The sequence below is a fragment of the Marmoricola sp. RAF53 genome (assembly GCF_052114005.1).
In the GTDB taxonomy this organism is placed as follows: domain Bacteria; phylum Actinomycetota; class Actinomycetes; order Propionibacteriales; family Nocardioidaceae; genus Marmoricola.
The window spans coordinates 1-57671 of the sequence record NZ_JBFRDX010000016.1; the positions used below are offsets into that span (position 1 = coordinate 1).

Consider the following 57671-nt stretch of genomic DNA (forward strand, 5'->3'; position numbering starts at 1 on the left):
GTGCTCGCCGTCCCGATGCCGGGGCCGCGCGAGGCGGTCGCCGCCGTCGCCGCGGCCGCCGCGCACGGGCTGCGGATCGGCTGCTTCCGGCCTCCGTCGACCCCGGACGGGATCTCCCGGCTCCGGCTGACCGCGCACGCCCACCTGGCCGACGAGGAGATCGGTACGGCGGTCAAGGTGCTCCAGGAGATCCTGTCGTGACCGTCACCTTCGTCACCGGCACCGACACCGAGGTCGGCAAGACCGTCGCCACCGCGGCCCTCGTGGTGGCGCTGCGCGCCGCCGGCGAGCAGCCCTACGTGATCAAGCCGGCCCAGACCGGGATGGCCGAGGAGGACTACGGCGACCTGGACGCGGTCCGGCACCTCGCCGGCCCGGTCCCCGGGCACGAGGGGGTCCGGCTGCAGGCCCCGCTCGCGCCGGACACGGCCGCCCGGCTCGAAGGCGTCACCCTGCCCGACCTGGCGACCCAGCGCGACGCCATCGTGGACGCGGAGGCGGAGCACCACGTGCTGGTCGAGGGAGCCGGCGGCGTCCTGGTCCCGCTCGGCCACCACTGGAACGTGATCGACCTGGCCGAGACCGTCGCGCACGCCGGCGTACCGGTCCGGTTCGTCGTGGTCGCCCGCGCCGGGCTCGGCACCCTCAACCACAGCGCCCTGACCGTGCAAGCGATCGCCCACCGCGGTCTCGAGGTCGGCGGCGTGGTCATCGGCTCGTGGCCGGCCACCCCCGACCTCGCCGCCGAGCAGAACCTGCTCGACCTCCCGGTGCTGACCGGCGTCCCGGTGCTCGGACGGATCCCGCAGCGCTCCGGGCTGATGTCGGTCGAGGAGTTCACCGCCGCCGCGGCGGGCTGGCTCACCCTGCCTGCGGACTGAAACAGCCACCGCGCGCGCGTCCGCGGCCGTAGGGTCCGGGCCATGCGTCGCTGCCTCCTCGGAGTCCTCCTCCTGCTCGCCACCGGATGTGGCGGGACGCCCTCCCCCGGTGCCGCGCCGTCGGCGAGCCCGACCCCGGCAGCGCCCGCGCGACCCGCGCTCCAGGTGGCGGAGGGCAACGGCTCGATGTGCCTCGAACGGGTCCAGCGCCGCTACGACTTCGCCTACTGGTCCGAGCCCGTCACGGCCACGCAGCCCCTGGAGATCACCGGCGTGCGCGCCGAGGGCACCGGGGTGCGCGTGGTCGACGGCCAGGTCGCCCCGGTCGTCGGCGGCGCGCAGCTCGACGCGGTCGTCTCGGACTGGCCGTACACGCCGGGCCGCGACACCCGGCGCAGCGTCGAGTGGCGGTCCCGGACCGCCCTCGTGGGCGCGCAGCTCCCTGTCCAGCGGGCGATGCTGCCGTTCCTGCACTTCCGCGCCGTCCCGGGCGGGAACCTCACCGCGGTGCTCTACGACTACCGCACCGCGGACGGGGTGACCGGCGTCGCCCGCGCACCTCTGGAGATCCGGATCAGCGCCCGGGGCTGCTGACCCGACGCGACGCCTCAGTCCCGGCCGCGGCGTGCCGATGGAGGTACCGTCGTGGTCCCGCGGAAGGACCGCAGGAACCGAGAGGTGGAGCTGTGCTGGAGACGCTGGGCCGGACGAGGACGCACCGACTCGCACTGGCGGTGGTCGTCGCGCTCGTCTCGCTGCTCCCCGTGGTCGCGCAGACCCCGGCGCACGCGCGGGCGGCCGCGCTGCCGAGCAAGCGGGTCTGGCTCGCCGACGTGAGCACGGCGATGTCCGGGTCGATCCGCTACCTCGACGACCGGGTCGCGGCGGCCGGCACCGGCCAGGGCCTCGCGGTCGTGCTCGACATCGACAACACCTCGATCGCCACCCACTACGCCTGGCCCGACCCGGTGCTGCGGGTGCGCACCTTCGCCCGGCACGCCCGCGCGCTCGGCATCAAGGTCTACTTCGTCACCGGCCGGCTCCGCACCGACGTCCCGAACGTGCGCCCGGTGCTGCGCCGGGCCGGCTACACCTTCACCAGCATCTGCGGCCGCAACCAGGGCGAAAGCCTGCCCGCGAGCAAACAGCGCTGCCGTCGCTCGATCACGGCCGCGGGCAGCACGATCGTGGCCAACGTCGGCAACCGGTCCACCGACTTCGCCGGCGGGAACTACGAGCGCGCGTTCCGGCTCCCGAACTACGGCAACCAGCTCAGCTGATGTCGCGGCTGCGGTAGCGCAGCCAGGACAGCCCGAGCAGGAGCACCGCCACCCCGGTCAGGGCCGCCGCCGAGGCGGGGTCGAAGTCCTCCACCGGCATCGCCGGCACGTGGCTGAACGGCGAGACCCCGAGCAGCCACGACGGCAGGTCGAGCAGCTCCCCGATCTGCCCCAGCGTCAGGAACAGCACCAGCAGGCCCCAGGCCACCGGCACCGCGGACCGGCGCCACGCCAGGCAGGCCGCAGCGAGCGCGGTCACCACCCAGACCGCCGGGGCCTGGCCGAGCGCCGCCCCGACGACGTCGCCGAGAACCGCCCCGATCCCGTCGCCGGCACCCCCGTAGCCGAGCGCGACCGCGACCCCGAGCACCGCGAGCAGGGCGGTCGCGCCGACGACGGCCACCAGGACCGTGGCCGACCAGGTGCGGACCCGCGACGTCGCGGTGGCCAGCACCTGCTCGGTCCGGCCGTCGCCCTCGTCGGCACCCGCGTGCACGACCACCGAGATCCCGAAGCAGCAGATCACGGCCGCCGCGATCGACAGCACCGCGGCGATCAGGGTCTGCTCGATCGCGCCCTCCCCGCCCAGCCGCTGCATCATCTCCTGGGTCCCGGGCGAGTCGAGCAGGTCGCCGATGTTCGGGGCGATGGAGCCCATCACGAAGCCGAGGACCACCGTCCCGGCCGCCCAGACGACGAAGGTCGGCGTGTGCACCCGGACGGCGAGGGCGACCGCGTCGGCCAGCCGGGGCGAGCCGGTCGCGGGCCCCGGACGGGCGGCCAGCATGCCGCTGCCGAGGTCGCGACGGTCGTCGAGCGCGAACGCGAGGACGAGCAGCGCCGCGGCCAGAGCGACGTACAGCGCGAGGACCCACCAGCGCGGGTCCGAGTACGCCCGGAGCTGTGTCGACCACCCGAGCGGGCTGAGCCAGCTGAGCCAGGCGACCGACGTGTCCCCCACCGCCCGGAGCACGTACGCCGCCCCGAGCATCCCCGCCGCGATCGCGCCGCAGGTCCGGGCGCTGGCCGAGAGCTGGCACGCCACCGCGGTCATGCCGGCGACCGACAGCCCGACCCCGGCCCAGGATGCCCCGAACGCGAGTGAGCCGACGAGCGGGAGCCCGCCGAGGACGTTCGCTGCCGCTGCGAGGAGTCCGAGCACGACCGCCAGCACGGCGCTGGCGACAGCCGCCCCGGCGATCGGCGCGCTGCGACCGAGGGCGGTGCCGCCGACGAGCTCGGTGCGACCGCTCTCCTCCTCCACCCGGGTGTGCCGGCGGACGACGACCAGGAAGAAGACGCCCACGAAGACGGCGTAGAGGACCGTCATCTTGGTCATCGCCAGCTCGCCCAGGCTGTGCACGTCGAGGATCGGGCCGTAGAGCGCCACGATGGCCGGGCTGGAGCTGATCGCCTCGGCCGCCTCGACCCGGTCGGCGGCCGTCGGGTAGAGGGCCACCGTCCCGGCGGCGCTCGCGTAGCAGACGACGACGAGCACCGCGATCCAGCCGGTCGCCATCCACCGGTCGCGGCGCAGCGCGAACCGGGCCAGCAGCCCGGTGCCGGTGAGCCGGGAGCCGGCCGCGCGGGTGCCCACGGGCTGGCTCACGGGGCCACCGGGTCCGTGCGGTAGGCGTCCAGGAAGAGTTCCTCGAGGGAGGGCGGAGTGCTGGACAGGGAGCGGACCCCGGCGCCGGCCAGCGCGGCGAGGACGGGCTCCAGGGCATCCTGGTCGACGGTGCAGCGCACCCGGGATCCGTCGACCGCCAGGTCGTGCACGCCGGTCGTCGCGCTCAGGTCCGGGACCGGGCCGGCGACCTCTGCCTCGATCCGGGTGCGGTGCAGGTGCCGCATCTCCGCGAGCGAGCCGGACTCGACGGTCCGGCCGGTCCGGATGATCGTGACCCGGTCGGCGAGGCGCTCGACCTCGCTCAGGATGTGGCTGGACAGCAGCACCGTCGCACCGCGCGCGCTGTGCTCGGCGACGCACTCGTTGAACAGCTGCTCCATCAGCGGGTCCAGGCCCGAGGTCGGCTCGTCCAGGATCAGCAGATCGCTCTCCACCGCGAAGGCCGCGACCAGGGCCACCTTCTGCCGGTTGCCCTTGGAGTAGGCGCGCCCCTTCTTGGTCGGGTCGAGGTCGAACCGCTCGATCAGCTCCTCGCGCCGCGACGAAGACGGGTCGCCTCCGCGCATCCGGAGGAGCATGTCGATCGTCTCCCCGCCGCTGAGGTTCGGCCAGAGCGCGACGTCCCCGGGCACGTAGGCCAACCGCCGGTGGATGGCGACGGCGTCGCGCCACGGGTCCATCCCGAACACCTGCGCGCTGCCGCCGTCGACCCGGAGCAGACCGAGCAGCGCGCGGATCGTCGTCGACTTGCCGGCCCCGTTCGGCCCCAGGAACCCGTGCACCTCGCCCGGCTCCACCTGCAGGTCGAGCCCGTCCAGCGCCYGGAAGCTCCCGAACCGCTTCACCAACCCCCGCACGTCCACGACCGGTGCACCCATGCCAGCACGCTAGCGTCAGCCGCTCCCGAGCAGCGCCTCGATCCGGGGGATCTGGCGCTGGAGGGCGCGCAGGTGCGGGGCGACCGACGGGTGACCGTACTTGCCGGCGAGGGCGCCCTCCCCCGGCGCGATCCGGGCCAGCGCCCACTCGGCGCGGCTGAAGACCGTGTAGACGGCCATCACGCTGGCCGCGATCCGGACCTGCCGTCGGTCCGCCTCCGACCCGACCGCGGTCAGACCGCCGCAGTAGGCGTCGAGGAGCACGTCGAAGTCCTCGCGGGCCGACAGCGCGTAGTAGCCGAGGTCGGTGCCGATCGGGCCGATGCCGAACCCCTGCCAGTCGACGGTCAGGACGTCCTGCCCGCGAGAGGCGAGGAAGTTCGCCGGGACCGCGTCGCCGTGCAGCCGCCCGGCCGGTCCGGCCGCACGCTCGGCCAGCCAGTGCGTCCGGCGGGCCCACAGGTGCTCGGCCGCGTCCGCGAGCGTCGTACGTCGCAGGGTCGGCCAGCCGCCGCGCGCCTCGGCCATCGCCAGCCGGTCGGTCAACGTACGCCGCGAGGCCCAGCCGACCTCCCGGAAGGGCGCGCCGGCGAACCTCCCGAGCCCGGCGGCCACGAACAGCGCCGGCGGCGGCTCGGCGACCACCTCGGCGGTCACGACCGTGGCGCCCTCGTCGTCCTCCTCGACCCGCAGCACCGGGGCGGGCACCAGGCCGGGACCGTCGACGGCCTCCAGGTCGAGGGCGACCTCGACCTCGCGGCGCCAGTAGCCGGCGTGGTCGGGCGCGCCGAGCACGGCGGCCTCGTCCGGCTCCGGGCGGCGAAGCCTCTTCACGACGACGTCCTGGTCCTGGACCCGGGTCCGCCAGAGCCCGACGGTCGCCGGTCCCCCGCCCGCGCGCAGCGGCACCCAGGAGGGATCGGGCTGCCACATCGTCGGGCTCCGCTCGTCGGTCAGGCGTTGACGACCTCAATCGTGACAGAGCAGGCGTCGGACACGGCCTGTTCGAGCACCGCGCGTCGCGGGTCGGGAACGGGGAGGACGGGTCCGCGCGGTTCCCCGGTCCCGGCCAGCCGCGGGTCCTTGAGAACCTCGCGCAGCGCCTGCTCGTCGCCGCCGGCCACGAGCACCGTGCAGCCGGCGAGGATCCGGGCGGCGTGGTCCGCGGCGGCCTCGTAGGCGACGCGCGCCTGGTTGTCCCGCCGCCGGGCGAAACGCTGCTGGCTCTGCCCGCCCGCCTTGGTGCGCCCCTGGACGTGCCGCTGGCCGACCTTGGAGTCGGCGATCGCGGTGCCGCGGACCCGGGCGACCGCGAAACCGCCCTTGCGGACCAGGAGGATCCCCCAGTCCTGCGGCGGGACGCAGGCGCCGAGGAACGTCCCGACGTCCGCAGGCCCCTCGTAGCGCCCCGAGAACGGCGGGTCAGCCGCGAACGACGAGCCGTCGGCGGCAGCTCCGCGCAAGGAACCGTCCGTCACCGCCAAGGCGGTGTGCCCGTGCCGGGCGACGAAGTTGTCCACCCAGCGCCCGAGGCGTTCGGGCGGCACCCGGACGAGCGGCACGGGCCCGGCTCAGACGTTGAAGCCGAGCGCCCGCAGCTGCTCGCGGCCGTCGTCGGTGATCTTGTCCGGGCCCCACGGCGGCATCCAGACCCAGTTGATCGTGACGTCGGCGACGAGGCCCTCGAGCGCGGTGTTGGTCTGGTCCTGGATGACGTCGGTCAGCGGGCAGGCCGCCGAGGTGAGCGTCATGTCGAGAACCAGGTTCGACTCGGCGTCGACGTTGACCCCGTAGACGAGGCCCAGGTCGACGACGTTGATCCCGAGCTCGGGGTCGACGACGTCCTTCATCGCCTCGAGGATGTCGTCCTCGCTGGCGGTCGCCAGCGATGAGCTCTGGCCGCCGCCGAGGGGCACCTCGGGAAGGTCGCTGTGGTCAGGCATGGGTCTCCTCCTTGGTCCGGGTCTGGAGCGCGGCGTCCTTGAACGCCATCCAGGAAAGCAGGGCGCACTTCACGCGCGCGGGGAACTTGGCGACGCCGGCGAACGCGATGCCGTCCTCGAGGACGTCCTCGTCCGGCTCGACCTGGCCCTTGCCCTGCATCAGCTCGAGGAACGCCTCGTGCGTGGTCAGGGCCTCGTCGAGCGGCCGGCCGATCACCAGGTCGGCCATCACCGAGGCGGACGCCTGGCTGATCGAGCAGCCCTCGGCGTCGTACGAGACGTCGACGACGCGGTACCCGCGCTCGGCGTCCTCGGCCAGCTGGACGCGGAGCGTCACCTCGTCGCCGCAGGTCGGGTTGACGTGGTGCACCTCGGCCCCGAAAGGCTCCCGCAGCCCCGCGTGGTGGGGGTTGCGGTAGTGGTCCAGGATGATCTCCTGGTAGAGCGCGTCGAGATCCATGCCTACGTAACCTCAGCCGACCTTGAAGTAGTTCTTCGTGAACTCGAGCCCGTCGATGAGCGCGTCGATCTCGGCCGGCGTCGTGTACAGGTACGACGACGCGCGGGTCGAGCTCTGCACCCCGAACCGCTTGTGCGCCGGCTTGGCGCAGTGGTGCCCGGCGCGGACCGCGATCCCCCGGCTGTCGAGCAGCTGGGCGACGTCGTGCGGGTGCACGCCGGCGAGCTCGAAGGAGACCGCACCGCCGCGGCGGGCCGGGTCCGTCGGGCCGAGGACGCTGACCCCGCCGACCGAGGCCAGGCCGTCGAGCAGGTAGCCGGTGATCGCCTGCTCGTGGGCGTGGATCCGGTCCAGCCCGACGTGGCTGATGTAGTCGATCGCCGCGCCGAGGCCGATGGCCTCGACGATCGGCGGGGTGCCGGCCTCGAACTTGTGCGGGATCGGCGCCCAGGTCGACTCCTCCATCGACACGGTCGCGATCATCTCGCCGCCGCCGAGGAACGGGGGCAGCGCGTCCAGGTGCTGCCGCTTGCCCCAGAGCACGCCGATCCCGGTCGGGCCGGTGACCTTGTGGCCGGTGAAGGCGACGAAGTCGGCGTCGACGGCCTGGACGTCGACCGGCAGCTGCGGCGCCGCCTGGGAGGCGTCGAGCACGACGACGGCCCCGATCTCGTGCGCCCGGCGGGCGATCTCGGCGACCGGGTTGATCGTGCCGAGCATGTTCGACACCCAGGTGAGCGAGACGACCTTGGTGCCCGGGACGAGCAGCTCGTCGATGTTCGACAGGTCGAGCTCACCACCGTCGGTGATTCCGAACCAGCGCAGCTCGGCGCCCGAGCGCTCGCAGGCCAGCTGCCACGGCACGATGTTGGAGTGGTGCTCCATCTCGGTGATCACCACGCGGTCGCCGGGGCCGAGCGGGAAGGTGCGCGCCACCAGGTTGAGCGCCTCGGAGGCGTTCTTGGTGAAGATCACCTCCTCGCGCGACGGCGCGTTCAGGAACGCCGCCACCTTGTCGCGAGCAGCCTCGAACGCCTCGGTCGACTCCGCGCCGAGCGTGTGCATGGCGCGGGCGATGTTGGCGTTGTGACGCTCGAGCTGGTCGACCATCGCGTCGATGACCACCTGCGGCTTCTGCGAGGTGTTCGCCGAGTCGAGGTAGACCAGCGGCAGGTCGTTGGCGACCGTCCGCTCCAGGATCGGGAAGTCCTTGCGGATGACCTCGAGGTCCGAGAGAAGTCCTTCCATCACCATTCCCTTCCGATTCGATCGATGTGGTGCGAGAGGCGGTGCCGTGCAAGGCGGAGGAGCGAAGGCGGCCTCTGAGCGGAGCGGGCCGTCGAGCGACGACAACGCAGCAGGGTGCCGCCTATCGCGCCACAGCGACGAAGCGGTCGTAGCCGTTGGCCTCGAGCTCGTCGGCCAGCTCCGGGCCGCCCTCCTCGGCCACCTGGCCGTTGACGAAGACGTGCACGAAGTCCGGCTTGATGTAGCGCAGGATCCGCGTGTAGTGCGTGATCAGCAGGACGCCCTTGTCGCCGTTCTCCTTGAAGCGGTTGACGCCCTCGGAGACGATCTTGAGCGCGTCGATGTCGAGGCCCGAGTCGGTCTCGTCGAGGACGGCCACCTTCGGGTCCAGCAGCTCGAGCTGGACGATCTCGTGGCGCTTCTTCTCGCCGCCGGAGAAGCCCTCGTTGACGTTCCGGCTGGCGAACGCGGTGTCCATCTTGACCCGGTCCATCGCCGCGTTGACGTCCTTGACCCAGGTGCGCAGCTTGGGGGCCTCGCCGTCGATGGCGGTCTTGGCGGTGCGCAGGAAGTTCGACACCGAGACACCGGGGACCTCGACCGGGTACTGCATCGCGAGGAACAGGCCGGCGCGGGCGCGCTCGTCGACCGACATCTCGAGCACATCGACACCGTCGAGGGTGATCGAGCCGCTGGTGACGGTGTACTTCGGGTGCCCGGAGATGGTGTAGGCCAGCGTGGACTTGCCCGAGCCGTTCGGCCCCATGATGGCGTGCGTCTCGCCGTCCTTGATGCTCAGGTTGACGCCCTTGAGGATCTCCTTGGGCCCGTCCTCGGTGTCCACCGAGACGTGCAGGTCCTTGATCTCCAGCGTTGCCATGTCAGTTGTCTCCTAGATCTACAAGTACGTCGTCACCGGAGATCTGCACCGGGAAGACGGGAACGGGTTCGGTGGCCGGCGGGCCGAGCGGCTTGCCGGTCCGGAGGTCGAAGCGAGAGCCGTGCATCCAGCACTCGATCTCGCAGTTGGCGACGTCGCCCTCGGAGAGCGCCACGGCGGCGTGGCTGCACTCGTCCTCGATCGCGAAGATCTCGTCGCCGTCGCGGACGATCGCGACGTCGAGACCGTCGACCTCGACCCGCAGCGGGGTGCGGTCGGCGACCTCGCTGAGCGAGCAGGCGCGGACGAAAGCCATCAGGCGGTGCCGTCCGAGAAGGGCTTGAGCACGTTCTTGGCGAGCTCCGCCTCGACGGTCTCGGTCAGCTTGGCCTCGAGCGACTCGACGCCGATGCGGCCGATCAGGTCGTTGAAGAAGCCGTGCACGACCAGGCGGCGGGCCTCGGCCTCCTCGATCCCGCGCGAGCGCAGGTAAAAGAGCTGGTTGTCGTCGAACCGGCCGGTGGCCGAGGCGTGCCCGGCACCCTCGATCTCGCCGGTCTCGATCTCCAGGTTCGGGACCGAGTCCGCCTGGCAGCCGTCGGTGAGGACCAGGTTGCGGTTCTCCTCGTAGGTCTCGATGCCCTCGGCGACCTTGCGGATCAGCACGTTCCCGATCCAGACCGCGTGCGCGCCCTGGCCCTGCAGCGCGCCCTTGTAGATCACGTTGCTCTTCGTCTTCGGAGCGGTGTGGTCGACGAACAGGCGGTGCTCGATGTGCTGGCCCTCGTCGGCGAAGTACATGCCGAGCATCTCGACCGAGCCACCCGGGCCGGCGTACTCGGCGGTGGCGTCGTGGCGGACCACGTCGCCGCCGAAGGACACCGAGACGTGCTTGAGGGTGGCGTCCCGGCCGATCCGCGCGTGCTGGGTGGAGTGGTGGACGGCGTCGTCGGCCCAGTCCTGGAGGGAGACGACGGTCAGGTCGGCTCCGTCCTCCAGCACGATCTCGATGTTCTCGGCCAGCACCGCGCTGCCCTCGAAGTCGAGGACGACGGTGGCCTTGGAGAACTTCTCGGCGACGATCACGGTGTGGCCGGCGCCGGCCAGCTCCGCACCGGTACCGACGTGACGGAGCACCGTGGCGCCCTCGACGACGGCCTCGGCCGGGACCCGGACCAGGGTTACGCCGGTGGCGGCGGCCCAGGCGCGGGCGGAGACCCGGTCGGTCGGGACCAGGCCGGAGATGCCGCGGACGTCGGCGTCGGCACCGAGGTGCTCGACGGTCACGCTGCCGGCGATCTCGGCCTCGACCTTGGTGGCGCCGTCGGCGAAGGCCGCCTCGGCGTGCAGGCCGCGGAGGCGCTTGAGCGGGGTGAACCGCCAGATCTCCTCCATCCCGGTCGGGACCGGGTGGTCCGCGAGGTCGAAGGAACCCTCGGGGTGCAGGTGGGACTCCACCTTGTCGACCTCGAGAGCACGGGACACACCCGCTTCGTTGGACACCGTGGCCGTCATCCGACAGCACCCTCCATCTGCAGTTCGATCAGGCGGTTGAGCTCGAGCGCGTACTCCATCGGGAGCTCCTTGGCGATGGGCTCGACGAAGCCGCGGACGATCATCGCCATCGCCTCGTCCTGCTCCATGCCGCGCGACATCAGGTAGAACAGCTGGTCGTCGGAGACCTTCGAGACGCTGGCCTCGTGACCCATCGAGACGTCGTCCTCGCGGATGTCGACGTACGGGTAGGTGTCCGAGCGGCTGATCTGGTCGACCAGGAGCGCGTCGCAGAGCACGTTGCTCTTCGAGCCGTGGGCGCCCTCGTTGATCTGGATCAGGCCCCTGTACGACGTCCGGCCGCCGCCGCGCGCCACCGACTTGCTCAGGATGCTGGACGACGTGTTCGGCGCCGCGTGGACCATCTTCGCGCCGGCGTCCTGGTGCTGGCCCTCGCCGGCGAACGCGATCGAGAGCGTCTCGCCCTTGGCGTGCTCGCCCATCAGGTAGATCGCCGGGTACTTCATGGTGACCTTGGAGCCGATGTTGCCGTCGACCCACTCCATCGTCGCGCCCTCCTCGCAGACGGCGCGCTTGGTGACCAGGTTGTACACGTTGTTCGACCAGTTCTGGATGGTCGTGTAGCGGCAGCGGCCGCCCTTCTTCACGATGATCTCGACGACCGCGGAGTGCAGCGAGTCGCTGGAGTAGATCGGCGCGGTGCAGCCCTCGACGTAGTGCACGTAGGCGTCCTCGTCGACGATGATCAGCGTGCGCTCGAACTGGCCCATGTTCTCGGTGTTGATCCGGAAGTAGGCCTGCAGCGGGATGTCCACGTGGACGCCCTTGGGCACGTAGATGAACGAGCCGCCGGACCACACCGCGGTGTTCAGCGCGGAGAACTTGTTGTCGCCGACCGGGATGACCGTGCCGAAGTACTCCTGGAAGAGCTCCGGCTGCTCCTTGAGGGCGGTGTCGGTGTCGAGGAAGAGCACGCCCTGCGCCTCGAGGTCCTCGCGGATCRAGTGGTAGACGACCTCGGACTCGTACTGGGCCGCGACGCCGGCGACGAGGCGCTGCTTCTCCGCCTCCGGGATGCCGAGCTTGTCGTAGGTGTTCTTGATGTCCTCGGGCAGGTCCTCCCACGAGGCGGCCTGCTTCTCCGAGGAGCGCACGAAGTACTTGATGTTGTCGAAGTCGATGCCGTCGAGCTCGGCACCCCACACCGGCATCGGCTTGCGGCCGAACAGCCGCAGGCCCTTGAGCCGGAGCTCGAGCATCCAGTCGGGCTCGCTCTTCTTCGAGGAGATGTCGCGGACGACGTCCTCGTTGAGCCCGCGCTTGGCCTCGGCACCGGCGACGTCGGTGTCGGCCCAGCCGAACTCGTAGCGTCCGATGCCCTTGAGCTCGGGGTTCAGCTCTTCGATGGAGGTCATTGCGAGACCACCCTCTCTGCCTTGTCGGCCCGTGTTGACGGGTGCTGGGGGATGCAGGTCGTGCAGACGCCGTCGCCGTGGGCGATGGTCGCCAGTCGCTGTACGTGGCTGCCGAGCACGCGGCTGATCGCCTCGGTCTCGGCCTCGCACAGCTGGGGGAATTCGTGGGCCACGTGGGAGACCGGGCAGTGCTGCTGGCACAGCTGCTCGCCGACCGGGAGGGCCTTCACCGAGGCGGCGTACCCGGCGCCGCTGAAGACCCGGGCGAGCACCTCGGCCGGGGTGAGCTCGGGGTGCTCGGCGGCCACGGTGGCGAACTTCTCCTCGACGAAGGACATCCGGCGCTCGGCGAACGCCTTGACCGCGTCGTCGCCGCCGGTCTCGGCGAGGAACCGGAGCGCCTGCACGGCGAGGTCGTCGTACTGCTGCTCGAAGTGGTCGCGCCCGGTCTCGGTGAGGGCGAAGACCTTGGCCGGCCGGCCGCGGCCGCGCACCAGCGGGATCCGGGGCTCGCGGACCTCGATCGCCTGCTCGGCGAGGAGGTGGTCGAGGTGCCTGCGGACGGCCGCCGGGGTGAGCGCGAGGCGCTCGCCGAGGGCCGCGGCGGTCGACGGACCGTGCTCCAGGATCGACCGGACGACCCGCTCGCGCGTGGGCGCGTCGGCAGGATCCGCGGCACGCAGATCGGTGGTCCGGTCGATTTCCACAACACCAGTGTGCCGTTAATGGTTGGCGCGATTCAAATAAGGGTCACCTAACCCGATTCTCAGCCCACGCACGGATCAGGAAAGGACAGTTTCCGGAGCCGTTGCCTTGAGTCGGCCCCCGACCGGCCGATGGTCCCGGCAGAAGGTTCGGAGGTGATCCATGACGGTAGTGCGCAAGGCGCTGCAGTCCCGCATCGCGCTGCTGCTCGGCCTCGTCGTGGCCGTCGCCGTCCCGGTCGCCACCGCACCGCGCCTGCCCGCGCTGAACCTCTGGCCGCTCCTCGCCGGCCTGGTCCCGTGGATCCTCGGCAAGTACGGCCTCTGCGCGCTCCGCTGGCGCGCGGTCGCCTCGGCCGCCCCGGACGCACCGAAGGGCCGGCTCTGGTACCTGCGCACGCACGCCGAGTCGGAATTCCTCGGCCTGCTGACCCCGGGCCACGTGGGCGCCGACCTCTGGCGGGTCAAGCAGCTGCACGGGACCGGGGTCGCCCGCGGCGACGCGGTCACGAGCGTGGCGCTCGACCGGTTCGCCGGGGCTGTCGGACTCGCCGTCTTCATGGCCTTCGCGGCCTCCGAGCTCCCCACCACGCTCGTCCTGGCCACCCTCGGCGTCGCCGCGGTCGCGGTGGTCGCCGTGCTGGCCGCGCGCCGCTGGCGTCCTCGCTGGCTCCCCGGCGGGCCACTGCCCTCCTGGCGGGCCCTCGGCCTGGCGCTGCTCCTGGCGGCGGGCTACCAGCTCACCATCGCGGGGCTGCTGCTCGGCACCATCGCCGCGACCGGGCACTCGCTCTCGCCGCTCCAGGTGCTGGCCGCCTTCGGGGCCAGCCAGGCCGCCGCGGTCCTCCCCGGCGTCAACGGGGCCAGCCCGCGCGACGGCGCCCTCGTGGTCGCCCTGGTCGCCTTCGGCCTGCCCCTGGTCGCCGCGGCCGCCGCCGTCACCGTCCGGGCCGCGCTCGCCTGGCTCCCGGCACTGGCCCTCGGCGGGCTCAGCCTGGCGCTGCTGCGCCGCCAGCGTGGACCTCTCAGGCAGGTCTCAGCCACCGCCTTCTAGAATCCGCGGGTGCCCTCCTCTCCTGCCGTCGAGGTCGCCGGCCTGGTCATGAGGTACGGCGACAAGACCGCCGTCGACGCGCTCGACCTCGTCGTCGAGCGCCACACGATCACCGCGGTGCTCGGCCCCAACGGCGCCGGCAAGACCACCACGCTGGAGACCTGCGAGGGTTACCGCCGTCCGCACGGCGGCACCGTCCGCGTCCTCGGGCTCGACCCGATCGGCCAGCGCCGCGACCTGCTCCCCCGGATCGGCGTGATGCTCCAGGGCTCCGGCGCCTGGTCCGGGGTCCGCGCGATGGAGATGCTGCGCCACATCGCCCGGCTGCACGCCCACCCCCTGGACGTCGACATGCTCGCCGACCGGCTCGGCCTGCACGACTGCGGGCGGACGCCGTACCGGCGGCTGTCCGGCGGCCAGCAGCAGCGGCTCGGGCTGGCGATGGCCGTCGTGGGCCGCCCCGAGGTGGTCTTCGTCGACGAGCCGACCGCCGGCATGGACCCGCTCGCCCGCCGCACCACCTGGGAGCTGCTCGAGGAGCTGCGCGCCGACGGCGTCACCGTCGTCCTCACCACGCACTACATGGACGAGGCCGAGCGGCTCGCCAACCACATCCACATCATCGACCACGGCCGGATGATCGCCTCGGGGACGCCGCTGGAGCTGACCCGCGGCGGCACCGCGACCATCCGGCTCGTCGTCACGAAGCCCTTCCCGGCGGGCGCGCCGCTGTCCCTCCAGGCCGCGCTCGGGCCGAAGGTCGAGGTCACGCCGATCAACGACGTCAGCCTGCTGGTCACCGGGCCCGCCGACCACACCACGCTCGCCACGGTCGCCCGCTGGTGCGAGGAGCAGGCCGTGCTGCCGGAGTCGCTCAACCTCGGCCAGCGCAACCTCGAGGACGTCTTCCTCGAGATCACCGGACGGGAGCTCCAGCCATGACGGGCACGTCGAACGGCACCCCGGGCGGCACCGCGAGCGGCGTCTTCAGCCCGCGGCCCGGCAGCGCGCCGCTGGCGCGCCAGGTCGCCGCGCAGTCCTCGATCGAGGCCCGCCTGATGCTCCGCAACGGCGAGCAGCTCCTGCTCGCCGTCGTGATCCCGGTGATCGTGCTCATCGGCGGCGTCGTCGCCGCCAAGCACGTCGACCTCAACCTCGACCACCGGCCGATCGACGCGCTCACGCCCGGCGTCCTCGCCCTCGCCGTGATGTCGACCGCGTTCACCTCGCTGGCCATCGCGACCGGCTTCGAGCGCCGGTACGGCGTGATCAAGCGGCTCGGCTCCTCCCCGCTGCCGCGCTCCGGCCTGCTCGCCGGCAAGGTCGGCGCGCTGCTGGCCGTCGAGCTCTTCCAGGTGATCGTGATCAGCGCGGTCGCGTTCGCGATGGGCTGGGAGCCGCACCCCGGCATCGCGCCGGTGCTGCTCGGCCTCGAGGCCGTGCTGCTCGGCACGGCCGCCTTCGCCTCTCTCGGCCTGTTCGTCGCCGGCGTGCTGCGCGCCGAGGCGACCCTGGCGGCGGCCAACCTGATCTACCTGCTCCTGCTGGCCGGCGGCGCCGTCGTGCTCCCCGCCTCCGCCTACGGTCCCGGCGGCGACCTGCTCACCCTGCTGCCCTCCGGCGCGCTCGGCGAGGCGATGCGGGACGCGCTCATCCACGGCTCCTTCGCCGCCCGGGACCAGCTCGTGCTGCTCGCCTGGGCGGCCCTCGGCACCGTGCTCACCGCAAGGACCTTCCAGTGGGAGTGACCGAGACCCCGGCCCGCACCGGCAGCGGCCCGGACCTGGCGCGCCACCTGCGCCCGCTCGCCTGGGCGACGCTGGTCGCCAACATGACCCTCGTCGTCACCGGCGGCGCGGTCCGGCTCACCGGCTCCGGCCTCGGCTGCCCGACCTGGCCGCGCTGCACCGAGGAGTCGTTCACCCCGCACCAGGCACTCACCCTGCACTCGGCGATCGAGTTCGGGAACCGGATGCTCACCTTCGCCCTGGTGGCGATCGCGGTCGCGACCTTCGTGGCGGCGTACCAGGCGACGAGGCGGACCGGGCGGACCGAGCTGCGCACCACCGCGCTCGTGCTCGCGCTCGGCATCCCCGCGCAGGCGGTGATCGGTGGCATCACCGTCCTCACCGACCTGAACCCGTGGGTGGTCTCGTTCCACCTGCTCTGCTCCCTGGCCATCATCGGCCTGGCCGTCTACTTCCTCCGGATCGTGGACGCGCCGCTTCCGGCGGCGACCGCTTCGCAGGCGGTCCGCGGCCTGGCCTGGTCGATGTTCGCCGCCGGGTGCGCCGTCCTGTACGTCGGCACGGTCGTGACCGGCTCGGGCCCGCACGCCGGCGACGAGAAGTCCCCGCGCAACGGGCTCGACCCGCTGCAGCTCTCCCAGCTGCACGCGGACCTGGTCTTCCTCTTCGTCGGACTCACCCTCGGGCTGCTGTTCACGCTCCGCGCGACCGGCGCCAGGCCGGAGGCCCTCCGGGCCGTCACGCTGCTCCTGGTCGCCGAGGTGGCGCAGGGCGGCATCGGGTTCGTCCAGTACTTCACGGACCTGCCGGTCGTCCTGGTCGGCTTCCACATGCTCGGCGCCGCGGTGATCATGGCGACCATGACCTGGACGGTGCTGGCGACCCGCGAGGGCTGACGGCCCGGCCTCAGAGCCGCTTCTCGCCGAACCAGGTGGCCACCGGGTTGCCGTTGAAGTTCGGGACCGGGGCGTAGCCCTCGGACTCGTACAGGGCGATCGCGTGCTGGTGCCGCGGCCCGGTGTCCATCCGGGCGACCGCGTAGCCGCGCTCCCGGGCCGCGTCCTCGAGCGCGTGCAGCAGGAGCCGCGCCAGGCCCTGCCGGCGGGCTCCCGGGACGACGTACATCCGCTTGATCTCGCAGGCCCCGTCCGGCAGCCGCTTGATGCCGCCGCAGCAGACCGCGCCCTCGGTGCCGTAGCCGATCAGGAACACTCCGTGCGGCGGTCCGAGCTCGTCCGGGCCGGCCTTCGGCATGTCCGGCGCGTTGACGTCGACGCCGTCGTACGTCGCGGCGATCTCGGCGGCGTACCCGACCAGCAGGACCGCTCCGTCACCGGTGTCCACCGGCGACTCCCGGAACTCCACGACCGGGCCGGGCACGGCGGTCAGCGGCTGGTGATCAGCGGGTCGAGGGCGACCGCGACGAAGAGCAGCGACAGGTACAGGTTGGACCAGTGGAAGAGCCGCATCGGCTTGATCTCGCTGAGCTCGTCGCTGCGCTTGGCGCGCGACCACATCAGGTGCGCCTCGACCAGGAACGCCGCCCCGAGCACGATCGCGGCGAGCGGGTAGACCCAGCCCGTGTCCGCGACCGGCCACAGCGTCAGGGACAGCGCCACCATCGCCCAGGAGTACACGACGATCTGCTTGGCGACCTGCTCCCCGGAGCGCAGCACCGGCAGCATCGGTACGTCGACCGCCGCGTAGTCCTCGCGGTAGCGCATCGCCAGCGCCCAGGTGTGCGGCGGCGTCCAGAGGAACACCACCCCGAAGAGGATCACCGGCGGCCAGGCCAGCTCGTTGGTGACGGCGGTCCAGCCGATCAGCGCCGGGAAGCAGCCCGCGAGGCCGCCCCAGACGATGTTCTGGGTGGTCCGGCGCTTGAGCACCATCGTGTAGACGAAGAGGTAGAACGCGGACGCCGCGAGCGCCAGGCCGGCGGACAGCCAGTTCACCCAGAAGCCGAGGACCAGCGTCGAGACCACCGCGAGCACCAGCCCGAAGACCAGCGCGGCCCGCGGCGAGACGATGTGCCGCGGCAGCGCCCGGCGCCGGGTCCGGCGCATCTGCTCATCGATGTCGCGGTCGTAGACGCAGTTGAGCGCGTTCGCGCTGCCGGCCGAGAGCGTGCCGCCCAGGACGGTCGCGATCACCAGGCCCAGCGGCGGCACCCCGCGCTGGGCGAAGAACATCACCGGCACGGTCGTGAGGAGCAGCAGCTCGATGACCCGCGGCTTGGTCAGGCCCACGTACGCCGCCGCCACGTCGCGCAACGAGGCGCGCTCCCGGGGATCGTTCGAGCCAGGTCCGGAGACGGACACGTGGGACTCGACCGCGGTCACGCGGGGCCTCGATTCCTGGCAGACGGTTGCGCATCTCACCCTGCGCACGGGGGTAGTGGACTCGCTGAGTCTACTGGTCCGTGAGTAGGCTCGGACGCGGTGGCCACGAGTGCCGCCGCGCAGCATCGGCAAGATCACATCTGAATCACACCTGAAGCGGCCGAGAGGACCTTCTGCCTTGAGCAGCACCCGCACCCCGTTGGACTGGACCGACCTCGATCAGCGCGCGGTGGACACCGCCCGCGTGCTGGCCATGGATGCCGTGCAGAAGGTCGGCAACGGCCATCCCGGCACCGCGATGAGCCTCGCCCCGGCCGCCTACCTGCTGTTCCAGAAGCGGATGCGCCACGACCCGGCCGACCCCGCCTGGTCGAACCGCGACCGGTTCATCCTCTCCTGCGGCCACTCCTCGATCACGCTCTACACGCAGCTCTTCCTGGGCGGCTTCGGGCTCGAGCTCGACGACCTCAAGGCGCTGCGGACCTGGGGCAGCCGCACCCCCGGCCACCCGGAGCACGGGCACACCGCCGGCGTGGAGACCACCACCGGTCCGCTCGGCCAGGGCGTCGCCAACGCGGTCGGCATGGCACTGGCCGCCCGTCGCGAGAAGGGGATGTTCGACCCCGACGGCCCCCTCAACGGAGACGGCCCGTTCGACCACCACGTCTACGCGATCTGCTCCGACGGCGACCTGGAGGAGGGCGTCAGCGCCGAGGCCTCCTCGATCGCCGGCCACCAGCAGCTCGGCAACCTGACCGTCGTCTACGACGCCAACCGGATCTCGATCGAGGGCGACACCCACATCGCCTTCACCGAGGACGTCGCGAAGCGCTACGAGGCCTACGGCTGGCACGTCCAGGTGGTCGACTGGACCAAGGACGGCGACCACACCGACGGYGCCGGCTACCACGAGGACGTCCCGGCGCTCTGGGACGCGCTCGACGCCGCCGAGGACGTCACCGACAAGCCCAGCCTGATCGTGCTGCGCACGATCATCGCCTGGCCCGCGCCGAACGCCCAGAACACCGAGGCCTCGCACGGCTCCGCGCTCGGCGCCGAGGAGATCGCCGCGACCAAGAAGATCCTCGGGTTCGACCCCGAGCAGACCTTCGAGGTGCCGGCCGACGTACTCGCCCACACCCGCGGCCTGCTGGAGCGTGGCAAGGCCCATGGCGCCGCCTGGGACGAGCAGTACGCCGCCTGGGCCGCCGCCAACCCCGAGCGGGACGCGCTCCTGCACCGGCTCAAGGGCCGGGTGCTCCCGGCCGGCTGGGACGCCGACCTGCCGACCTTCCCCGCCGACGCCAAGGGTGTCGCGACCCGGGTCGCCAGCGGCCAGGTGATCAACGCGGTCGCCGAGCACCTGCCCGAGCTGTGGGGCGGCTCGGCCGACCTCGCCGGCTCGAACAACACCACCATCAAGGGCGCGAAGAGCGTCACGCCCACCGAGTTCCAGACGCACGACTGGACCGGCGACCCCTACGGCCGGGTGCTGCACTTCGGCATCCGCGAGCACGCCATGGGCTCGATCATGAACGGCATCACGCTGCACGGCGGCACCCGCGTGTTCGGCGGCACCTTCCTGGTGTTCTCCGACTACATGCGTCCCGCGGTCCGGCTCGCCGCGCTGATGAAGCTGCCGACGATCTACGTCTGGACCCACGACTCGATCGGCCTCGGCGAGGACGGCCCGACGCACCAGCCGGTCGAGCACCTCGCCGCGCTCCGCGCGATCCCGGGCCTCGACGTGGTCCGGCCGGCCGACGGCAACGAGACCGTGGCCGCCTGGAAGGCGACCCTGGAGCACACCGACCGCCCGGTCGCGCTCGCGCTCAGCCGCCAGAACGTCCCGACGTTCCCGCGCGGGAACGACGAGTCCGGCCAGCACTGGGGCAGCACCGAGGGCGTCGCGAAGGGCGGCTACGTCCTGCTCGACGCCGAGGGCGAGCCCGACGTCGTGCTCGTCGGCACCGGTTCCGAGGTCCAGCTGGCCGTCGCCGCCCGCGAGCAGCTGGCCGCCAAGGGCATCGCCGCCCGGGTCGTCTCGATGCCGTGCCGCGAGTGGTTCGACGCCCAGGACCAGGCCTACCGCGACAGCGTGATCCCGCCGATGGTCAAGGCCCGGGTCAGCGTCGAGGCCGGCATCGCCCTGGGCTGGCGCGAGATCGTCGGCGACCACGGCAAGAGCGTCTCGCTGGAGCACTTCGGCGGGTCCGCCGACTTCAGCACGCTGTTCCGGGAGTTCGGGATCACCGCCGAGGCGGTCGTGCTGGCCGCCGAGGAGAGCGTCCGGTCCGTGGAGGCGAAGAGCCGCTGAGCAGGGCGCCCGAGCCGAACCGCAGACCGCCGTACGGGAGCAACGAGGGAGAGGAACGCTGATGTCCGATCGTCTGAAGAAGCTGTCCGAGGCAGGTGTGTCCATCTGGCTCGACGACCTGTCCCGCGAGCGCCTCGAGACCGGGAACCTCGCCGAGCTGGTGAAGGACTCCTCGGTCGTCGGGGTGACGACGAACCCGTCGATCTTCGCCGTGGYGCTGGCCGACGGTGAGCGCTACGACGACCAGGTCGCGACGATCGCCGCCGACGGCGGTGACGTGGACCGGACCGTCTTCGAGCTCACCACGACGGACGTCCGGAACGCGTGCGACGTGATGCGGCCGGTCTGGGAAGCGACCGACGGGGTCGACGGCCGGGTCTCGATCGAGGTCTCCCCCGACCTCGCCCACGACACCGGGGCGACGATCGCCGAGGCGAAGCGGCTCTGGGACGCGGTGGACCGGCCGAACCTGCTGATCAAGATCCCCGGCACCGCCGAGGGCTGCCCGGCGATCACCGCGACGCTGGCCGCCGGCATCAGCGTCAACGTCACCCTGATCTTCGGCCTGGCCCAGTACCAGGACGTCATGGAGGCCTTCCTCGAGGGCATCGAGCAGGCGCAGGCGAACGGCCACGACGTCTCCGCGATCCACTCGGTGGCGTCGTTCTTCGTCTCCCGGGTGGACACCGAGATCGACAAGCGCCTCGACGAGGCCGGCGCCGATCCGGCGCTCAAGGGCCGGGCCGGCATCGCCAACGCCCGGCTCGCCTACCGGGCCTACGAGTCGTTCTTCGCCACCGGCCGGTGGGCCGAGCTGGAGGAGGCCGGCGCCCGTCGCCAGCGTCCGCTGTGGGCCTCGACCGGCGTCAAGAACCCCGACTACGACGACACCATGTACGTCGTCGAGCTGGTCGTGGAGAACACGGTCAACACGATGCCGGAGAAGACGCTGGAAGCGGTCGCCGACCACGGCGAGATCGCCGGGGACCGGGTGCGGCCGTTCTACGACGACGCCGAGGACACGATGGTGGCACTGGCGGCAGCCGGGATCGACTACGACGACGTGATCGCGGTGCTGATCCGCGAGGGCGTCGACAAGTTCGTGACCGCGTGGCACGAGCTCCTCGGGACGGTGGAGGCCAGCCTCACCGCCGCCCGGGAGGCCGGGGCACGATGAGCGAGGAGCCGCCGGTCAGCTGGAACACCACCGCCGGAACGGGCGGCTTCGAGCTCTACTTCGGCTACCGGGACGAGGCCGCCTACGCGGACCTGGTCGACGAGCTCGTCGCCGACGGCGTCGCCTCCGGGATCGCCCGCCAGGACGCCACGCTGTGGGGTGCGGAGGCCGAGGCGGAAGCCGCCAAGCGGCTGCGCTGGGTCGCACTCGCCGAGGAGTCCCGCGCGCTGGTCGGCCGGATCGAGGCGCTGCGGGCCGAGCGCAACGCCGCCGGACTCGACCACGTCGTCCTCTGCGGCATGGGCGGCTCGTCACTGGCTCCGGAGGTGATCACCGCCGCCGCCGGGGTCCCGCTGACGGTCCTGGACTCCTCCGACCCGGACTACGTCCGGTCCGCCCTGTCCGACCGCCTCGAGCGCAGCATCGTCGTGGTCTCCAGCAAGTCCGGCGGGACGGTCGAGACCGACAGCCAGAAGCGCGTCTACGAAGCGGCGCTCACGGCCGCCGGGCGGGACCCGAAGGACCACCTGGTGGTCGTGACCGACGCCGGCTCGCCGCTCGACCAGTCGGCGACCGCGGCCGGCTACCCGGTCTTCCACGCCGACTCCGGCGTCGGCGGCCGGTACTCCGCGCTGACCGCGTTCGGCCTCGTCCCCAGCGGCCTGGCCGGTGTCGACGTCGGCGCCCTGCTCGACGAGGCGGCCGCGATCCAGCCCGCGCTGGAGGCCGACTCCCCCGCCAACCCGGGGCTGCGGCTGGGCGCGCTGCTCGGGCTGGCCAACCGGGCCGGTGCCGACAAGGTCGTCCTGGCCGAGAACGGTGGTCGGCCCTGCGGCTTCGGCGACTGGGCCGAGCAGCTGATCGCGGAGTCGACCGGCAAGGACGGCAAGGGCATCCTGCCCGTCGTCGTGTCCGGCGTCGACGCCCCGAACTACCTGCCCAGCACGCCCGACGAGGTCCTGGTGACGATCGGCGGCCTCGACGAGGAGGTCCGTCCGGCGTCCGGGTACGGCGCCGCGGTGTCCGCGCCGCTGGGCGCCGCCTTCCTGCTCTGGGAGTACGCCGTCGCGGTGGCCGGCCGGGTGATCGGGATCAACCCCTTCGACCAGCCCGACGTCGAGAGCGCCAAGCAGGCGGCGCGCGACATGCTCGAGGGCGGGACCAACGCCCCGGAGCCGGCGTTCACCGACGGGCCCGTCCAGGTCTTCGGCAGCGACGGCCTGCTGGACGGCGTCAGCAGCGTCGCCGCCGCCGTCGCCACCCTGCTGAGCCGACTCGACGGCGAGCGCGGCTACCTGGCCGTGACGGCCTACCTGGACCGGGCGGCGCACGCGGCGCTGGCCAACGTCCGCGACCATCTCGCGGTGCGCACCGGCCGGCCGACGACGTTCGGGTGGGGCCCGCGGTTCCTGCACTCGACCGGGCAGTACCACAAGGGAGGCCCCGCCTGCGGGGTCTTCCTCCAGGTCACCGGCACCCCGGTCGAGGACCTCGAGATCCCGGGCCGGCCGTTCACCTTCGGGGAGTTCATCGCCGCACAGGCCGTCGGGGACGCCAGCGTCCTCGCCCAGCACGGCCGGCCCGTGCTGCGGCTGCACCTGACCGACCAGGAGGCCGGTCTGCGCGTGCTCAGCGACCTGCTGGAGGTGCCCCAAGGGGCAGCTGACGGAGCCGCGCTGTGACCGACACGGCGGGGTGGGTCAACCCGCTCCGCGACCCGGAGGACCGTCGTCTCCCCCGGATCGCCGGTCCCTGCGGCATGGTGCTCTTCGGCGTGACCGGCGACCTGTCGCGCAAGAAGGTCATGCCGGCGATCTACGACCTCGCCAACCGGGGCCTGCTGCCACCGGGGTTCAGCCTGGTCGGGTTCGCCCGCCGGGACTGGGCCGACCAGGACTTCGCCCAGATCGTGCACGACTCGGTCCGCGAGCACGCCCGGACCGAGTTCCGCGAGGAGGTCTGGCGCCAGCTCGCCGAAGGCTTCCGGTTCGTGCCCGGTGACTTCGACGACGACGTCGCCTTCGACCACCTCCGGCGCACCATCGAGGAGCTGGACGAGTCCCGCGGCACCGGCGGCAACCACGCCTTCTACCTCGCGATCCCGCCGACGTTCTTCGGGGCGGTGGCCGGTCAGCTGAAGGAGCACGGCCTCGCCGAGCCGACTCCCGGTTCCTGGCGTCGGGTCGTCGTGGAGAAGCCGTTCGGCCACGACCTGGAGTCGGCGCGGGAGCTCAACGAGATCCTCGGGCAGGTGTTCGACTCGGGATCGGTCTTCCGGATCGACCACTACCTCGGCAAGGAGACCGTCCAGAACATCCTGGCGATGCGGTTCGCGAACAACCTCTTCGAACCGATCTGGAACGGCAACTACGTCGACCACGTCCAGATCACGATGGCCGAGGACGTCGGCATCGGTGGCCGGGCGGGCTACTACGACGGCGTCGGCGCCGCCCGGGACGTGATCCAGAACCACCTGCTCCAGCTGATGGCGCTGGTCGCCATGGAGGAACCCACCTCCTTCGACGCGGAGAGCCTGCGCGCCGAGAAGCTCAAGGTGCTGCGCTCGGTGTCGCTCCCGAAGCGGCTCGACCTCACCACCGCGCGCGGCCAGTACGCCGCGGGCTGGGCGGGCGGCGAGCAGGTGCGCGGGTTCACCGAGGAGGACGGCATCAAGCCGCGCTCGACGACCGAGACCTACGCCGCGGTCACCCTGCTCGTGGAGACGCGCCGCTGGGCCGGGGTGCCGTTCTACCTGCGCACCGGGAAGCGCCTCGGCCGCCGGGTCACCGAGGTGGCCATCGTCTTCAAGAAGGCGCCGCACCAGCCGTTCAGCGCGACCTCGACCGAGGAGCTCGGCCAGAACGCCATCGTGATCCGGGTCCAGCCCGACGAGGGCATGACGATCCGGTTCGGCTCGAAGGTCCCCGGCACCGCGATGGAGATCCGCGACGTCAACATGGACTTCGCCTACGGCGGCTCGTTCACCGAGGCTTCGCCGGAGGCCTACGAGCGCCTCATCCTGGACGTGCTGCTCGGCGACCCGCCGCTCTTCCCGCGGCACGAGGAGGTAGAGGTCTCCTGGCAGATCCTCGACCCCGTCCTCGATCACTGGGCGAAGAAGGGCCGCCCCGAGGAGTACGCCTCGGGTGGCTGGGGACCGGCGTCGGCCGACGCGATGCTGGCCCGCGACGGGCGCACCTGGCGGAGGCCGTGATGAGCAGAGCGAGGCGACCCTGATGATCGAGCTCCTCGACACCAACTCCTCGGAGATCGCGGCCGAGTTCGTGCGGGCCCGTACCAAGGCCGGCAGCCCCGCGATGGGCATGGTGATGACGCTGGTGATCGTCGTGGACGAGGAAGCCGCCCACGACGCGCTGCGAGCCGCCCGGCTCGCCTCCCGCGAGCACCCGGCGCGCGTCCTCGGCGTGATCCTGGGCGACGCCCGGGGCAGGGCGGCCGTGCACGCGCAGGTCGGCATCGGCGACGACTGGACCGGCGAGACGGCGATGATCCGGCTGCGCGGAGAGGTCGTCCGCCACCCCGAGTCCGTGGTGCTGCCCCTGCTGCTGCCGGACTCCCCCGTGGTCGCGTGGTGGCCCACCGACGCGCCGGCCGACCCGGCCGCGGATCCGCTGGGCGCCCTCGCGCAGCGCCGGATCACCGACGCTGCGGCCGCCACCCGCAGCAAGAAGACCGCGATGCGCGCCCAGTGCGTGTCCTACAGCAAGGGCAACACCGACCTGGCGTGGACACGGATCACCCCGTGGCGGGCGCTGCTGGCGGCGGCCCTCGACCAGCACCCGCTCAAGGTGCGCCGCGCGGAGGTGACCGCCGAGCGGATCAGCCCGAGCGCGGACCTGCTCCAGGCGTGGCTCAGCGACCGCCTCAAGGTGCCCGTCGACCGCAGCAGCTCGGCCGGGCCGGGGATCACCGAGGTCGTGCTCGACACCAAGGAGGGGCCGATCCGGATCGCCCGCTCCGACGGGCGGTTGGCAGTCTTCTCCTCGCCCGGCCGGCCGGACCGTCCGGTCGCGCTCCGCCGGCGCGACCTCCCGGCCCTGCTGGCCGAGGAGCTGCGCCGCCTGGACGAGGACGACGTCTACCACGCCGCGGCGAAGCGGCTGCTCAAGCTGGACCGCTCGTCGTGACGCGCGACATCGTCGTGCTGTCCGACCCGCAGGCGGTGGCCGACGCCGTCGCCGACCGGTTCCTCACCCGGATCCGGGCCGCCCAGGAGCGCGGTGAGGTGCCGCAGGTGGCGCTCACCGGCGGGACCGTCGCCCGGCTCGTGCACCGGCAGGTCGCGGCGCGCGCGGCGTCGTACGGGATCGACTGGGGGCGGGTCGTCTTCTGGTGGGGCGACGAGCGGTTCGTGCCCGCGGGCGACCCCGACCGCAACGAGGTGCAGGCGCGGGAGGACTTCCTGCGCGCCGTCGGCGCCACCCGGGTCCACCCGGTCCCGGACAGCACCGGCTGCCCGGACGTGGTCACCGCGGCCACCCGGTACGGCGACCTGCTGCGCGCCGAGGGCGGCGGCGCCTTCGACCTGGTCATGCTCGGGATGGGGCCCGACGGGCACGTCGCCTCGCTCTTCCCCGGCTTCCCGCAGCTCGACCGCGACGACACCATCGCCGTCCCGGTCACCGGCTCCCCCAAGCCGCCGCCGGAGCGGGTCAGCCTCACCTTCGCGGCGCTGAACCGCTCCAAGGCGGTCTGGTTCCTCGTCACCGGCGCCGAGAAGGCCGCGGCGACCGCCCGCGCCTGGGCCTTCGAGGGCTCCGTCGAGGAGACCCCGGCCCGCGGGATCAGCGGTCCGTCGGTCACCTGGTTCGTGGACGAGGCCGCGGCCGGCTGAAGACGCGGAACGGCCCGTCCCCAGCGGGGGCGGGCCGTTCGACGGTGTGCTCAGAAGATGACGTCGCCGGACTTCCGGCGGGCGCGCAGGGTCTGCAGCGCCTCCTCGAGGATGTCCTTCGCCTCGGCCTCGGAGCGACGCTCCTTCACGTAGGCCAGGTGCGTCTTGTACGGCTCGATCTTGGTCGGCGGCGGCGGGTTGTCCGAGTCCAGGCTCGCCGGCAGGCCGCAGCGCGGGCAGTCCCACTCGTCGGGCACCTGTGCCTCGATCGCGAACGCGATCAGGGTCCGGTGCTCGCGGGAGCAGAAGTACGTGACGTTCTGCCGAGGAGCGGCCTCACCCCGCTCCGCCTCACCCATCGGGCCGGCGCCTACACGGCTGCCCCGGATTGCGTTACCTGCGCCTGCCACCAAGTTCTCCTACGAGTGTCCGCACCAACACGACAAAGTGAAGCTGAGAGAAGGGTCGACGCCCCGGGACTAGTTGTTCGTCTTGAGCAGCAGGCCCAGCCCGACCACGCAGGCGAACCAGACGAGCCCGATGCCGACCGTGATCCGGTCGAGGTTGCGCTCGGCGACCGACGAGCCGCCGAGGCCGCTGGAGACACCACCGCCGAACATGTCGGACAGACCGCCCCCGCGCCCCTTGTGCAGCAGCACGAGAACGATCATGAGCAGGCTGGTGATGACGAGCAGAACCTCGAAGACGATGACCACGGCGGAATCCTAACTGACGGGGTTGTGCTGGGGACCCTCCGGGAGGATCAGAGCACCGGCATGTCGTAGAACCGGCAGATGCCGCCGAACTCGTCGGCGTCCAGGCTGGCCCCGCCGACGAGGGCGCCGTCGACGTCGGCCTTCTTCATGATCCCGGCGACGTTCGCCGCCTTGACCGAGCCGCCGTACAGCACCCGGACTCCCGCTGCGGCCTCCTCGCCGTGGGTCTCGGCGATGCGGGCACGGATCGCGGCGCACACCTCCTGGGCGTCCTCGGGGGTGGCCACCTCGCCGGTGCCGATCGCCCAGACCGGCTCGTAGGCGATCACCAGGTCCGCGACCTGTGCCGCGGTGAAGCCGGCCAGCGAGCCGTCGACCTGCGCCACGGTGTACGCGACGTGCGTTCCCTCCTGGCGGATCTCCAGGCCCTCGCCGACACAGACGATCGGGGTCATCCCGCCCTTGAGCGCCTGGTGCGCCTTGGCGTTGACCAGGGCGTCGTCCTCACCGTGGTACTGGCGGCGCTCGGAGTGCCCGACGACCACGTACGAGCAGCCGAGCTTGGCCAGCATCCCCGCGGAGATCTCGCCGGTGTAGGCACCGTCGTCGTGCGACGAGACGTCCTGGGCGCCGTACTTCACCTGGAGCTGCCCGCCGTCGACCGTGGTCTGCACCGAGCGGATGTCGGTGAACGGGGGAACGACGACGACCTCGACCTTGCCGAAGTCGTGCTTCTTGTCCGCCAGCGCGAGCGCCAGCTTCTGGACGAGGTGCACGGCCTCGAGGTGGTTCAGGTTCATCTTCCAGTTCCCCGCCATGAGCGGGGTGCGAGCGGCTGCCATGTCCTGGGTCAGTCCTTCAGTACGTCGATGCCGGGGAGGGTCTTGCCCTCCAGGTACTCCAGCGACGCGCCGCCGCCGGTCGAGATGTGCCCGAAGGCGTCCTCGTCGAAGCCCAGCTGGCGGACCGCCGCGGCCGAGTCGCCGCCGCCCACCACGGACAGGCCGTCGACCTCGGTGAGGGCCTGCGCGACCGCGCGGGTGCCCTCGGCGAACGCGGGCTGCTCGAAGACACCCATCGGACCGTTCCAGAAGACCGTCTTCGCGTCGGCCAGTGCCGCGGCGAACAGCCTGCCGGACTCCGGGCCGATGTCGAGGCCGACCGTGCCGGCCGGGATCGCGTCGGCCGCGACCACCCGCGCCGAGGCCTCGTCGCCGAACTTGTCGGCCACCACGACGTCGACCGGGAGCAGCAGCTCGACGCCCTGGGCCCGGGCGCGCTCCAGGTAGTCGAGGCAGACCGGGATCTGGTCCTCCTCGAGCAGCGAGGTCCCGATCTCCTTGCCCTGCGCCTTGAGGAAGGTGAAGAGCATGCCGCCGCCGATGAGCAGCTTGTCGGCCTTGCCGAGCAGGTTGTCGATCACACCGAGCTTGTCGGAGACCTTGGAGCCGCCGAGGACGACGACGTAGGGACGCTCGGGGCGCTCGGTGAGCCGCTCCAGGACGTCGATCTCCGCCGCGACCAGGCCGCCCATCGCGTGCGGCAGCCGCTGCGCCACGTCGTACACGGAGGCCTGCTTGCGGTGCACCACGCCGAACCCGTCGCTGACGAACGCGTCGCCGAGGGTGGCGAGCTGGTCGGCGAAGGCGCCGCGCTCGGCGTCGTCCTTGCTGGTCTCGCCCGCGTTGAAGCGGACGTTCTCCAGCAGCGCGACCTGGCCGTCGGCGAGCCCGGCGACCGTCGCGGTCGCCGAGTCACCGACGGTGTCGGTCGCGAACGCCACCGGCGTACCGAGGAGCTCGCCGAGACGCGCCGCGACGGGAGCCAGCGAGTAGGCAGGGTCCGGGGCGCCCTTGGGTCGGCCGAGGTGCGCCATCACGACGACCCGGGCGCCCGCAGCAGCGAGCTCCTGGATCGTCGGCAGCGACGCCCGGATCCGGCCGTCGTCGGTGATCTTCCCGTCGTCCAGCGGCACGTTCAGGTCCGACCGGACCAGGACGCGCTTCCCGGTGAGATCGCCCAGACGGTTCACATCAGATGCAGCGAGACCGCCCACGTCAGAGCGAGGAACCGATGTGGGTGATCAGGTCGCCGAGGCGGTTCGAGTAGCCCCACTCGTTGTCGTACCAGCCGAGCACCTTGACCTGGTTGCCGATGACCTTGGTCAGCGGGGCGTCGAAGATGCACGAGGCCGGGTCGGTGACGATGTCGGTCGAGACCAGCGGGTCGGTCGAGTACTTGAGGAACTTGCCGTCGGCCGCGGCCTTGACGATCTCGTTGACCTCCTCGACCGAGGTCTCGCGAGCGGCCTCGAAGGACAGGTCGGTCGCCGAGCCGGTCGGGACCGGGACGCGCATCGCGTAGCCGTCGAGCTTGCCCTTGAGCTCGGGCAGCACCAGGCCGATGGCCTTCGCGGCACCGGTCGAGGTCGGGACCATGTTCAGCGCGGCGGCACGGGCGCGGCGCGGGTCCTTGTGGATGTTGTCCTGGAGGTTCTGGTCCGCGGTGTAGGCGTGGATGGTGGTCATCAGGCCCTTGTTGATGCCCAGGCCCTCGTGCAGCGCCTTCGCCATCGGCCCGAGGCAGTTGGTCGTGCAGGACGCGTTCGAGATGACGGTGTGCGCGGCCGGGTCGTACAGCTCGTGGTTCACGCCCATCACGATGGTGATGTCCTCGTTGGAGGCCGGCGCCGAGATGATGACCTTCTTGGCACCGGCGTCGACGTGGGCGCGGGCCTTGGTCGCGTCGGTGAAGAAGCCGGTCGACTCGACGACGACGTCGACACCGAGGTCGCCCCACTTCAGGGCGGACGGGTCCCGCTCGGCGCTGACGGCGACCTTCTGGTCGCCGACGAAGATCGTGGAGCCGTCGGCGGAGACGTCCGCGTCGAGGCGACCCAGGATCGAGTCGAACTTGAGCAGGTGCGCCAGGGCGGCGGGATCGGTCAGGTCGTTGACACCGACGATCTCGATGTCGGCACCGGACGCACGAACCGCCCGGAAGAAATTGCGGCCGATGCGGCCGAAGCCGTTGATTCCCACGCGGACAGTCACAGCGATGTACTCCTGGTAAGAAGCGGAAGTCGGGGTCCTGTCGACCCTATCGCGCTCAGGAGAATCTCGGGACGGCGGCTCGTTTACGCGAGAGTAACCCTGGTCACCCGCAGGGGCTACGCCTCTTCGGCGAGCATCTCCGGCGTCAGCGACGCCTCGGTGTCGGGGATGCCCAGGTCCTCGGCACGCTTGTCGGCCATCGCCAGCAGCCGGCGGATCCGGCCGGCGATCGCGTCCTTGGTGAGCACCGGGTCGTGGAGCTGACCGAGCTCCTCGAGCGACGCCTGCTTGTGCTCCAGGCGGAGCCGGCCGGCGAGACGGAGGTGGTCGGGGATGTCCTCGCCGAGGATCTCCAGGGCCCGCTCGACGCGGGCGCCCGCGGCGACCGCGGCCCGCGCGGACCGGCGGAGGTTCGCGTCGTCGAAGTTCGCGAGCCGGTTCGCGGTGGCCCGGACCTCGCGCCGCATCCGGCGCTCCTCCCAGGCCAGCAGCGACTCGTGCGCGCCCAGCCGGGTGAGCAGCTGGCCGATCGCGTCGCCGTCGCGGATCACCACGCGGTCGACGCCGCGGACCTCGCGAGCCTTCGCGGAGATGCCGAGCCGGCGCGCGGAGCCGACCAGCGCCAGCGCCGCTTCCGGACCGGGGCAGGTGACCTCCAGCGAGCTGGACCGGCCGGGCTCGGTGAGCGACCCGTGCGCCAGGAAGGCACCGCGCCAGGCGGCGACGGCGTCGCAGCCCGATCCGGACACCACCTGCGGCGGCAGGCCCCGAACCGGCCGGTTGCGCTGGTCGATCAGTCCGGTCTGGCGGGCGAGCGACTCACCGTCGCGCGCCACCCGGACGATGTAGTGGGTGCCCCGGCGCAGGCCGTTGCCCTTGAGCAGGATGACCTCGGAGTCGTGACCGAAGACCTCGGCGATGTCCTTGCGGAGCCGGCGCGCGGCCGCGCCGGTGTCGAGCTCGGCCTCGACGACGATCCCGCCGTTCACCAGGTGCAGCGAATCGGCGAACCGGAGCATCGAGGAGACCTCGGATTTCCGGCAGCACGTCTTGGTCACCGCCGTGTTGGCCAGCTCTGCCTTGACCTGTGCCGTCATCGCCATAGGGGGAACCTTAGTTCGCGGCCATGACGAGCGCATAGGCACGGGCAAGTTTCTCGGGGTCGTGCTGCCCGGCGGCCGTCGCCCGGGCCACGTCGGCGAGGACGAGCCGGGCGCCCAGCTCGTCGGTCCTGGCCCGGAGACGACGCTCGTCGGGCACCGCCGCGTGGTCGGCCAGCACCGTGTCGATGACCAGGTCGGGGGCCTGCCGGTGCAGCACCTCGAGGTGGTCCTCCGGCGTGAAGCCGTCGGTCTCCCCCGGCTGCGCCTCCAGGTTGAGGGTCACCATCACCCGGCCCGGGCTCGCGCAGAGCGCGTCCCGCAGGTCCGGGACGAGCAGGTGCGGGATCACCGAGGAGTACCACGACCCGGGACCGAGGACGATCCAGTCGGCGTCCGAGATCGCCCGCACCGCCTCCGGGCACGCCTGGGGGTCGGCCGGCTCCAGGCGCACGTCGAGGACGTCCCCCGGGGTCGTCGCGACCGCGACCTGACCCCGTACGACGCTGACGCCGTCGGGGTCGGCCGGATCGGCGCCGCGGACCTCGGCGGTGATGTCCAGCGGGGTGACCGCCATCGGCAGCACCCGGCCGCGGGCACCGAGCAGGCTGCCCACCCAGTCCAGCCCGGTGACGTGGTCGTCGAGCAGCTCCCAGAGCGCGACGATGAGCAGGTTGCCCATCGCGTGGCCGTCCATGGCGCCCTCGGACTCGAACCGGTGCTGCAGCACGCGCGCCCAGGTCTGGCCCCAGCGGTCGTCGCCGCAGAGTGCGGCGAGCGCCATCCGCAGGTCACCGGGCGGGAGCACCCCGAACTCCTCGCGGAGCCGGCCGGAGGAGCCGCCGTTGTCGGCGACCGTCACGACGGCCGTGAGGTCGCTGGTCACCCGGCGCAGCGCGGAGAGCGAGGCGGCGAGTCCGTGGCCGCCCCCGAGGGCCACGACGCCCGGCTCGGTCGTCGTCCAGCTCACTCGCGCCCCAGGTCGCGGTGGGTGGCCTCCGCGTCCACGCCGCGGGCGCGGAGGCGGGCCGCGATCTCCTCGGACATCGCCACGCTCCGGTGCTTGCCCCCGGTGCAGCCGATGGCCACGGTCATGAACCGCTTGCCCTCGCGCAGGTAGCCGTGCCCGACCGTCTCGATCACCGGGAGGTAGCGCTCCAGGAACGACCGGGCGTCGTCGCGGTCCTTCACGAACGTCGCCACCCGGGGGTCCTGGCCGGTGAGGTCCTTGAGCTCGGGCACCCAGAACGGGTTCGGCAGGAAGCGCATGTCGGCGAGCAGGTCGGCATCGACCGGGACGCCGTACTTGAAGCCGAAGCTGACGACGTTGACCTTGAGGCCGACCGCCTCCGGCTTCCCGTACGCCGCCGCCACCTTGTCCTTGAGCTGGTGGACGTTGAGCGGGGTCGTGTCGATCACGACGTCGGCGTCGCCGCGGAGCTGGGTCATCACCTCGCGCTCGCGGTGGATGCCGTCGAGGAGCCGGCCGCCGTCCTGCAGCGGGTGCGGCCGGCGGGCGGCCTCCTGCCGGCGGACCAGGATGTCGTCGTCGGCCTCGAGGAAGAGCATCGAGGAGCGTCGCGTCGGCAGGTGTTGGGCGAGGTCCTCGCGGAGCGCCTCGAAATTGATCCCGCCGCGGACGTCGACGACCACGGCGATCGGCTGTGCCCGGCCCTTCTTCTCGTCGACGAGGCGGACGACCTCGGTGACGAGCTCGGAGGGCAGGTTGTCGACGACGAAGAAGCCGAGGTCCTCGAGCTCCTTGGCGGCGGTGCTGCGGCCGGCCCCGGTCATCCCGGTGACGACGACGAGCTCACCGAGGTCCTCCAGCGCGGCGATCTCGCCGGTGTCCTCGTGCCAGCTCTCCGACTCAGGCTTGCTCAACGGTCCCTCGCTCCGCTCGCGCTCACTCGACGATCTCGCCGGTAGCGGTGTTCACGGAGACAGTCTTGCGGTCCGCGCTGTCACGCGCGACCGCATCGACGATCGCGGACGCCGTCGCCGGCCCGATCCCGGGGACGGAGCTGATCTCCTCGGCGGTCGCGGCCCGCAGCTTCTTGAGCGACCCGAAGTGCTTGATCAGGGTCTTGCGCCGGACCTCGCCGAGCCCGGGCACGTCGTCGAGCAGCGACTCGACCATCGACTTGGACCGGCGCGACCGGTGGTGGGTGATCGCGAACCGGTGCGCCTCGTCGCGCAGCCGCTGCAGCAGGTAGAGACCCTCGCTGGTGCGCGGCAGGATCACCGGGTCCGGGTCGCCCGGGAGCCAAACCTCCTCGAGGCGCTTGGCGAGACCGCACACCGGCACGTCGTCGATCCCGAGCTCGTCGAGGGCCCGCTGCGCGGCGGCGACCTGCGGCGGGCCGCCGTCGACCACGACCAGGCCGGGGACGTAGGAGAACTTGCGCGCCTTGCCGGTGTCGGGGTCGATGAGCATCGGGCCGGAGTCGGCGTCGACCTCGCCACCTCCCAGATCGGGCCGCTCGATCCGCTCGTCGAGCAGCCGCCGGAACCGCCGGGTGATCACCTCGTGCATCGAGGCGACGTCGTTCTGGCCGGTGACGCCCCTGATGACGAAGCGGCGGTACTCGCTCTTGCGGGCCAGACCGTCCTCGAAGACCACCATCGACGCGACGACCTCGGTGCCCTGCAGGTTGGAGATGTCGTAGCACTCGATCCGCAGCGGCGCCGCGGGCAGGTCGAGGGCGTGCTGGATCTCCTCGAGCGCCTGGTTGCGCGCGGTCAGGTCGCTGGCCCGCTTGGTCTTGTGCAGCGCCAGCGACTGGGCGGCGTTCTGGGCGACGGTCTCCTGGAGGGACCTCTTGTCGCCGCGCTGCGGCACCCGGATGGTGACCCGGCTCCCCCGGGTCTCGCTGAGCAGCGCCTCGAAGGTGCCGACGTCCTCGGGCAGCGTCGGGACCAGGATCTCCCGCGGGATCGCGTCGCCCTCCTCGCCGGCGTAGAGCTGGAGCAGGAACTCGCCGACGAGGCCCGCGGTGTCGATGTCCTCGACCCGGTCGGCGACCCAGCCGCGCTGGCCGCGGATCCGGCCGGCGCGCACGTGGAAGATCTGGACGGCGACCTCGAGCGGGTCCTCCACCAGCGCGATCACGTCGGCGTCGGTGCCGTCGCCGAAGACGACGGCCTGCTTCTCCAGCGCCTTGTTGAGGGCGCCGAGGTCGTCGCGCAGCCGGGCGGCGCGCTCGTACTCCTGGGCGGCGGAGGCGGCGTACATCTCGCGCTCGACGCGCTTGACGAAGGCGTCGGTGCGCCCGCCGATGAAGTCGCAGAAGTCCTCGGCGATCCGGCGGTGCTCCTCGGCGTCGACCCGTCCGATGCAGGGCGCGGCGCACTTGTCGATGTAGCCGAGCAGGCAGGGCCGGCCGATCTGCGCGGACCGCTTGAAGACGCCGTTGCTGCAGGACCGCATCGGGAAGACGCGTAGCAGCAGGTCGACGGTGTCGCGGATCGCCCAGGCGTGCGAGTAGGGCCCGAAGTACTTCACGCCCTTCTTCTTGGCGCCCCGGCCGACCATCACCCGCGGGTACTCCTCGTTGAGGGTGACCGCCAGCCACGGGTAGGACTTGTCGTCGCGGTACTTCACGTTGAAGCGCGGGTCGTACTCCTTGATCCAGGAGTACTCGAGCTGGAGCGCCTCGACCTCGGTCTCGACGACGGTCCACTCGACGCTGGCCGCGGTGGTGACCATGGTCGCGGTCCGCTGGTGCAGGTTGGCGATGTCCTGGAAGTACGACGACAGCCGGGCGCGCAGGTTCTTGGCCTTGCCGACGTAGACGACGCGGCCGTCCTTGTCCCGGAACCGGTAGACCCCGGGCCGGGTCGGGATCGAGCCCGGTTTCGGCCGGTAGGTCGACGGATCAGCCACGGGTCGAGGTTACCGAGCGCCCGAGCTTGCTCGAGGCCGAGTGGCCGAGAACCCGTTGAGGAGCGAAGCGACGATCACGCTCCTACCCTACGGACCGCCGCCGACAGACGCGCACCGCCGTCACAGCTCCGCGAGCCGGGGCAGGACCCCCTCGACGAGGTCGGTCGTCCACGCGACCGGGTCGGGACCGGTCGGGGTCAGCGTGACCAGCTCGATGCCGAGGGCGGCGTACTCCTCCATCCGGCGCAGGAAGTCGTCGCGGGACTCGGCTCCGGTCGCGGTGCCGGCGCCGATCGCGGTCTTCTCGATGGTGTCGTAGTCGCGGCCGACGTCCTCGCAGTGCCGGCGGAGCACGTCGAGCTTGTGCGCGAGCACCTCGGCGGACTCGCCGAAGAGGTTGCAGGCGTCGGCGTACCGGGCGACGAGGCGCAGGGTCTTCCGCTCGCCGCTGCCACCGAGGAGCACCGGGATCCCGCCGGCGTACCCGTTGCGCTGGTACGGCGGCGGCACGCAGACCGTCTCGGCGAGCCGGAAGTGCTTCCCCTCGAACGGCCCGTCGTCCTCGCTCCACATCTGGGCCGCTATCCGGAGCGTCTCCTCGAGCCGCTCGAACCGCTCGGACATCGCCGGGAACGGGACGCCGAGGCCGAGGTGCTCGCGCTCGTACCAGGCGGCCCCGAGCCCGAGCACGGCCCGGCCGCGGGAGAGCCGGTCCAGGGTCGTGACCGTCTTGGCGAGCAGGCCCGGGTGCCGGTAGGTCACCCCGGTCACCAGCAGGCCGAGCCGGACGTTCTCGGTCGCCGCGGCCAGGTAGCCGAGCGTGGTGTAGCCCTCGAGCATCGGCTCCGGCGGCCCGCCGAGGTTCTCCATCTGGAACCAGTGGTCCATGACGGTGACCAGCGAGACGCCGCCCTGGTCGGCGACCCGGGCGGTCTCGACGAGACGGTCCTCGAGGGCGTGCTCCCAGTCCGGGTGGGTGAAGTTCGCGTAGTGCACTCCTACCTTCATGGCGCGAGCGTAGCCCGGGGGTGTCGCTCGATCTCTTCTTTGTCGCGTGGTTGACTCTACTTTCATGACGACGGGAATCCTGGACCGACGGCACACCACCACCCCGGAGGCCGAGCGGGCCTACGCGGAGGGTGTGGACGCGATGCTCCAGCTCCGTCGTGGCGCACTCGCGCACTTCTGCCGCGCGCTCGCCCTCGACCCGACCTTCGCCCTCGCGCACGCCGCCCTCGCCCTGATGGGCCACGAGCTCTGCGCCCCGGTCGACGTCGAGCAGCGCGCCCGCACCGCCCTCCACCTCGCGCGACGCGCCACCGCGGCCGAGCGCAGCCACGTCGAGGCGGTCGTGGGCCACGTGCACGGCGACCGCACCGCGCTGGTCCGGCACCTCGCGGCCCACCCGGACGACGCCCTGCTGCTCTCCGTGGCCGTGCCGACGATCGCGTTCGCCGGCGTCACCGAGGTCCCCGAGGACGCCTGGGCGGTCGTCGAGTCCTGTACGCCGGCCCTCGGGAACACCTGGTTCCACGCGGGCCTGCTCGCCTTCGTCCGCCAGGAGCAGGGCCGCTTCGACGAGGCCCTGGACCTGGCGAACACCTCCCTGGCCGCGAAGCCGGGATCCGGGCACGCCGCCCACGCGCGCGCCCACGTGCACTACGAGACCGCCGACCACCACGACGGCCTCGCCTGGATCGACTCCTGGATGGCCGGGCCGGGGGCCGAGACCGACAACCTGGCCCACTACGCCTGGCACGCCGCGCTCCACGAGCTCAGCGACGGCGACCTCGGCGCGGTCGAGCGCCGCTACCGCCGCCAGCTCTCCCCGGACCAGGTGAGCGGCTGCCGTTCCCTGGTCGACACCGGCTCACTGCTCTGGCGCTGGCGGATCACGCCGGGAGCCACCGACGTGCCCGGCGTCGAGGAGGGCACCGACGTGCCGGCCGCGACACTGCTGCGGCCGGCGACCCCGTTCGTCGGCCTGCACGCGGCCGTGGCGCTCTGCGCCGCCGACGACATCGCCGGGCTGCGCAGCCTGTCCTGCTGGGCCGCCGGGCACGAGCACCCGGTCCTGCGGAGCGTCGTCGCGCCACTCGCCGCCGCCCTGCGGCTGCTGCTCCTGGAGCAGCCCGGCGCGTGCGCCGACGAGCTGATCCGGATCCATCCGCTGCTCTGGCAGGTCGGCGGCAGCGACGCCCAGCGCGAGGTCGTCGAGGAGACCCTGCTCACCGCCCTGCTCCGCGCCGACCGGTACGACGAGGCGCGGGCCCTGATCGACGCCCGGCTCGACCGCCGCCGGTGCCGGCGCGACGAGTGGTTTCGTGACGCCGCATCAGCCGGGTCGGACGAGCAAGCTCGCTCGACCCGATGACGCGACCCTCAACCCAAGAGTTTCGTGACGCCGCATCAGCCGGGTCGGACGAGCAAGCTCGCTCGACCCGATGACGCGACCCTCAACCCAAGAGTTTCGTGACGCCGCATCAGCCGGGGACGCCGCTTCCGTCTAGCTGACGGTCAGCGTGTCGCCGGTGACCGTGACGGTCTTCTCCGGCAGCGGCTTCGGGGCCGGGCCGTCCTCGACGGAGCCGTCCTCGATGGAGTACTTGCTGAAGTGGCAGTTGCAGTCGATCGTCTTGTCCTTGACCTCGGCGACCAGGCAGCCCTGGTGGGTGCAGACCGCCGAGAAGGCCTTGAACTCGCCCTTCGTCGGCTGGGTGACGACGATCTTCTCGTTCGGGTAGATGGTGCCGCCGCCGACCGGGATGTCGCTGGTCTTGATGCCGCTGGCGCCCCCGGGAGCCGACGAGGAACCGTCGCCGGTCGCGCCCGGGTCGGTCGAGCCGGTCGCGTCTCCCCCGCTGCTGGACCCGCACGCCGCCAGGATCGGGACCGCGAGGCCGGCCGCGGCCGCGCCGTACAGGACGTTCCGACGGGTGGCTTCGTGCTCGCTCACAGGTGGTGCCTTCCTCCAGTAGGTCCTTCGAAGCCTAGTAGTTGAAACCTGTCGGCGACCTGAGAGAAGGCTGTCCTTTGGTACTAGTACCGCCGGACGTCAGCCGCGCTCGAGCAAGGGCTTGAGGAACTCGCCGGTGAAGCTCTCCGGCACCTCCGCGACGTCCTCCGGAGTCCCGGTGGCGACCACGGTGCCGCCGCGGTTGCCGCCGGCCGGACCCATGTCGACGATCCAGTCCGCGGTCTTGATGACGTCGAGGTTGTGCTCGATGACCAGCACCGTGTTGCCCTGGTCGACCAGCCGGCCGAGGACGAGCAACAGCTTGCGGATGTCCTCGAAGTGCAGGCCGGTGGTCGGCTCGTCCAGGACGTAGACCGTCCGCCCGGTGGACCGCTTCTGCAGCTCGGAGGCCAGCTTGACGCGCTGGGCTTCGCCGCCGGAGAGGGTGGTCGCGGGCTGGCCGAGCCGGACGTAGCCGAGGCCGACCTCGACCAGCGTCTTGAGGTGCCGCGCGATCGCGGGGATGGCCGCGAAGAAATCGACCGCCTCCTCGATCGGCATGTCCAGGACGTCCGCGATCGTCTTGCCCTTGTAGTGCACCTCGAGCGTCTCGCGGTTGTAGCGGGCACCGTGGCAGACCTCGCACGGGACGTAGACGTCGGGCAGGAAGTTCATCTCGATCTTGATGGTGCCGTCACCCGAGCAGGCCTCGCAGCGACCGCCCTTGACGTTGAAGGAGAACCGGCCCTGCAGGTAGCCGCGCATCTTCGCCTCCGGCGTGGACGCGAACAGCTTGCGGACGTGGTCGAAGACGCCCGTGTACGTGGCCGGATTGCTGCGCGGGGTGCGGCCGATCGGCGACTGGTCGACGTGGATGACCTTGTCGACGTCCTCGGTGCCGGTGATCTTCGTGTGCCGCCCCGGGACCGTGCGGGCGTTGTAGATCTGCTTGGCGAGCGAGGTGTACAGGATGTCGTTGACCAGGGTCGACTTGCCGGACCCGGAGACGCCGGTGACCGCGACGAAGAGCCCCAGCGGGAACGTGACGTCGATGTCCTTGAGGTTGTTCTCGCGGGCGCCGTGCACGATGAGCTCGCGGCCCTTGGTCCGCGGCCGGCGCACCTCGGGCAGCGGGATCTTCTTCCGGCCCGACAGGTACATGCCGGTCTCGGAGTCGCGGTGCTTGAGCAGCTGCTTGACCGTGCCGGAGTGCACGACCTGGCCGCCGTGCTCGCCCGCGCCGGGGCCGATGTCGACCACCCAGTCGGCCGTCTTGATCGTGTCCTCGTCGTGCTCGACGACGATCAGGGTGTTGCCGAGGTCCTTGAGCCGGACCAGGGTCTCGATCAGCCGCTGGTTGTCGCGCTGGTGCAGCCCGATGCTGGGCTCGTCGAGGACGTACAGCACGCCGACCAGGCCGGCGCCGATCTGGGTGGCCAGCCGGATCCGCTGCGCCTCGCCACCGGAGAGCGTCGCCGACGGCCGGTCCAGGGAGAGGTAGTCGAGGCCCACGTCGAGCAGGAACCGCAGCCGCTCCTGGATCTCCTTGAGGACCCGCTCGGCGATCTGCCGCTCGCGGGAGGACAGCTCCAGGTCGGCCAGGAACTCGGCCGCCTCGTTGATCGGCAGCGCGCAGACCTCGGCGATGTTCTTGCCGCCACGCTCCCGGTCGCCCAGGGTCACCGCCATCGAGACCGGCTTGAGCCGGCTGCCGGCGCAGGCCGGGCACGGGACCTCGCGCATGAAGCCCTCGTAGCGCTCCCGGCTGGTGTCGGACTCGGCCTCGCGGTGGCGCCGCTCGATGTAGGGCACCACGCCCTCGAAGTTCGTGTAGTAGGACCGCTCGCGGCCGTACCGGTTGGTGTGCCGGACGTGCACCTTCGTGGGGTGGCCGGCCAGGATCGCCTTCTGCGCCTTCTTCGGGATCTTCTCCCAGGGCGTGTCCATGTCGTAGCCGAGCTCGTCGCCGAGAGCCTCGAGCAGGCGGCTGAAGTAGTCCGCGACGTGCGCGCCCGACCACGGGCCGATGACGCCCTCGGACAGCGACGCGCCCGGGTCGGAGATGACCAGCTCGGGGTCGACCTCCATCCGGGTACCCAGGCCGTGGCAGGTCGGGCAGGCGCCGAACGGCGAGTTGAACGAGAACGAGCGCGGCTCCAGCTCGTCGGTGTCGATGTCGTGCTCGTTGGGGCAGGCCATCCGCTCGGAGAACTTCATCTCCTTGCCCGGGTCCTTGGCGTCCAGGTCGACCAGGTCGAAGATGAYCAGGCCGGAGGCGAGGCTGAGCGCGGTCTCGACCGAGTCGGTCAGCCGGCGCTTGGCCGAGGTCTTCGCGGCCAGCCGGTCGACGACCACCTCGATGGTGTGCTTCTTCTGCTTGTCGAGCTTGGGGCCGTCACCGGCCACGACGTCGGCGAGCTGGAACGTCTCGCCGTTGACCCGGGCCCGGCTGAAGCCCTGGCTCTGCAGGCTGCGGAAGAGCTCGACGTACTCGCCCTTGCGGCCGCGGATGACCGGGGCGAGCACCTGGAACCGGGTGCCCTCCTCGAGCTGCAGGACCCGGTCGACGATCTGCTGCGGGGTCTGCCGCTCGATCGGGGAGCCGCAGACGGGGCAGTGCGGTCGGCCGGCGCGGGCGTAGAGCAGGCGGAGGTAGTCGTAGACCTCGGTGATCGTGCCGACCGTCGAGCGCGGGTTCTTCGAGGTCGACTTCTGGTCGATCGAGACCGCCGGGCTCAGGCCCTCGATGAAGTCGACGTCGGGCTTGTCCATCTGGCCGAGGAACTGGCGCGCGTACGCCGACAGCGACTCGACGTACCGGCGCTGGCCCTCGGCGAAGATCGTGTCGAACGCGAGCGAGGACTTGCCGGAGCCGGAGAGACCGGTGAAGACGATGAGCGCGTCCCGAGGGAGGTCCAGGGAGACGTCCTTGAGGTTGTGCTCGCGCGCGCCTCGGATGATCAGCTGGTCCGTCACTACTACGTCCTTCGTCTTGCGTTTTCGAACATCTGTTCGCATCAGTTAACCCGGGGTGGACGTGGGAGACAACCCGCGACTCGCCGGAGCGCCCACGATCTCATGCGGCACCGACAACCACGTTTCGCGCAGGTGACCGGTGAGCACGAGCGGGGCAGACTGCCTCCATGACCCCCACCGACGGACTCCCCGCCGCCGAGGCCGCCCGCCGCGACGCCGCCCTGGAGGCACTCCATCACGCTCACCAACGCCTGGTCCGCTCGGTCGATTCCCTCCCCGAGGACCAGTGGCGCGCCGCCTCGCTGCTCCCGGACTGGACCCGCGCCCACGTCGTCGCCCACCTGGCGCTCAACGGCGAGGCCCTCGCGGCGACGCTGGAGGCGAGGGAGCACGGCCAGGTCCGGCCGGTCTACCCGTCCCAGGAGCGTCGCGACGCCGACATCGAGGCGCTGGCGAAGCGGGACGTCGGCGAGATCCGGGAACGCCTCTTCGCCGCGACCACCCGGTTCCGGGACGCCTGCGCGTCACTGCTCCCCCGTCAGTGGGCGGGCACCGTGCCGCGGCTTCCCGACGGTCCCGCCTGGCCGGCGTCCGACCTTCCGGCGACGCGCTGGCGTGAGGTGGAGATCCACCACGCCGACCTGGACCTGGACTACTCGCACCGGGACTGGCCGGCCGACTTCGCCGCCGACCTCCTCGACCAGGTCGTCCTCGACCACGCCGGCGGGGACTCCGAGCCCTTCTCGGTGCGGGCCGACGACCTCGGCCGCAGCTGGTCCGTGGGCGCCGAGGAACCCGTGGTCAGCGGAACGGCGGCCGACCTCGGCTGGTGGCTGGTGGGCCGGGGTCACGGCGAGCGGCTCAGCTGCACGGCCGCCGACCTGCCCCACCTCGGGCCCTGGCGCCGCGCCTCCGGTGCCACGGCCCCGAGGTCCTAGGCTGCCCCCATGGCGACGTACGAAGGCCCGTACTCGGGCAACGTGACCCCCGGCGGGACGCCGGACACCCGCGAGCTCCAGCACCTGGTGATCACCAAGGTCGCCGTCGACGACCAGATGTCGAACAACTGCTACGTGCTGCGCTGCCGCGCGACCGACGAGCAGGTGCTGATCGACGCGGCCGACGACGCTCCGACGCTGCTGCGTGTCCTCGGCGACGGCCGGACCACCAAGGTCATCACCACCCACCAGCACTGGGACCACCACCGCGCACTGCGCGAGGTGCAGCAGGCCACCGGCGCCGTGACCGTCGCCGGCGAGCCCGACGCCGACGCCATCACCGAGCAGACCGAGGTCACCGTGGACGACCGCGTCGTCGACGGCGACACCGTCGAGTTCGGCGACATCCGCCTCGACGTCATCCACCTCGTCGGCCACACCCCCGGCTCCATCGCCCTGCTGTACGACGACCCCGACGGCACCCCGCACCTCTGGACCGGCGACAGCCTCTTCCCCGGCGGTGTCGGCAACACCTTCGGCGACTCCGACGCCTTCGTCAGCCTCCTGAACGACGTCGAGACCAAGCTCTTCGGCCGGCTCCCCGACGAGACCTGGTTCTACCCGGGCCACGGCAACGACTCGACCCTCGGCGCCGAACGCGGTCACCTCGCGGAGTGGCGCGAGCGCGGCTGGTGACCGTCTGGCGCGCGGTCACCTTTTTCGGGCGATCCCAGGGCGTTCGGGCTGTGCCACAGTGCGGCCAAGGCCCGTCCGCGTGGACGTGTCCGATCCGCACCTGAGAAAGGGGACGCACGTGGACTCCATCACGAACGACTTCTGGGACGTGCTCCTGTGGACGTTCTGGTTCTTCATCTTCATCAGCGCGCTGATGATCTGGTTCCGCTGCCTGTTCGACCTGTTCGGCGACCACACGCTGAGCGGCTGGGCCAAGGCGGGTTGGGCGATCTTCATGATCTTCATCCCCTGGATCGGCGCCCTGGTCTACCTGATCGTCCGCGGCAAGAGCATGAGCGAGCGGCAGGCGCAGTCCATGGCGGACATGCAGGCCCAGCAGGCCGAGTACATCAAGTCGGTCGCGGGCTCCGGCTCGAGCGCGGCCGACCAGATCGCGAGCGCCAAGGGTCTGCTCGACTCCGGCGCGATCAACCAGGCGGAGTTCGACGCCCTCAAGGCGAAGGCCCTCGCCTCGGCCTGAGCTGCACCTGACCGGCTGACCGGTCATCCGTCGTGCGCACGTCGTCCCGTGACGACGGCACGCGGGATCCCCGCGGCGAGCGCCGTCGGCGCGCCCGAGCTGGCGCTGGAGATGGCCGCGATGAACCCGCGCGAGGCCGACCTCAAGCAGCTCCGCACGCTGCTGAACCTGTGGGACTCCCGGTTCCTCGGCCTGGCGCTGACCGGCCGGCCGCGACGCTTCTCCGACCTCTCCCAGGCCGACCGGGAAGCGGTCCTGCTCTCGCTGTCGGACTCCCGGGTCGGCGCGAAGCGGGCACTGTTCCAGGGACTCAAGGGCGCCGCCCTCGGCCCGTACTACATCGCCGGCGGGCCGGCGCTGTGGGACACCTTCGGCTACCCGGGCCCGCTCGGTGTCCGGGCCGACGCTCCCCCGTCGCCGATCACCCCGCTCCGGGCCGGGCCGAACACCGACATCAGCTGCGACGTCGTGATCGTCGGCTCCGGCGCCGGCGGCGGCACCGCGGCCGGGGTGCTCGCGGCCGCGGGCCTGGACGTGGTCGTCCTGGAGGCCGGCGAGTACCACGACGAGAACGACTTCGACGGGGACGAGCGCACCGGCTTCACCCGCCTGTACGCCGCCGCCCCGCAGTCGACCGCCGAGGGGCAGATCGCCCTGGTGGCCGGGCGTGGCCTGGGCGGCGGCACGGTCGTCAACTACACGACGTCCTTCCGCACCCCGGACCGGGTCCGGGCCGAGTGGGCCGCGCTCGGCACCCCGCAGTTCGTGGAGGACGAGTACGCCGACGCGATGGACGCGGTCTGCGAACGCCTCGGCGTGAACACCGAGCACGACCTCGCGGCCCCGCGCGACGCCGTACTGGAACGCGGAGCGAAAGCCCTCGGCTGGCACTCCGCCGCGATGCCGCGCAACGTCAAGGGCTGCGACATGGGCGTGGAGTGCGGCCGCTGCGGGATGGGCTGCCGGATCGGGGCCAAGCAGTCGGTCACGAAGACCTGGCTCGAGGACGCGGCCGCGGCCGGCGCGCGGATCTACACCGGCGTCCGGGCCCGCACGGTCACGACCAGCAACGGCCGGGCCACCGGGGTCGTCGGCGTCAGCGCGGACGGCCACCACGTCACGGTGCGGGCGCGCGCGGTGATCGCGGCCGCGGGCGCGATCCAGACCCCGGCGCTGCTGCACCGCAGCGGCCTGACCAACCCGAACATCGGGCGCTACCTGCGGCTGCACCCGGCCACCGCGGTCTGGGGCCTGATGGACGAGAAGGTCGAACCCTGGGTGGGCTCCACCCAGAGCCGCTACGTCAACGACCTCACCGACCTGGACGGGAACGGCTACGGGATCCTCTTCGAGACCGCGCCGCTGACCCCCGCGTTCGGGAGCGCGTTCGTGAACTGGCGCAGCGGCGCGGACCACCTGCGCCGGATGGGCGAGCTCGGCCACCAGCTCGGCGTGGCGGTGATCCTGCGCGACCGCGACCCCGGCGGCACGGTCAAGACCGGCAAGGACGGCGAGCCGGTGGTCCGCTACACGCTCTCGGCGGCCGACAGCGAGCACCTGGTCCAGGGGCTGGTCGGCGGCGCCCGGATCGCCGAGGCGGCCGGCGCCCGGCGGATCCAGACGACCCACCACCGCGACGTCGTCTACGAACCGGGCAAGCGCGGCTCGCTGGCCTCCTTCGAGGCCGACATCCGCCGCGAGACGGTCGAGCCCGCCCGGTTGTCCCTCGCCGCTCTGCACATCATGGGCTCGGCCCGGATGGGCGGCTCCCCCGACATGTCCGCGGTGAACCCCGACGGCCGGACCTGGGAGGTCGACGGCCTGTACGTCGCCGACGCGTCCTGCTTCCCGACCTCCTCGGGCGTCAACCCGATGATCTCGATCGAGTCGATCGCCTACATGACGGCGAAGCGGCTGGCCGCCACGCTGGCCTGAGCGCTCCGGGACGACACCTTCCGGAACGCGTTCCTCCGGTAGCGTTCTCCCTTGGCGCCGCCGCACCCGCGGTGCTGCTTCCCCCGATCGGAGAATGTGCACGTGAAGCTCAACGGAGCGACGGTCCTGCTGACCGGCGCCACCGGCGGTATCGGGCAGGCCCTGGCCCGCCGCCTGAAGGCGGAGGGCGCCGACCTGGTCCTCACCGGCCGCAACGCCGACGTCCTGGCACCGCTCGCGGACGAGCTCGGCGCCCGCAGCGTGGTCGCCGACCTCGGTGACCCGGACGCGCTGGAGGCCCTGCTGGCCGAGGCCGGCCCGATCGACGTGCTGGTCGCCAACGCGGCCCTCCCGGGCACCGGTCAGCTGACCGCGATGTCGGTGGACCGGATCGACGCCAACCTCGACGTGAACCTGCGCGCCCCGATCCTGCTCGCCCGCGCGCTGATCCCGCAGCTGGTCGAGCGCGGCGCCGGCCACCTGGTCTTCATCGGCTCGGTCTCCGGGATCGTCGCCTCCCCCGGCAGCTCGCTCTACAACGCCACCAAGTTCGCGATCCGCGGCTTCGCCGACGCGCTCCGCCAGGACCTGCACGGCACCGGCGTCGGCGTCTCGAACGTCCAGCCCGGCTTCGTCCGCGACGCCGGCATGTTCGTCAACAGCGGGATGGAGCTCCCGGCCGGCACCCGGACGGTCTCCCCCGAGCAGGTCGCCGCGGGCGTCGTCCGGGCGATCACCAAGGACAAGGGCGAGGTCGTCGTCGCGCCCGCCGAGCTCCGCTTCGGGGCCCGGCTCGGGTCGGTCGCCCCGTCCCTGAACGCCGCCGTCCAGCGCCGCGCCGGCGCTGCCGAGATCGTGGGGAGCCACGCAGGCAATGACTAGGACCTGGACCATCGACCGGGAAGCCTGGCCCGCCGCCGCCRTCGGCGCCGTCCCCGCCGTGATCGCCGCGGCGACCGGCCACCGCCGCACGGCCGCCGCGCTGCTCGCGCTCCCTGCCGGGATCGTGGCCTTCTTCCGCGACCCTGAGCGGGCTCCCGATCGCGCGCCCGTCGACGACGACGTGATCCTCGCGCCCGCCGACGGCAAGGTGATGCACGCCGGGCCGGCCCAGCCGGAGGTCTCGCCGCCGGGCGACTGGCAGCAGGTCAGCATCTTCCTGTCCGTCTTCGACGTGCACATCAACCGGACGCCGTACGGCGGCCGGGTCACCGAGGTCACCTACCGGCCCGGCAAGTGGCACGCGGCGTACAAGTTCGAGAGCGCCTTCGAGAACGAGCGCAGCGACATCACGGTCGAGCGCGAGGTCGAGGGACGCGCGCGGAGGATCGTCTTCCGGCAGATCGTCGGCCTGGTCGCGCGGCGCGTGGTCACCCGGGTCGCCGTCGGGGACGAGATCCGCACCGGGCAGCGGATCGGCCTGATGAAGTTCGGCTCCCGGATGGACGTCTTCGTCCCGCCGGAGGTCGAGCTCACCATCGCCGCCGGTGACCGCACCGTCGCCGGCCAGTCCGTGCTCGGGCGCTGGCCGTCGGCCGTCACCGGGCCGGCGTGATGTCCGGGCCCGTGGTCGAACCCGGTCCGGACCCGGCCGCGACCCCGCCCCGGCGGCGCCGGCTGCTGCGCCGACGCCGGTTCCGGGTCGCCTCGCACTCCGGTGCCGAGGTCGTCTCGCTACGCCAGCTCCCCACCCGGGAGCGGCTGCGGGTCACCGCTCCGAGCATGTTCACCGCGGCCAACATGGCCTGCGGCTTCTCGGCGGTCCCGCTCGCGTTCAACGGGCACAGCCACTGGGCGGCCATCCTGATGACGGTCGCCATCGTGATGGACATCTGCGACGGCGCGGTCGCCCGCCTCGTCGGCGCGACGTCGCCGTTCGGCGTCCAGCTCGACTCGCTCGCCGACCTGATCTCCTTCGGGCTCGCGCCGGCGGTGCTGGTGTACACCTGGGTGCTCCCGGAGTGGCCGGTGGTCGCCTGGATCGCGGCGTACTTCTGGCTCGCGTGCGCGGCGTTCCGGCTGGCGCGGTTCAACTTCACCGTCGACCCGCACGCCGACAAGCGCTACTTCATCGGCATGCCGAGCCCGGGCGCGGCCGCGGTCGTGATCGCCACCGTCTTCGCGCTCGACCTGCCCGAGGACAGCGTCGGGCCGTCCATCCTGCTGCCCGCGATCATCAGCGTCGTGCCGGCGGTGCTGATGGTGAGCACCGTGCGCTACCGCTCGTTCCGCAACCTGGCCTCGCCGCAGACCCGGCAGGCGCGGGTGATCACCGGCCTGGTCGCCCTCGGGATCCTGGCCGGCCTCGGGTTCGCGCCCTCGTTCACCCTGCTGGTGATCGCCTACGGCTACGTCCTGACCGCCCCGCTGGGCGTGCTGACCGCGCCGCTGCGCCGCAAGCTGTTCGGGCCGGAGTCGATCGCCCCGCCACGGGTGCGGCAGCAGTCGGTCTTCCTGCCGGTCGACGACGACGGGGACGACGACTGAGGCACGGGTGCCTCGCTCAGCCGTTGTAGGAGATCCGGAGCTTCTCGCTGAGCGGGAGCGCCTGGCAGGTGAGCCGGATGCCGTCGCCGAGGTCGTCGGCGTCGAGGACCTCGTTGTGCTTCATGCTCAGGTCGCCCTCGAGCACGACGCAGGCGCAGGCGCTGCAGTTGCCCTCGCGGCAGGAGAACGGCGCGTCGACGCCCTTCTCCTCCAGGAACTCCAGCAGGACCTTGTCGCCCTGCCAGTCGTCGAACGTGTACTGCTGGCCGTCCAGCTCGACCTCGATCGCCACCGGCCCGGCGAAGGCCGGCTCCGGCGCGTCCCCGGGTTCGTCGGCGTCGTCGGCCTCGGCGAGCGTCTGCTGCGCCGCCAGGACCTCCTCGACGTCGCCGAACGGGTTGCCGCCGAGGGAGACGAACTTCTCCTGGTGGCGGCGCTCGCGCGGGATGCCGAGGTCCTTGAGGGCGGTGGTGACCGCCTTCATGAACGGCGCCGGGCCGCAGACGAACGAGGTGTACCCGTCGAAGTACGTCGCGAAGTTCGACAGCTGCGCCTGGCTCGGCAGGCCCTGGACGGACTCCAGCCAGTGCACGACGGTGAACCGGTCGGCGTACTCGGTGCCGAGCTCGGCGAGCTCGGCGGCGAAGATCACCGAGTTCTCGTCGCGGTTGGCGTAGAAGAGGACGACCTTGCCGGTGCCCTTCTCCAGCGCGGTCCGGGCGATCGAGATCACCGGGGTGATGCCGGAGCCGCCGCCGAAGAGGAGCAGGTCGGCGTCGATGTCCTTGGGCGTGAAGATGCCGCTGGGCGGCAGCACCCGGAGGGTGTCGCCGGCCTTCAGGTTGTCGCAGATCCAGTTCGACGCGTAACCGTCGGCGGTCCGCTTCACGGTGATCTGGTGCCGGCCGCTGTGCGGCGAGCTGGACAGCGAGTAGCAGCGCGCGGCGAGGCCGGTCCGGTCGCTGGGGACCGCGACGGTGAGGAACTGCCCTGGCGTGTAGGCGAAGGTCGCCTGGAGCTCCGAGGGCACCTCGAAGACGACCGAACGCGCGTCCGCGGTCTCTTCGATGACCTCGGTCACCTTCAGCACGTACGACTCAGTAGCCATGCTCAGTAACCATCCTCGGCCCCGATGTGGATAGCGCCGTCCCTGACGGCTTGGTCGATGGAGGAGCGTAGCCGCGAGCAGGTCTCCCGGATCGCCCGTCCCTCCGGTTGGGACGCGGCCCGTCGGAACTCCGCGCAGTGGGAGAGCGACTCGGCGTCCCACTGGATGGAGGTGTGGTGGTCGCTGTTCTTCTTGACGCGCACCTGGGCGAGGCAGTCCAGGCAGGAGACCTCCACCAGCCGCGCCTGGGTGTAGAGCCGCTGGTCCTCCGCGGTCTCAGGCGAGGTGGGCACGAACGAGACCATCAGCCAGCCCTCACTAGTGAGCCACCGGGTGCCCCGCGGCTGCGTCCTCCGCGGCCTTCTTCGCCAGGTTCTCGGCGACCTCGGCCTGCCAGTACTCGTTGGCCTTGGTGGTGTCGACCTCGAACTCGAACCGCTCGGTCATCTCCGGCGCGATGTCGGCCTGGTCGACGTAGAACTGCTCGTACCAGCGGCGCAGCTGGTAGACCGGGCCGTCCTCCTCGCACAGCAGCGGGTTCTGGACGGCCTGCATGTTCTTCCAGATGTGCACGTCCTGGAGGAAGCCCTCGCCGAACATCTTGGTGTACTTCTCCGCGATGAACGCGACGGTGGCGTCGTCGAGGCCCTCGGGCTTGCGCACGGTGATGCCGTACTGCAGCGTGAACGAGTTCGGGCTGGTCGCGATGTGGGTGTTGACCAGGATGACCTCGGTCTTGAAGCCCTTGTAGTCGACCCAGAGCCAGTTGATCATGTACGACGGCCCGTAGTACGTCGCCTCGGACTTGAGGAACAGGTCGTCACCGGCGCTGTAGCCCCCGGCCTTGTCCGGGCGGCCCTTCGACTCCATGAACTGGGTGGCCATGTGGCCCTCGAAGACGTTGCGGAAGCTCGTCGGGAACGAGAAGTGCACGTAGTAGAAGTGCGCCATGTCCGCGACGTTGTCGATCAGGTCCCGGCAGTTCGAGCCCTCGATCTCCTGGGAGTTCCAGCTCCAGGCGGCGTACTCGCCCTCGGCCAGGCCGGGCAGCTGCGGCGGGAGGATGCTGCGATCGGCCTCGGAGCCCTCCGGGTCGAACCAGATGAAGAGCTGGTCGTTGACGATCTCGGTCTCGTAGCGCTGGGTGCGCGCCCGGAGCGGGACGCGACGGGCGTACGGGATGGCCTTGCACTTGCCGTCGCCGCCCCAGCGCCAGTCGTGGAACGGGCAGGCGACCTCGTCGCCCTTGATCTCGCCCTGGCTCAGGTCGCCGCCCATGTGCCGGCAGTAGCTGTCGAGCACCTTGAGGTCGCCCTGGGAGTCGGCGAAGACGACCATCTTGCCGCCGAAGGCCCCGATCGCGTGCGGCTTGCCGTCGCGGAAGGAGTCGGCCAGGCCGAGACAGTGCCAACCGCGGGCGTACCGGGCCGGCGCGACACCGTGATCGAGTGCGCGGGCTTCGGTGGTGGCGCTCATCGTGACCTCCTGTGGTCGAACTCCAGGGCGTTGCGCCCTTTCGCAAAACAAGAACAGGTTATAGTTTTACGCGTAGCAAATCCAGTCCTGCCGCCTGTTTCGGCGCGTTTGCCCAACTGCCACCCATGGTCCCATCGCGGACCCACTGTGAGGATGACTCCATGAAGATCGCTCTCAACGAGGAGCACGAGGCGCTGCGCGCCGAGCTCCGCGACTACTTCTCGCAGCTCGTGACCCCCGAGGTCCGCGCCGGCCTCTCCGTCGCCACGAGCGAGTTCAAGGAGGAGGGCGCCGCTGGACCCATTTCCGGGGGTGGCGAGTTCGGCGACGCCACCGTCTACAAGGACGTCATCAAGCAGATCGGCCACGACGGCTGGCTCGGCATCGGCTGGCCTGAGGAGTACGGCGGCCAGAACCGCTCGATGATGGAGCAGCTGATCTTCACCGACGAGGCCGCCATCGCGGGCGTCCCGATCCCCTACCTGACGCTCAACACCGTCGGCCCCACGATCATGCGGTTCGGCACCGACGCCCAGAAGGAGGAGATCCTCCCGAAGATCCTCAAGGGCGAGATGCACTTCTCGATCGGCTACTCCGAGCCGGGCTCGGGCACCGACCTCGCCAGCCTGCAGACCAAGGCGCGCCTCGAGGGCGACGAGTGGGTCATCAACGGCCAGAAGATGTGGACCTCCCTGATCCAGTACGCCGACTACATCTGGCTGGCCTGCCGGACCGATCCGGACCTCCCCCGCCACAAGGGCCTGTCGATGATCCTGGTCCCGGCCGACGCCGAGGGCTTCTCCTACACCCCGGTGCACACCGTCGCCGGCGTCGGCACCAGCGCCACCTACTACCAGGACGTCCGGGTGCCCAAGGACAACCTGGTCGGCGGCCTCAACGGCGGCTGGGCGCTGATGACCAACCAGCTCAACCACGAGCGGGTCGCGCTCACCTCGGCCGCGCCGCTGATGCACTCCGTCGCCCAGGTCCGCGAGTGGGCCCAGGCGACCAAGAACCCCGACGGCACCCGGGTCATCGACGCCGAGTGGGTCCAGGTCCTCCTCGGCCGCGCGCACGCCCGCGTCGACATGCTCAAGCTGCTGAACTGGAAGCTCGCGTCCGCGACCGAGGACCTGTCCCCGGCGCACGCCTCCGCGACCAAGATCTACGGCTCCGAGCTGGCCACCGAGGTCTACCGCTCGCTGATCGAGATCGTCGGCCCCGAGGCCGTCGTCCACGGCGACTCCGCCGGCGCCGTCCTCCGCGGCCGCCTGGAGCGCTACTACCGGTCCGCCCTGGTGATGACCTTCGGCGGCGGCACCAACGAGATCCAGCGCGACATCATCGGCTACGTCGGTCTCGGCCTGCCCGCCGCCAAGCGCTAGTCATCCCCGACTTTCAAAGGACTTCACCATGGACTTCTCCCTCAGCGAGACCCAGAACGACGCCGCCGAGCTGGCCGCGACGATCTTCAAGAACGAGTGCACCCCCGACCGGCTCAAGGCCGCCGACAAGGGCCGCTTCGACGAGGCCCTGTGGGGCAAGCTCGGCGAGGCCGGCCTGCTCGGCCTGAGCCTCCCCGAGGCCGACGGCGGCGCCGGGCTCGGCCTGCTCGAGCTCTGCAGCGTCCTCGTCGAGGCCGGCAGGCTCGTCGCCCCGGCCCCGCTCGCCAGCCACCTGCCGACCGCGCTGGCGATCGCGCAGTTCGGCGACGACGCCACCCGCGCGGCCTGGCTGCCGGGCGCGGTCACCGGCGAGAAGGTGCTCACCGCTGCCTTCTCCGAGGAGCGCGAGCACGCTCCGGTCACCCCGACCACCACCGCCGAGGCCGACGGCGGCACCTGGCTGCTCACCGGCGTCAAGACCGTCGTGCCGTCCGGCACCCGGGCGGCGGTGTTCCTGGTCCCGGCCAGCACCCCCGACGGCGTGGCCGCGTTCCTGGTCGAGCCGGGCGCGGGCGTCCACGTGCTCCCGCAGCGGCTCAGCGACGGCGGCGAGGTCGCCCGCGTCGAGCTCGAGCGCGCCCCGGGCGTCCTGCTCGGCGACCTCGCCGACGGTGCCGCGATCGTGGAGTGGATCGAGCAGCGGCTCACCCTCGCCGCCGCCGCGCTGGAGCTCGGCATCGTCAAGGGCGCGCTGGAGCTGACCGCGGCGTACGCGAAGACGCGCGAGCAGTTCGGCCGCCCGATCGGCACCTTCCAGGCCGTCTCGCAGCGCCTGGCCGACGGCTACATCGACATCCTCGGCGCCGACCTCATGCTGTGGCAGGCCGCCTGGCGGCTCGAGGAGGGCCTCCCGGCCGCCACCGAGGTCGCCGGCGCGAAGCTGTGGGCCGCGGACGCCGGCCACAAGGTCGCGCACACCACCGTGCACGTCCACGGCGGCGTCGGCATCGACATGGACGGCGAGGCGCACCGGTACTTCACCACCGGCAAGCTCGGGGAGTTCCTCCTCGGCGGCACCACCGAGCAGGCCCGCAAGATCGGGGCCCTGCTCGCGGCCGAGCCCGTCTGAGGTGTCCGTCCGCGCACTGCTCGTGGCCCGGGCGGAGGACGACTCCCCCGGGCTGCGCGCCGGCGACGACCGCTGGACCTGGCGCGAGTACGTCGCCCGGGCCCGCGGCCGCGCGGCGGCACTGGCCGACCTGCTCGACCAGGCCCGGAGCCAGGGGCGACCGCCGCACGTCGGGGTGCTCCTGGAGAACACCCCGGAGATGGCCTTCCAGCTCGCTGCGGCCGGCTTCGGCGCGCACGTCCTGGTCGGCCTGAACAGCACCCGACGCGGCGAGGCGCTCCTCGCCGACGCCCGCCGGGCCGACGTCCAGGTCCTCGTCGTCGAGCCCGCTCTGGCGGGGCTGCTCGACGGCCTCGACCTCGACGGCATCACCGTCGTCGACGCGGCCACCCACCCGTGGCCGCTGGACGCCCCGCTGCCCGACGTCGAGCCGGCCGACGACGACCTCTTCATGCTGATCTTCACCAGCGGCACCAGCGGCGAGCCGAAGGCCGTCCGGATCACGCACGAGAAGGTCACCTACCCGGCCGCCTACCTCACCGAGCGGCTCGGGCTCAGCGGCGACGACGTGCACTACGTCTCGATGCCGCTGTTCCACTCCAACGGCGTGATGGCCGGCTGGGGCCCGGCGCTCTCCAACGGCGCCGAGGTCGCGCTGGCCGCCCGGTTCTCGGCCAGCGGCTTCCTCGACGACGTCCGCCGGTACGGCGCCACCTACGCCAACTACGTCGGCAAGCCGCTCGCCTACGTCCTGGCCACCCCGGAGAAGCCCGACGACGCCGACAACCCGCTCCGGCTGGTCTTCGGCAACGAGGCCGGCGACCGGGACACGGCCGCGTTCGCCGAGCGGTTCGGCTGCCGGGTCGTCGACGGCTTCGGCTCCACCGAGAACGCCGTCGTCGTGAGCCGGATCGAGGGCACCCCGCCGGGGTCGCTCGGCCAGCCCGCGCCCGGGGTCGCCGTGTACGACCCGGAGACCGGCACCGAGAGCCCGCGGGCGACGTACGACGAGCACGGGCGGGTCACCAACCTCGACGACTGCGTCGGCGAGCTGGTGGACACCACCGGCTCCGGCCAGTTCGCCGGCTACTACAACGACGAGGCCGCCACCGCCGAGCGGATGCGCGGCGGCATGTACTGGAGCGGCGACCTGGCCTACCGGGACGCCGACGGCTGGGTCTACTACGCCGGCCGCACCGCCGACTGGCTGCGCGTCGACGGCGAGAACCTCGCCGCGGCCCCGGTCGAGCGGATCCTGCTGCGCCACCCCGCCGTCTCCGAGGCCGCCGTGTACGCCGTCCCGGACCCGCGCTCGGGCGACCAGCTCGTCGTCGCCCTGGTCACCACCGCCCCGATCACCCCGGACGGCTGGGAGGAGTTCCTCGCCGCCCAGCCCGACCTCGGCCCGAAGGCCTGGCCGCGGTTCGTCCGCGTGCTCGACACGCTGCCGCGCACGGCCACCAACAAGGTGCTCAAGCGCGAGCTGCAGGGCGCCGGCGTGGACGACGTCACGTTTACCCGTGCCGAACGGGGCACCTCGTACGCCTGACGGCGTCCCGATCTGCCACGATTCCGCCCATGACCCAGGTCCCCGCAGGCTGGTACCCCGACCCGAACGCCCCGCAGTCCGACGGCTACGGCCGGGTGCGCTACTGGGACGGAGTCGCCTGGACCGAGCACGTCCAGATGCCGACGCCCGCCTACGCGGGCCCGCCGGCGTACCAGCCGCCGGCCTACGCCTATCCGGCCTCCGCGAACCCGGTGCCGTCGACCCCCGACGGCGTCCCGCTCGCCGGCTGGTGGTGGCGGGTGCTCGCCCAGGTCATCGACGGCATCCTGCTCGCCCCCGTCGTGCTGCTGGCGCTGGCACCGGCCGTCGCGAGCCAGTGGGACGAGCTGCAGCGCTGGTTCGACCAGGTCTCGGCCGCCGCCGAGAACGGAACCGCGACCCCCGCACCGCCGAGCCTGTTCGACCCGACCGACGGCGCCGGCCTGATCCTGCTCCTGCTGCCGGTCCTGGTCTCGCTCGCCTACAACATCGTCTTCCTGCACTGGAAGCAGGCCACCCCGGGCAAGCTGGTCCTCGGCATGCGGGTCCGGCTGCGCGAGCACCCCGGCCCGCTCCCCTGGTCCGCGATCCTCGCCCGCGTCGGCTTCACCGCCACCCTCGGCCTGCTCGCCGCCGTCCCGTACATCGGCTTCGCCTTCAGCATCGCCCAGCTGCTCAACTACCTGTGGCCGCTGTGGGACCCGAAGAAGCAGGCGCTGCACGACAAGGTCGCGGGCACGAACGTCGTCAAGGTCGGCTGAGGTCACCTCCGGGCGTGTCGGGGCGTGCGGGGACGCGTGCGGTCTCCGGCGACGGGTACACGGAGTGCGTGACGGCACGTACCGAACACCTCGATGTCCCCAGCACACGGGCCGGGTTCGTCCACGTCCGCGGGGCGAGCGAGCACAACCTCCGCGAGGTCGACGTCGACATCCCGCGCGATGCCCTGGTCGCCTTCACCGGGGTCTCGGGCTCCGGCAAGTCGTCCCTCGCCTTCGGCACGCTGTACGCCGAGGCCCAGCGGCGCTACTTCGAATCGGTGGCGCCGTACGCGCGCCGACTGCTGGAGCAGGTCGGCGCCCCGCACGTGCAGGACATCACCGGGCTGCCGCCGGCGGTCGCGCTGCAGCAGCGCCGCGGGGCGCCGTCCAGCAGGTCGTCGGTCGGCACGATCACCACGCTCTCGAACCTGCTGCGGATGCTCTACTCCCGGGCCGGGTCCTACCCGCGGAACACACCGCGGCTGGAGGCCGAGGACTTCTCGCCGAACACCGCCGCCGGTGCCTGTCCGCGCTGCCACGGTCTCGGTGTCGTCCACGACGTCGTCGAGGAGCTGCTGGTCCCGGACGACTCGCTGAGCATCCGCGAAGGAGCCATCGCCGCCTGGCCCGGCGCCTGGCAGGGGGCGAACCTGCGCAGCATCGTCGCCGCTCTCGGCATCGACATCGACAGGCCGTTCCGGCGGCTGTCGAAGAAGAACCGTGACTGGCTCCTGTTCACCGACGAGCAGCCATCGGTGCTGATCGAACCAGAGCCGGGCCGTGTCGACCACGGCTACCACGGCACGTTCTGGAGCGCCCGGAAGTACATCGTGCACACCCTCGCGGACTCCAGGAGCGAGCGGATGCGGGAGCGCGCCCTCCGGTTCACCCGGAACGTGCCGTGCCCGACCTGCCACGGAAGCGGGTTGCGACCCGAAGCCCTCGCGGTCACRTTCGCGGGCCGGAGCATCGCCGAGGTCAACAGGATGCCGTTGACGCAGGTCGCCGAGCTGCTGCGTCCGGTCGCCTGCCTGACCGACCCGTCCGCGGCTGTCCCGACCGCCGGCTCGGGAGAGACCAGTGAGGTCGCGGTCCGGATCTGCGCAGACCTGGTGGCGCGCATCGAGGTGCTGCTCGACCTCGGCCTCGGCTACCTCGGCCTCGGACGGAGCTCCACGACCCTCTCCCCCGGCGAGGCCCAGCGGCTACGGATCGCGACCCAGCTGCGCTCCGGGCTCTTCGGCGTGGTCTACGTCCTCGACGAGCCTTCCGCGGGCCTGCACCCCGCCGACGCGGAGCCGCTCCTCGAAGTCCTCGAGCGGCTCAAGCGGGCCGGGAACTCCCTGTTCGTCGTCGAGCACGACCTGGACGTCGTCCGGCGGGCCGACTGGATCGTCGACATCGGCCCGGGTGCCGGCGAGGGCGGTGGCCGGGTGCTGTACTCCGGGCCGGTCGACGGCCTGGAGCCCGTCGCCGAGTCCGCCACCAGCGCCCACCTGTTCGGCCGCGCCGAGGTGCTCGAGCACGAGGTCCGTGACCCCCACGGGTGGCTTCGCCTGCGCGGCGTCACCCGGCACAACCTCGACGGCGTCGCCGTCGACGTCCCGCTCTGCGTCCTCACCGCCGTGACGGGTGTCTCCGGGTCGGGCAAGTCGACCCTGGTCACCCAGGTGCTGGCCGACCTGGTCCGCTGCCATCTCGGTCTGGTGCCGGACGGGGAGCCGGAGGGCGCAGACCTACAGGTCGACGTCCAGGACGTCACCGGTCTGGAGAGCCTCGACCGCCTGGTGATCGTCGACCAGAAGCCGATCGGCCGTACCCCGCGCTCCAACCTGGCCACGTACACCGGGATGTTCGACGCGGTCCGCAAGCTCTTCGCCGGGACACCGACCGCGCGTCGACGCCGGTACACCGCGGGCAGGTTCTCGTTCAACCTGCCCGAGGGGCGCTGCGAGACGTGCAACGGCGAGGGGTTCGTCGAGGTCGAGCTGCTCTTCCTGCCCGGGACCTACGCAGCGTGTCCCACGTGCGGCGGGGCCCGCTACAACGACAGGACGCTCGACGTCACCTACGAGGGCCGGACCATCGCCGAGGTCCTGGCGATGACCGTGGACGACGCCGCGAAGTTCCTGGCTGACGTCCCCGCCGCCTCCCGGAGCCTGGAGACGCTGCGCGACGTGGGCCTGGGGTACCTGCGCCTGGGCCAACCGGCGACCGAGCTCAGCGGCGGCGAGGCGCAGCGGATCAAGCTCGCTACCGAGCTGCAACGCGCTCGACGCGGGCACGCGCTCTACCTGCTCGACGAGCCGACCTCGGGTCTGCACCCGGCTGACATCGACCTCCTCCTGCGTCAGCTGCACCGCCTGGTGGACGGCGGCAACACCGTCGTCCTGGTCGAGCACGACCTGGACGCCGTCGCCACCGCCGACTGGGTGATCGACCTCGGCCCCGGCGGCGGTGATGCCGGCGGCCGGGTCGTCGCGACCGGAACGCCCGCCCAGGTGGCCGCAGCCTCGACCGGGGTCACGGCGCCGTACCTCCGCCGGCGCCTCGCCGAGGCAGGACGCAGCGGCTAGCTCGGGCTCCGCAAGCAAGGCAGGGGATGAGCCCGGCGCCTGTCGTCGAGCTGTCGTCGTCGAACTGCGGTCGTCGAGCTGCGGTCGTCGAGCTTGT

At 71.9% G+C, this 57671-nt stretch carries 55 protein-coding genes and 1 pseudogene; 27 read left to right on the top strand and 29 right to left on the bottom strand.

Annotated features, from left to right (window positions below; translation table 11 throughout):
- The 4 genes and pseudogenes from AB4Y76_RS14400 to AB4Y76_RS14415 form a co-directional block, all read left to right on the top strand.
- Positions 1-201: pseudogene (locus AB4Y76_RS14400) on the top strand (8-amino-7-oxononanoate synthase); the annotation flags it as partial.
- Positions 198-881 carry a dethiobiotin synthase gene (gene bioD, locus AB4Y76_RS14405; protein WP_441926419.1) on the top strand — a complete coding sequence of 228 codons (684 nt, stop codon included), beginning with the start codon at positions 198-200 and terminating at the stop codon, positions 879-881. The pseudogene AB4Y76_RS14400 and the gene bioD, both read left to right, overlap by 4 nt.
- 42 nt (positions 882-923) lie before the next feature.
- Positions 924-1475, top strand: a complete 552-nt coding sequence (locus AB4Y76_RS14410; RefSeq protein WP_441926421.1) for a hypothetical protein — start codon at positions 924-926, stop codon at positions 1473-1475.
- A gap of 92 nt (positions 1476-1567) precedes the next feature.
- Entirely contained in the window at positions 1568-2161 is a 594-nt protein-coding gene (locus tag AB4Y76_RS14415; RefSeq protein WP_441926423.1) for an HAD family acid phosphatase, read from the top strand.
- Here the strand turns inward: AB4Y76_RS14415 and AB4Y76_RS14420 are convergent.
- The 12 genes from AB4Y76_RS14420 to AB4Y76_RS14475 form a co-directional block, all read right to left on the bottom strand.
- Entirely contained in the window at positions 2154-3770 is a 1617-nt protein-coding gene (locus AB4Y76_RS14420; RefSeq protein ID WP_441926425.1) for an ABC transporter permease, read from the bottom strand. The two genes, AB4Y76_RS14415 and AB4Y76_RS14420, sit on opposite strands and share 8 nt — an antisense overlap.
- Positions 3767-4669, bottom strand: coding sequence for an ABC transporter ATP-binding protein (locus AB4Y76_RS14425; protein WP_441926426.1), 903 nt, complete (start codon positions 4667-4669; stop codon positions 3767-3769). Before AB4Y76_RS14425 ends, AB4Y76_RS14420 begins: the two co-directional genes overlap by 4 nt.
- 15 nt (positions 4670-4684) lie before the next feature.
- Positions 4685-5602 (bottom strand): phosphotransferase family protein, encoded by a 918-nt coding sequence (locus tag AB4Y76_RS14430; RefSeq protein ID WP_441926428.1) that lies wholly within the window; start codon positions 5600-5602, stop codon positions 4685-4687.
- Positions 5603-5622: 20 nt separating this feature from the next.
- Positions 5623-6231 (bottom strand): acVLRF1 family peptidyl-tRNA hydrolase, encoded by a 609-nt coding sequence (locus AB4Y76_RS14435; RefSeq protein WP_441926430.1) that lies wholly within the window; start codon positions 6229-6231, stop codon positions 5623-5625.
- A gap of 9 nt (positions 6232-6240) precedes the next feature.
- Positions 6241-6612, bottom strand: coding sequence for a metal-sulfur cluster assembly factor (locus tag AB4Y76_RS14440; protein ID WP_441926431.1), 372 nt, complete (start codon positions 6610-6612; stop codon positions 6241-6243).
- Positions 6605-7072 (bottom strand): Fe-S cluster assembly sulfur transfer protein SufU, encoded by a 468-nt coding sequence (gene sufU, locus AB4Y76_RS14445; protein ID WP_441926433.1) that lies wholly within the window; start codon positions 7070-7072, stop codon positions 6605-6607. The genes AB4Y76_RS14440 and sufU overlap by 8 nt, the downstream gene beginning before the upstream one ends.
- 12 nt (positions 7073-7084) lie before the next feature.
- Positions 7085-8320: an aminotransferase class V-fold PLP-dependent enzyme gene (locus AB4Y76_RS14450; protein ID WP_441926435.1), complete on the bottom strand. Its 1236-nt coding sequence runs from the start codon at positions 8318-8320 to the stop codon at positions 7085-7087.
- A 121-nt stretch (positions 8321-8441) separates the two neighbouring features.
- On the bottom strand, positions 8442-9200 hold the full coding sequence (gene sufC / locus AB4Y76_RS14455) for a Fe-S cluster assembly ATPase SufC (protein WP_441926437.1): 759 nt from the start codon (positions 9198-9200) through the stop codon (positions 8442-8444).
- A 1-nt stretch (position 9201) separates the two neighbouring features.
- On the bottom strand, positions 9202-9516 hold the full coding sequence (locus AB4Y76_RS14460) for a non-heme iron oxygenase ferredoxin subunit (RefSeq protein WP_441926439.1): 315 nt from the start codon (positions 9514-9516) through the stop codon (positions 9202-9204).
- Positions 9516-10715 carry a Fe-S cluster assembly protein SufD gene (gene sufD / locus AB4Y76_RS14465; RefSeq protein ID WP_441926441.1) on the bottom strand — a complete coding sequence of 400 codons (1200 nt, stop codon included), beginning with the start codon at positions 10713-10715 and terminating at the stop codon, positions 9516-9518. The genes AB4Y76_RS14460 and sufD overlap by 1 nt, the downstream gene beginning before the upstream one ends.
- Positions 10712-12130, bottom strand: coding sequence for a Fe-S cluster assembly protein SufB (sufB, locus tag AB4Y76_RS14470; RefSeq protein ID WP_441926443.1), 1419 nt, complete (start codon positions 12128-12130; stop codon positions 10712-10714). The genes sufD and sufB overlap by 4 nt, the downstream gene beginning before the upstream one ends.
- On the bottom strand, positions 12127-12837 hold the full coding sequence (locus AB4Y76_RS14475; protein ID WP_441926445.1) for a helix-turn-helix transcriptional regulator: 711 nt from the start codon (positions 12835-12837) through the stop codon (positions 12127-12129). The genes sufB and AB4Y76_RS14475 overlap by 4 nt, the downstream gene beginning before the upstream one ends.
- A gap of 160 nt (positions 12838-12997) precedes the next feature.
- On the opposite strand from AB4Y76_RS14475, the gene AB4Y76_RS14480 reads away from it, so the two are divergent.
- From AB4Y76_RS14480 to AB4Y76_RS14495, 4 genes are read left to right on the top strand one after another with little or no spacing between them, the layout of a single operon-like run.
- Positions 12998-13888 carry a lysylphosphatidylglycerol synthase domain-containing protein gene (locus AB4Y76_RS14480; RefSeq protein ID WP_441926447.1) on the top strand — a complete coding sequence of 297 codons (891 nt, stop codon included), beginning with the start codon at positions 12998-13000 and terminating at the stop codon, positions 13886-13888.
- A 9-nt stretch (positions 13889-13897) separates the two neighbouring features.
- Positions 13898-14830: an ABC transporter ATP-binding protein gene (locus tag AB4Y76_RS14485; RefSeq protein ID WP_441926449.1), complete on the top strand. Its 933-nt coding sequence runs from the start codon at positions 13898-13900 to the stop codon at positions 14828-14830.
- Positions 14827-15636: an ABC transporter permease gene (locus AB4Y76_RS14490; RefSeq protein WP_441926450.1), complete on the top strand. Its 810-nt coding sequence runs from the start codon at positions 14827-14829 to the stop codon at positions 15634-15636. The genes AB4Y76_RS14485 and AB4Y76_RS14490 overlap by 4 nt, the downstream gene beginning before the upstream one ends.
- The gene (locus AB4Y76_RS14495) at positions 15627-16532 is read left to right on the top strand and encodes a COX15/CtaA family protein (protein WP_441926452.1); all 906 of its coding nucleotides are present in this window, start codon (positions 15627-15629) and stop codon (positions 16530-16532) included. The genes AB4Y76_RS14490 and AB4Y76_RS14495 overlap by 10 nt, the downstream gene beginning before the upstream one ends.
- Positions 16533-16542: 10 nt before the next feature.
- Here AB4Y76_RS14495 and AB4Y76_RS14500 read toward each other — a convergent pair whose 3' ends face one another.
- Both AB4Y76_RS14500 and AB4Y76_RS14505 read right to left on the bottom strand, forming a co-directional pair.
- Positions 16543-17016, bottom strand: a complete 474-nt coding sequence (locus tag AB4Y76_RS14500) for a GNAT family N-acetyltransferase (RefSeq protein ID WP_441926454.1) — start codon at positions 17014-17016, stop codon at positions 16543-16545.
- Between the two features lie 5 nt (positions 17017-17021).
- Positions 17022-17978: a heme o synthase gene (locus tag AB4Y76_RS14505; RefSeq protein WP_441926456.1), complete on the bottom strand. Its 957-nt coding sequence runs from the start codon at positions 17976-17978 to the stop codon at positions 17022-17024.
- A gap of 178 nt (positions 17979-18156) precedes the next feature.
- Here AB4Y76_RS14505 and tkt point away from each other — a divergent pair, with 178 nt between their 5' ends.
- From tkt to pgl, 6 genes are all read left to right on the top strand, one after another.
- Entirely contained in the window at positions 18157-20295 is a 2139-nt protein-coding gene (tkt, locus tag AB4Y76_RS14510; protein WP_441926458.1) for a transketolase, read from the top strand.
- A gap of 61 nt (positions 20296-20356) precedes the next feature.
- Entirely contained in the window at positions 20357-21472 is a 1116-nt protein-coding gene (gene tal, locus AB4Y76_RS14515; RefSeq protein WP_441926460.1) for a transaldolase, read from the top strand.
- Positions 21469-23154, top strand: coding sequence for a glucose-6-phosphate isomerase (locus tag AB4Y76_RS14520; RefSeq protein WP_441926462.1), 1686 nt, complete (start codon positions 21469-21471; stop codon positions 23152-23154). The genes tal and AB4Y76_RS14520 overlap by 4 nt, the downstream gene beginning before the upstream one ends.
- Positions 23151-24686, top strand: a complete 1536-nt coding sequence (gene zwf / locus AB4Y76_RS14525) for a glucose-6-phosphate dehydrogenase (protein WP_441926464.1) — start codon at positions 23151-23153, stop codon at positions 24684-24686. Before AB4Y76_RS14520 ends, zwf begins: the two co-directional genes overlap by 4 nt.
- A 22-nt stretch (positions 24687-24708) precedes the next feature.
- Positions 24709-25620, top strand: a complete 912-nt coding sequence (locus tag AB4Y76_RS14530; protein ID WP_441926466.1) for a glucose-6-phosphate dehydrogenase assembly protein OpcA — start codon at positions 24709-24711, stop codon at positions 25618-25620.
- Positions 25617-26327: a 6-phosphogluconolactonase gene (gene pgl, locus AB4Y76_RS14535; RefSeq protein WP_441926468.1), complete on the top strand. Its 711-nt coding sequence runs from the start codon at positions 25617-25619 to the stop codon at positions 26325-26327. Before AB4Y76_RS14530 ends, pgl begins: the two co-directional genes overlap by 4 nt.
- Before the next feature lie 50 nt (positions 26328-26377).
- Here the strand turns inward: pgl and AB4Y76_RS14540 are convergent, their stop codons facing one another.
- The 10 genes from AB4Y76_RS14540 to AB4Y76_RS14585 form a co-directional block, all read right to left on the bottom strand.
- The gene (locus AB4Y76_RS14540; RefSeq protein ID WP_441926470.1) at positions 26378-26737 is read right to left on the bottom strand and encodes an RNA polymerase-binding protein RbpA; all 360 of its coding nucleotides are present in this window, start codon (positions 26735-26737) and stop codon (positions 26378-26380) included.
- 69 nt (positions 26738-26806) lie between these two features.
- Positions 26807-27043 carry a preprotein translocase subunit SecG gene (gene secG, locus AB4Y76_RS14545; RefSeq protein WP_441926472.1) on the bottom strand — a complete coding sequence of 79 codons (237 nt, stop codon included), beginning with the start codon at positions 27041-27043 and terminating at the stop codon, positions 26807-26809.
- 47 nt (positions 27044-27090) lie between these two features.
- Positions 27091-27885, bottom strand: a complete 795-nt coding sequence (gene tpiA / locus AB4Y76_RS14550; RefSeq protein ID WP_441926474.1) for a triose-phosphate isomerase — start codon at positions 27883-27885, stop codon at positions 27091-27093.
- 8 nt (positions 27886-27893) lie between these two features.
- A complete protein-coding gene (locus tag AB4Y76_RS14555; RefSeq protein ID WP_441926476.1) occupies positions 27894-29099 on the bottom strand; it encodes a phosphoglycerate kinase in 1206 nt (401 codons plus the stop codon).
- Position 29100: 1 nt separating this feature from the next.
- Positions 29101-30096: a type I glyceraldehyde-3-phosphate dehydrogenase gene (gap, locus tag AB4Y76_RS14560; RefSeq protein WP_441926478.1), complete on the bottom strand. Its 996-nt coding sequence runs from the start codon at positions 30094-30096 to the stop codon at positions 29101-29103.
- A 116-nt stretch (positions 30097-30212) separates the two neighbouring features.
- A complete protein-coding gene (gene whiA, locus AB4Y76_RS14565; RefSeq protein ID WP_441926480.1) occupies positions 30213-31199 on the bottom strand; it encodes a DNA-binding protein WhiA in 987 nt (328 codons plus the stop codon).
- 10 nt (positions 31200-31209) lie between these two features.
- Positions 31210-32166 (bottom strand): gluconeogenesis factor YvcK family protein, encoded by a 957-nt coding sequence (locus AB4Y76_RS14570; protein WP_441926482.1) that lies wholly within the window; start codon positions 32164-32166, stop codon positions 31210-31212.
- The gene (rapZ, locus tag AB4Y76_RS14575) at positions 32163-33026 is read right to left on the bottom strand and encodes an RNase adapter RapZ (RefSeq protein WP_441926666.1); all 864 of its coding nucleotides are present in this window, start codon (positions 33024-33026) and stop codon (positions 32163-32165) included. Before rapZ ends, AB4Y76_RS14570 begins: the two co-directional genes overlap by 4 nt.
- A gap of 76 nt (positions 33027-33102) precedes the next feature.
- The gene (gene uvrC / locus AB4Y76_RS14580) at positions 33103-35082 is read right to left on the bottom strand and encodes an excinuclease ABC subunit UvrC (RefSeq protein WP_441926484.1); all 1980 of its coding nucleotides are present in this window, start codon (positions 35080-35082) and stop codon (positions 33103-33105) included.
- Between the two features lie 120 nt (positions 35083-35202).
- Complete coding sequence (locus AB4Y76_RS14585) at positions 35203-36090, bottom strand: LLM class F420-dependent oxidoreductase (RefSeq protein ID WP_441926486.1); 888 nt, start codon at positions 36088-36090, stop codon at positions 35203-35205.
- Positions 36091-36154: 64 nt separating this feature from the next.
- Here AB4Y76_RS14585 and AB4Y76_RS14590 point away from each other — a divergent pair, with 64 nt between their 5' ends.
- Positions 36155-37456, top strand: coding sequence for a pyridine nucleotide-disulfide oxidoreductase (locus AB4Y76_RS14590; RefSeq protein ID WP_441926487.1), 1302 nt, complete (start codon positions 36155-36157; stop codon positions 37454-37456).
- Between the two features lie 132 nt (positions 37457-37588).
- Here AB4Y76_RS14590 and AB4Y76_RS14595 read toward each other — a convergent pair whose 3' ends face one another.
- Positions 37589-38038, bottom strand: coding sequence for a ubiquinol-cytochrome c reductase iron-sulfur subunit (locus AB4Y76_RS14595; protein ID WP_441926489.1), 450 nt, complete (start codon positions 38036-38038; stop codon positions 37589-37591).
- A 99-nt stretch (positions 38039-38137) separates the two neighbouring features.
- Positions 38138-41014 (bottom strand): excinuclease ABC subunit UvrA, encoded by a 2877-nt coding sequence (gene uvrA, locus AB4Y76_RS14600; RefSeq protein ID WP_441926491.1) that lies wholly within the window; start codon positions 41012-41014, stop codon positions 38138-38140.
- A gap of 167 nt (positions 41015-41181) precedes the next feature.
- Between uvrA (AB4Y76_RS14600) and AB4Y76_RS14605 the strand changes: the two genes are divergently transcribed.
- The 7 genes from AB4Y76_RS14605 to pssA all read left to right on the top strand — a co-directional run bounded on the left by AB4Y76_RS14605 (position 41182) and on the right by pssA (position 47590).
- Positions 41182-41952: a maleylpyruvate isomerase family mycothiol-dependent enzyme gene (locus AB4Y76_RS14605; RefSeq protein ID WP_441926493.1), complete on the top strand. Its 771-nt coding sequence runs from the start codon at positions 41182-41184 to the stop codon at positions 41950-41952.
- Between the two features lie 9 nt (positions 41953-41961).
- Entirely contained in the window at positions 41962-42648 is a 687-nt protein-coding gene (locus AB4Y76_RS14610) for an MBL fold metallo-hydrolase (RefSeq protein ID WP_441926495.1), read from the top strand.
- Positions 42649-42766: 118 nt separating this feature from the next.
- Positions 42767-43168, top strand: a complete 402-nt coding sequence (locus AB4Y76_RS14615) for an SHOCT domain-containing protein (protein ID WP_441926497.1) — start codon at positions 42767-42769, stop codon at positions 43166-43168.
- A 48-nt stretch (positions 43169-43216) separates the two neighbouring features.
- Entirely contained in the window at positions 43217-45103 is a 1887-nt protein-coding gene (locus AB4Y76_RS14620) for a GMC family oxidoreductase (protein WP_441926499.1), read from the top strand.
- A 102-nt stretch (positions 45104-45205) separates the two neighbouring features.
- Complete coding sequence (locus tag AB4Y76_RS14625) at positions 45206-45985, top strand: SDR family NAD(P)-dependent oxidoreductase (RefSeq protein ID WP_441926501.1); 780 nt, start codon at positions 45206-45208, stop codon at positions 45983-45985.
- Complete coding sequence (locus AB4Y76_RS14630) at positions 45978-46658, top strand: phosphatidylserine decarboxylase (RefSeq protein ID WP_441926503.1); 681 nt, start codon at positions 45978-45980, stop codon at positions 46656-46658. The genes AB4Y76_RS14625 and AB4Y76_RS14630 overlap by 8 nt, the downstream gene beginning before the upstream one ends.
- Positions 46658-47590, top strand: coding sequence for a CDP-diacylglycerol--serine O-phosphatidyltransferase (gene pssA / locus AB4Y76_RS14635; protein ID WP_441926505.1), 933 nt, complete (start codon positions 46658-46660; stop codon positions 47588-47590). The genes AB4Y76_RS14630 and pssA overlap by 1 nt, the downstream gene beginning before the upstream one ends.
- Before the next feature lie 16 nt (positions 47591-47606).
- Here the strand turns inward: pssA and AB4Y76_RS14640 are convergent, their stop codons facing one another.
- The 3 genes from AB4Y76_RS14640 to AB4Y76_RS14650 are packed head-to-tail and all read right to left on the bottom strand — an operon-like array spanning position 47607 to position 50174.
- Complete coding sequence (locus tag AB4Y76_RS14640) at positions 47607-48698, bottom strand: 2Fe-2S iron-sulfur cluster-binding protein (RefSeq protein ID WP_441926507.1); 1092 nt, start codon at positions 48696-48698, stop codon at positions 47607-47609.
- Between the two features lie 2 nt (positions 48699-48700).
- A complete protein-coding gene (locus AB4Y76_RS14645) occupies positions 48701-48991 on the bottom strand; it encodes a hypothetical protein (RefSeq protein ID WP_441926509.1) in 291 nt (96 codons plus the stop codon).
- A gap of 25 nt (positions 48992-49016) precedes the next feature.
- Positions 49017-50174, bottom strand: a complete 1158-nt coding sequence (locus AB4Y76_RS14650; RefSeq protein WP_441926511.1) for a Rieske 2Fe-2S domain-containing protein — start codon at positions 50172-50174, stop codon at positions 49017-49019.
- 161 nt (positions 50175-50335) lie between these two features.
- On the opposite strand from AB4Y76_RS14650, the gene AB4Y76_RS14655 reads away from it, so the two are divergent.
- From AB4Y76_RS14655 to uvrA (AB4Y76_RS14675), 5 genes are all read left to right on the top strand, one after another.
- On the top strand, positions 50336-51559 hold the full coding sequence (locus AB4Y76_RS14655; RefSeq protein WP_441926513.1) for an acyl-CoA dehydrogenase family protein: 1224 nt from the start codon (positions 50336-50338) through the stop codon (positions 51557-51559).
- A gap of 28 nt (positions 51560-51587) precedes the next feature.
- Positions 51588-52688, top strand: coding sequence for an acyl-CoA dehydrogenase family protein (locus AB4Y76_RS14660; protein ID WP_441926515.1), 1101 nt, complete (start codon positions 51588-51590; stop codon positions 52686-52688).
- A 1-nt stretch (position 52689) separates the two neighbouring features.
- Positions 52690-54237 (top strand): AMP-binding protein, encoded by a 1548-nt coding sequence (locus tag AB4Y76_RS14665; protein ID WP_441926517.1) that lies wholly within the window; start codon positions 52690-52692, stop codon positions 54235-54237.
- 29 nt (positions 54238-54266) lie between these two features.
- On the top strand, positions 54267-54998 hold the full coding sequence (locus AB4Y76_RS14670; RefSeq protein ID WP_441926518.1) for an RDD family protein: 732 nt from the start codon (positions 54267-54269) through the stop codon (positions 54996-54998).
- 68 nt (positions 54999-55066) lie between these two features.
- Complete coding sequence (uvrA, locus tag AB4Y76_RS14675) at positions 55067-57574, top strand: excinuclease ABC subunit UvrA (RefSeq protein WP_441926520.1); 2508 nt, start codon at positions 55067-55069, stop codon at positions 57572-57574.
- The last annotated feature ends 97 nt before the right edge of the window (positions 57575-57671 follow it).

Coding starts and splice junctions, on each gene's coding strand:
- AB4Y76_RS14410 (WP_441926421.1), top strand. CDS start 924: ATGCGTCGCTGCCTCCTCGGAGTCCTCCTCCTGCTCGCCACCGGATGT.
- AB4Y76_RS14430 (WP_441926428.1), bottom strand. CDS start 5,602: ATGTGGCAGCCCGATCCCTCCTGGGTGCCGCTGCGCGCGGGCGGGGGA.
- AB4Y76_RS14440 (WP_441926431.1), bottom strand. CDS start 6,612: ATGCCTGACCACAGCGACCTTCCCGAGGTGCCCCTCGGCGGCGGCCAG.
- sufU (WP_441926433.1), bottom strand. CDS start 7,072: ATGGATCTCGACGCGCTCTACCAGGAGATCATCCTGGACCACTACCGC.
- AB4Y76_RS14450 (WP_441926435.1), bottom strand. CDS start 8,320: ATGGAAGGACTTCTCTCGGACCTCGAGGTCATCCGCAAGGACTTCCCG.
- sufC (WP_441926437.1), bottom strand. CDS start 9,200: ATGGCAACGCTGGAGATCAAGGACCTGCACGTCTCGGTGGACACCGAG.
- AB4Y76_RS14460 (WP_441926439.1), bottom strand. CDS start 9,516: ATGGCTTTCGTCCGCGCCTGCTCGCTCAGCGAGGTCGCCGACCGCACC.
- sufD (WP_441926441.1), bottom strand. CDS start 10,715: ATGACGGCCACGGTGTCCAACGAAGCGGGTGTGTCCCGTGCTCTCGAG.
- AB4Y76_RS14480 (WP_441926447.1), top strand. CDS start 12,998: ATGACGGTAGTGCGCAAGGCGCTGCAGTCCCGCATCGCGCTGCTGCTC.
- AB4Y76_RS14490 (WP_441926450.1), top strand. CDS start 14,827: ATGACGGGCACGTCGAACGGCACCCCGGGCGGCACCGCGAGCGGCGTC.
- AB4Y76_RS14520 (WP_441926462.1), top strand. CDS start 21,469: ATGAGCGAGGAGCCGCCGGTCAGCTGGAACACCACCGCCGGAACGGGC.
- AB4Y76_RS14530 (WP_441926466.1), top strand. CDS start 24,709: ATGATCGAGCTCCTCGACACCAACTCCTCGGAGATCGCGGCCGAGTTC.
- tpiA (WP_441926474.1), bottom strand. CDS start 27,885: ATGGCAGCCGCTCGCACCCCGCTCATGGCGGGGAACTGGAAGATGAAC.
- whiA (WP_441926480.1), bottom strand. CDS start 31,199: ATGGCGATGACGGCACAGGTCAAGGCAGAGCTGGCCAACACGGCGGTG.
- AB4Y76_RS14585 (WP_441926486.1), bottom strand. CDS start 36,090: ATGAAGGTAGGAGTGCACTACGCGAACTTCACCCACCCGGACTGGGAG.
- AB4Y76_RS14590 (WP_441926487.1), top strand. CDS start 36,155: ATGACGACGGGAATCCTGGACCGACGGCACACCACCACCCCGGAGGCC.
- AB4Y76_RS14605 (WP_441926493.1), top strand. CDS start 41,182: ATGACCCCCACCGACGGACTCCCCGCCGCCGAGGCCGCCCGCCGCGAC.
- AB4Y76_RS14610 (WP_441926495.1), top strand. CDS start 41,962: ATGGCGACGTACGAAGGCCCGTACTCGGGCAACGTGACCCCCGGCGGG.
- pssA (WP_441926505.1), top strand. CDS start 46,658: ATGTCCGGGCCCGTGGTCGAACCCGGTCCGGACCCGGCCGCGACCCCG.
- AB4Y76_RS14640 (WP_441926507.1), bottom strand. CDS start 48,698: ATGGCTACTGAGTCGTACGTGCTGAAGGTGACCGAGGTCATCGAAGAG.
- AB4Y76_RS14650 (WP_441926511.1), bottom strand. CDS start 50,174: ATGAGCGCCACCACCGAAGCCCGCGCACTCGATCACGGTGTCGCGCCG.
- AB4Y76_RS14655 (WP_441926513.1), top strand. CDS start 50,336: ATGAAGATCGCTCTCAACGAGGAGCACGAGGCGCTGCGCGCCGAGCTC.
- AB4Y76_RS14660 (WP_441926515.1), top strand. CDS start 51,588: ATGGACTTCTCCCTCAGCGAGACCCAGAACGACGCCGCCGAGCTGGCC.
- AB4Y76_RS14670 (WP_441926518.1), top strand. CDS start 54,267: ATGACCCAGGTCCCCGCAGGCTGGTACCCCGACCCGAACGCCCCGCAG.